58 protein-coding genes (2 of these 58 only partly in view) are annotated in these 55,321 nt (G+C 64.0%); 33 read left to right on the top strand and 25 right to left on the bottom strand.

The window, feature by feature from the left end; genetic code table 11:
* The 4 genes from NDK18_RS16115 to NDK18_RS16100 form a co-directional block, all read right to left on the bottom strand.
* On the bottom strand, nt 1-715 hold the 5' portion of the coding sequence (locus NDK18_RS16115) for a CPBP family glutamic-type intramembrane protease (protein WP_250628362.1). It extends 119 nt beyond the left edge of the window; only the first 715 of its 834 coding nucleotides appear in the window; its start codon is at nt 713-715; its stop codon lies beyond the left edge, outside the window.
* Nucleotides 716-854: 139 nt separating this feature from the next.
* Nucleotides 855-1,718, bottom strand: coding sequence for a helix-turn-helix domain-containing protein (locus tag NDK18_RS16110; protein WP_250628361.1), 864 nt, complete (start codon nt 1,716-1,718; stop codon nt 855-857).
* A gap of 60 nt (nt 1,719-1,778) precedes the next feature.
* Complete coding sequence (locus NDK18_RS16105) at nt 1,779-2,240, bottom strand: nuclear transport factor 2 family protein (RefSeq protein ID WP_250628360.1); 462 nt, start codon at nt 2,238-2,240, stop codon at nt 1,779-1,781.
* Nucleotides 2,241-2,368: 128 nt separating this feature from the next.
* On the bottom strand, nt 2,369-2,665 hold the full coding sequence (locus tag NDK18_RS16100; protein WP_250628359.1) for a hypothetical protein: 297 nt from the start codon (nt 2,663-2,665) through the stop codon (nt 2,369-2,371).
* Nucleotides 2,666-2,704: 39 nt separating this feature from the next.
* On the opposite strand from NDK18_RS16100, the gene NDK18_RS16095 reads away from it, so the two are divergent.
* Nucleotides 2,705-3,802: an FUSC family protein gene (locus NDK18_RS16095; RefSeq protein WP_250628358.1), complete on the top strand. Its 1,098-nt coding sequence runs from the start codon at nt 2,705-2,707 to the stop codon at nt 3,800-3,802.
* Here NDK18_RS16095 and NDK18_RS16090 read toward each other — a convergent pair.
* Entirely contained in the window at nt 3,799-4,659 is an 861-nt protein-coding gene (locus NDK18_RS16090) for a helix-turn-helix domain-containing protein (protein WP_250628357.1), read from the bottom strand. The two genes, NDK18_RS16095 and NDK18_RS16090, sit on opposite strands and share 4 nt — an antisense overlap.
* A gap of 228 nt (nt 4,660-4,887) precedes the next feature.
* Here NDK18_RS16090 and NDK18_RS16085 point away from each other — a divergent pair, with 228 nt between their 5' ends.
* The 3 genes from NDK18_RS16085 to NDK18_RS16075 all read left to right on the top strand — a co-directional run bounded on the left by NDK18_RS16085 (nt 4,888) and on the right by NDK18_RS16075 (nt 7,825).
* A complete protein-coding gene (locus NDK18_RS16085) occupies nt 4,888-5,610 on the top strand; it encodes a hypothetical protein (protein ID WP_250628356.1) in 723 nt (240 codons plus the stop codon).
* Nucleotides 5,611-5,736: 126 nt separating this feature from the next.
* Nucleotides 5,737-6,621 carry an MBL fold metallo-hydrolase gene (locus NDK18_RS16080; RefSeq protein ID WP_250626438.1) on the top strand — a complete coding sequence of 295 codons (885 nt, stop codon included), beginning with the start codon at nt 5,737-5,739 and terminating at the stop codon, nt 6,619-6,621.
* Between the two features lie 262 nt (nt 6,622-6,883).
* The gene (locus tag NDK18_RS16075; RefSeq protein WP_250628355.1) at nt 6,884-7,825 is read left to right on the top strand and encodes a pirin family protein; all 942 of its coding nucleotides are present in this window, start codon (nt 6,884-6,886) and stop codon (nt 7,823-7,825) included.
* A gap of 9 nt (nt 7,826-7,834) precedes the next feature.
* Here NDK18_RS16075 and NDK18_RS16070 read toward each other — a convergent pair whose 3' ends face one another.
* On the bottom strand, nt 7,835-8,476 hold the full coding sequence (locus NDK18_RS16070) for a dihydrofolate reductase family protein (RefSeq protein WP_250626436.1): 642 nt from the start codon (nt 8,474-8,476) through the stop codon (nt 7,835-7,837).
* Between the two features lie 134 nt (nt 8,477-8,610).
* Between NDK18_RS16070 and NDK18_RS16065 the strand changes: the two genes are divergently transcribed.
* Nucleotides 8,611-9,504: a DUF3800 domain-containing protein gene (locus NDK18_RS16065; protein ID WP_250626435.1), complete on the top strand. Its 894-nt coding sequence runs from the start codon at nt 8,611-8,613 to the stop codon at nt 9,502-9,504.
* 265 nt (nt 9,505-9,769) lie between these two features.
* Here NDK18_RS16065 and NDK18_RS16060 read toward each other — a convergent pair whose 3' ends face one another.
* The gene (locus NDK18_RS16060; RefSeq protein WP_250628354.1) at nt 9,770-10,741 is read right to left on the bottom strand and encodes an aldo/keto reductase; all 972 of its coding nucleotides are present in this window, start codon (nt 10,739-10,741) and stop codon (nt 9,770-9,772) included.
* Between the two features lie 18 nt (nt 10,742-10,759).
* Nucleotides 10,760-11,569 (bottom strand): EamA family transporter, encoded by an 810-nt coding sequence (locus NDK18_RS16055; protein ID WP_250628353.1) that lies wholly within the window; start codon nt 11,567-11,569, stop codon nt 10,760-10,762.
* A 137-nt stretch (nt 11,570-11,706) separates the two neighbouring features.
* Between NDK18_RS16055 and NDK18_RS16050 the strand changes: the two genes are divergently transcribed.
* From NDK18_RS16050 to NDK18_RS16035, 4 genes are all read left to right on the top strand, one after another.
* The gene (locus NDK18_RS16050; RefSeq protein WP_250626432.1) at nt 11,707-12,282 is read left to right on the top strand and encodes a CGNR zinc finger domain-containing protein; all 576 of its coding nucleotides are present in this window, start codon (nt 11,707-11,709) and stop codon (nt 12,280-12,282) included.
* A gap of 266 nt (nt 12,283-12,548) precedes the next feature.
* Nucleotides 12,549-13,394, top strand: a complete 846-nt coding sequence (locus NDK18_RS16045; RefSeq protein WP_250628352.1) for an SAM-dependent methyltransferase — start codon at nt 12,549-12,551, stop codon at nt 13,392-13,394.
* A gap of 105 nt (nt 13,395-13,499) precedes the next feature.
* On the top strand, nt 13,500-13,802 hold the full coding sequence (locus NDK18_RS16040; RefSeq protein ID WP_250626430.1) for a hypothetical protein: 303 nt from the start codon (nt 13,500-13,502) through the stop codon (nt 13,800-13,802).
* Nucleotides 13,803-13,813: 11 nt separating this feature from the next.
* Entirely contained in the window at nt 13,814-15,619 is a 1,806-nt protein-coding gene (locus NDK18_RS16035) for a GGDEF domain-containing protein (protein WP_250628351.1), read from the top strand.
* 10 nt (nt 15,620-15,629) lie between these two features.
* On the opposite strand, the gene NDK18_RS16030 is transcribed toward NDK18_RS16035, so the two are convergent.
* On the bottom strand, nt 15,630-16,247 hold the full coding sequence (locus NDK18_RS16030; RefSeq protein ID WP_250628350.1) for a TetR/AcrR family transcriptional regulator: 618 nt from the start codon (nt 16,245-16,247) through the stop codon (nt 15,630-15,632).
* 139 nt (nt 16,248-16,386) lie between these two features.
* Here NDK18_RS16030 and NDK18_RS16025 point away from each other — a divergent pair, with 139 nt between their 5' ends.
* Complete coding sequence (locus NDK18_RS16025) at nt 16,387-17,046, top strand: DUF3313 domain-containing protein (protein ID WP_250628349.1); 660 nt, start codon at nt 16,387-16,389, stop codon at nt 17,044-17,046.
* 239 nt (nt 17,047-17,285) lie between these two features.
* Here the strand turns inward: NDK18_RS16025 and NDK18_RS16020 are convergent, their stop codons facing one another.
* Complete coding sequence (locus NDK18_RS16020; RefSeq protein WP_250628348.1) at nt 17,286-18,704, bottom strand: apolipoprotein N-acyltransferase; 1,419 nt, start codon at nt 18,702-18,704, stop codon at nt 17,286-17,288.
* A gap of 195 nt (nt 18,705-18,899) precedes the next feature.
* Here NDK18_RS16020 and NDK18_RS16015 point away from each other — a divergent pair, with 195 nt between their 5' ends.
* Complete coding sequence (locus NDK18_RS16015) at nt 18,900-19,925, top strand: sterol desaturase family protein (RefSeq protein ID WP_250626425.1); 1,026 nt, start codon at nt 18,900-18,902, stop codon at nt 19,923-19,925.
* The gene (locus tag NDK18_RS16010; protein ID WP_250628347.1) at nt 19,925-20,428 is read left to right on the top strand and encodes a discoidin domain-containing protein; all 504 of its coding nucleotides are present in this window, start codon (nt 19,925-19,927) and stop codon (nt 20,426-20,428) included. The genes NDK18_RS16015 and NDK18_RS16010 overlap by 1 nt, the downstream gene beginning before the upstream one ends.
* A gap of 5 nt (nt 20,429-20,433) precedes the next feature.
* Here the strand turns inward: NDK18_RS16010 and NDK18_RS16005 are convergent, their stop codons facing one another.
* Complete coding sequence (locus NDK18_RS16005) at nt 20,434-21,858, bottom strand: nicotinate phosphoribosyltransferase (RefSeq protein ID WP_250628346.1); 1,425 nt, start codon at nt 21,856-21,858, stop codon at nt 20,434-20,436.
* 38 nt (nt 21,859-21,896) lie between these two features.
* Complete coding sequence (locus NDK18_RS16000) at nt 21,897-22,754, bottom strand: helix-turn-helix domain-containing protein (protein WP_250626422.1); 858 nt, start codon at nt 22,752-22,754, stop codon at nt 21,897-21,899.
* Between the two features lie 111 nt (nt 22,755-22,865).
* Between NDK18_RS16000 and NDK18_RS15995 the strand changes: the two genes are divergently transcribed.
* Together NDK18_RS15995 and NDK18_RS15990 are read left to right on the top strand one after the other, a co-directional pair.
* Nucleotides 22,866-23,834 (top strand): alpha/beta fold hydrolase, encoded by a 969-nt coding sequence (locus NDK18_RS15995; RefSeq protein ID WP_250628345.1) that lies wholly within the window; start codon nt 22,866-22,868, stop codon nt 23,832-23,834.
* Nucleotides 23,834-24,853, top strand: coding sequence for a VOC family protein (locus NDK18_RS15990; protein ID WP_250628344.1), 1,020 nt, complete (start codon nt 23,834-23,836; stop codon nt 24,851-24,853). Before NDK18_RS15995 ends, NDK18_RS15990 begins: the two co-directional genes overlap by 1 nt.
* Before the next feature lie 18 nt (nt 24,854-24,871).
* On the opposite strand, the gene NDK18_RS15985 is transcribed toward NDK18_RS15990, so the two are convergent.
* The 7 genes from NDK18_RS15985 to NDK18_RS15955 form a co-directional block, all read right to left on the bottom strand.
* Complete coding sequence (locus NDK18_RS15985; RefSeq protein WP_250626419.1) at nt 24,872-26,179, bottom strand: S8 family serine peptidase; 1,308 nt, start codon at nt 26,177-26,179, stop codon at nt 24,872-24,874.
* Nucleotides 26,176-26,808 (bottom strand): zf-HC2 domain-containing protein, encoded by a 633-nt coding sequence (locus tag NDK18_RS15980; RefSeq protein WP_250626418.1) that lies wholly within the window; start codon nt 26,806-26,808, stop codon nt 26,176-26,178. The genes NDK18_RS15985 and NDK18_RS15980 overlap by 4 nt, the downstream gene beginning before the upstream one ends.
* Nucleotides 26,805-27,389, bottom strand: a complete 585-nt coding sequence (locus tag NDK18_RS15975) for a sigma-70 family RNA polymerase sigma factor (RefSeq protein ID WP_250626417.1) — start codon at nt 27,387-27,389, stop codon at nt 26,805-26,807. Before NDK18_RS15975 ends, NDK18_RS15980 begins: the two co-directional genes overlap by 4 nt.
* Before the next feature lie 73 nt (nt 27,390-27,462).
* Nucleotides 27,463-28,191: a TorF family putative porin gene (locus tag NDK18_RS15970; RefSeq protein WP_250628343.1), complete on the bottom strand. Its 729-nt coding sequence runs from the start codon at nt 28,189-28,191 to the stop codon at nt 27,463-27,465.
* 35 nt (nt 28,192-28,226) lie between these two features.
* A complete protein-coding gene (locus tag NDK18_RS15965; RefSeq protein ID WP_250626688.1) occupies nt 28,227-28,565 on the bottom strand; it encodes a c-type cytochrome in 339 nt (112 codons plus the stop codon).
* Nucleotides 28,566-28,637: 72 nt separating this feature from the next.
* Nucleotides 28,638-30,005, bottom strand: a complete 1,368-nt coding sequence (locus NDK18_RS15960; RefSeq protein ID WP_250626415.1) for a cytochrome C — start codon at nt 30,003-30,005, stop codon at nt 28,638-28,640.
* A gap of 32 nt (nt 30,006-30,037) precedes the next feature.
* Nucleotides 30,038-30,592 (bottom strand): cytochrome b, encoded by a 555-nt coding sequence (locus NDK18_RS15955; RefSeq protein ID WP_250626414.1) that lies wholly within the window; start codon nt 30,590-30,592, stop codon nt 30,038-30,040.
* Nucleotides 30,593-30,822: 230 nt separating this feature from the next.
* Between NDK18_RS15955 and NDK18_RS15950 the strand changes: the two genes are divergently transcribed.
* From NDK18_RS15950 to NDK18_RS15880, 15 genes are read left to right on the top strand one after another with little or no spacing between them, the layout of a single operon-like run.
* Nucleotides 30,823-31,260 carry a sugar 3,4-ketoisomerase gene (locus tag NDK18_RS15950; RefSeq protein ID WP_250626413.1) on the top strand — a complete coding sequence of 146 codons (438 nt, stop codon included), beginning with the start codon at nt 30,823-30,825 and terminating at the stop codon, nt 31,258-31,260.
* The gene (locus NDK18_RS15945; RefSeq protein WP_250628342.1) at nt 31,245-31,910 is read left to right on the top strand and encodes an acetyltransferase; all 666 of its coding nucleotides are present in this window, start codon (nt 31,245-31,247) and stop codon (nt 31,908-31,910) included. The genes NDK18_RS15950 and NDK18_RS15945 overlap by 16 nt, the downstream gene beginning before the upstream one ends.
* Before the next feature lie 5 nt (nt 31,911-31,915).
* Nucleotides 31,916-32,869 carry a glycoside hydrolase family protein gene (locus NDK18_RS15940; protein ID WP_250626411.1) on the top strand — a complete coding sequence of 318 codons (954 nt, stop codon included), beginning with the start codon at nt 31,916-31,918 and terminating at the stop codon, nt 32,867-32,869.
* Nucleotides 32,856-33,788, top strand: coding sequence for a GNAT family N-acetyltransferase (locus NDK18_RS15935; protein ID WP_250626410.1), 933 nt, complete (start codon nt 32,856-32,858; stop codon nt 33,786-33,788). The genes NDK18_RS15940 and NDK18_RS15935 overlap by 14 nt, the downstream gene beginning before the upstream one ends.
* Complete coding sequence (locus NDK18_RS15930) at nt 33,788-34,900, top strand: DegT/DnrJ/EryC1/StrS family aminotransferase (RefSeq protein ID WP_250626409.1); 1,113 nt, start codon at nt 33,788-33,790, stop codon at nt 34,898-34,900. The genes NDK18_RS15935 and NDK18_RS15930 overlap by 1 nt, the downstream gene beginning before the upstream one ends.
* A complete protein-coding gene (locus NDK18_RS15925; RefSeq protein WP_250626408.1) occupies nt 34,897-36,147 on the top strand; it encodes an O-antigen translocase in 1,251 nt (416 codons plus the stop codon). Before NDK18_RS15930 ends, NDK18_RS15925 begins: the two co-directional genes overlap by 4 nt.
* A complete protein-coding gene (locus NDK18_RS15920) occupies nt 36,147-37,091 on the top strand; it encodes a glycosyltransferase (RefSeq protein ID WP_425502752.1) in 945 nt (314 codons plus the stop codon). Before NDK18_RS15925 ends, NDK18_RS15920 begins: the two co-directional genes overlap by 1 nt.
* Nucleotides 37,088-38,248 carry a hypothetical protein gene (locus tag NDK18_RS15915; RefSeq protein WP_250628341.1) on the top strand — a complete coding sequence of 387 codons (1,161 nt, stop codon included), beginning with the start codon at nt 37,088-37,090 and terminating at the stop codon, nt 38,246-38,248. Before NDK18_RS15920 ends, NDK18_RS15915 begins: the two co-directional genes overlap by 4 nt.
* A gap of 23 nt (nt 38,249-38,271) precedes the next feature.
* Nucleotides 38,272-39,087: a Wzz/FepE/Etk N-terminal domain-containing protein gene (locus NDK18_RS15910; protein ID WP_250626405.1), complete on the top strand. Its 816-nt coding sequence runs from the start codon at nt 38,272-38,274 to the stop codon at nt 39,085-39,087.
* Nucleotides 39,088-39,093: 6 nt separating this feature from the next.
* Nucleotides 39,094-39,912, top strand: coding sequence for a class I SAM-dependent methyltransferase (locus tag NDK18_RS15905; protein WP_250626404.1), 819 nt, complete (start codon nt 39,094-39,096; stop codon nt 39,910-39,912).
* On the top strand, nt 39,909-41,138 hold the full coding sequence (locus NDK18_RS15900; RefSeq protein ID WP_250628340.1) for an amidohydrolase family protein: 1,230 nt from the start codon (nt 39,909-39,911) through the stop codon (nt 41,136-41,138). Before NDK18_RS15905 ends, NDK18_RS15900 begins: the two co-directional genes overlap by 4 nt.
* Nucleotides 41,138-41,836 carry a class I SAM-dependent methyltransferase gene (locus NDK18_RS15895; RefSeq protein WP_250628339.1) on the top strand — a complete coding sequence of 233 codons (699 nt, stop codon included), beginning with the start codon at nt 41,138-41,140 and terminating at the stop codon, nt 41,834-41,836. Before NDK18_RS15900 ends, NDK18_RS15895 begins: the two co-directional genes overlap by 1 nt.
* Entirely contained in the window at nt 41,833-43,380 is a 1,548-nt protein-coding gene (locus NDK18_RS15890) for a B12-binding domain-containing radical SAM protein (RefSeq protein ID WP_250628338.1), read from the top strand. The genes NDK18_RS15895 and NDK18_RS15890 overlap by 4 nt, the downstream gene beginning before the upstream one ends.
* A 13-nt stretch (nt 43,381-43,393) precedes the next feature.
* Nucleotides 43,394-44,509 carry a glycosyltransferase family 4 protein gene (locus tag NDK18_RS15885; RefSeq protein ID WP_250628337.1) on the top strand — a complete coding sequence of 372 codons (1,116 nt, stop codon included), beginning with the start codon at nt 43,394-43,396 and terminating at the stop codon, nt 44,507-44,509.
* A complete protein-coding gene (locus NDK18_RS15880) occupies nt 44,506-45,624 on the top strand; it encodes a glycosyltransferase family 4 protein (protein ID WP_250626399.1) in 1,119 nt (372 codons plus the stop codon). Before NDK18_RS15885 ends, NDK18_RS15880 begins: the two co-directional genes overlap by 4 nt.
* On the opposite strand, the gene NDK18_RS15875 is transcribed toward NDK18_RS15880, so the two are convergent.
* Both NDK18_RS15875 and NDK18_RS15870 read right to left on the bottom strand, forming a co-directional pair.
* Entirely contained in the window at nt 45,555-46,847 is a 1,293-nt protein-coding gene (locus NDK18_RS15875) for a nucleotidyltransferase family protein (protein WP_250628336.1), read from the bottom strand. The genes NDK18_RS15880 and NDK18_RS15875 overlap by 70 nt on opposite strands.
* Complete coding sequence (locus tag NDK18_RS15870; RefSeq protein ID WP_250628335.1) at nt 46,822-48,318, bottom strand: B12-binding domain-containing radical SAM protein; 1,497 nt, start codon at nt 48,316-48,318, stop codon at nt 46,822-46,824. Before NDK18_RS15870 ends, NDK18_RS15875 begins: the two co-directional genes overlap by 26 nt.
* A gap of 243 nt (nt 48,319-48,561) precedes the next feature.
* On the opposite strand from NDK18_RS15870, the gene NDK18_RS15865 reads away from it, so the two are divergent.
* Complete coding sequence (locus NDK18_RS15865; RefSeq protein ID WP_250626397.1) at nt 48,562-49,581, top strand: phosphoenolpyruvate carboxykinase (ATP); 1,020 nt, start codon at nt 48,562-48,564, stop codon at nt 49,579-49,581.
* Nucleotides 49,578-51,290 (top strand): ATP-binding cassette domain-containing protein, encoded by a 1,713-nt coding sequence (locus NDK18_RS15860; RefSeq protein WP_250628334.1) that lies wholly within the window; start codon nt 49,578-49,580, stop codon nt 51,288-51,290. The genes NDK18_RS15865 and NDK18_RS15860 overlap by 4 nt, the downstream gene beginning before the upstream one ends.
* Here the strand turns inward: NDK18_RS15860 and NDK18_RS15855 are convergent.
* The 3 genes from NDK18_RS15855 to NDK18_RS15845 all read right to left on the bottom strand — a co-directional run bounded on the left by NDK18_RS15855 (nt 51,263) and on the right by NDK18_RS15845 (nt 53,490).
* On the bottom strand, nt 51,263-51,670 hold the full coding sequence (locus NDK18_RS15855; protein ID WP_250628333.1) for a hypothetical protein: 408 nt from the start codon (nt 51,668-51,670) through the stop codon (nt 51,263-51,265). The two genes, NDK18_RS15860 and NDK18_RS15855, sit on opposite strands and share 28 nt — an antisense overlap.
* Nucleotides 51,671-51,769: 99 nt before the next feature.
* Entirely contained in the window at nt 51,770-53,221 is a 1,452-nt protein-coding gene (locus tag NDK18_RS15850; protein ID WP_250628332.1) for a flavin-containing monooxygenase, read from the bottom strand.
* A gap of 41 nt (nt 53,222-53,262) precedes the next feature.
* Nucleotides 53,263-53,490, bottom strand: a complete 228-nt coding sequence (locus NDK18_RS15845; protein WP_250628331.1) for a tautomerase family protein — start codon at nt 53,488-53,490, stop codon at nt 53,263-53,265.
* 246 nt (nt 53,491-53,736) lie between these two features.
* Here NDK18_RS15845 and NDK18_RS15840 point away from each other — a divergent pair, with 246 nt between their 5' ends.
* Together NDK18_RS15840 and NDK18_RS15835 are read left to right on the top strand one after the other, a co-directional pair.
* Entirely contained in the window at nt 53,737-54,276 is a 540-nt protein-coding gene (locus NDK18_RS15840; protein ID WP_250628330.1) for an OsmC family protein, read from the top strand.
* Nucleotides 54,276-55,247 (top strand): AraC family transcriptional regulator, encoded by a 972-nt coding sequence (locus NDK18_RS15835; protein WP_250626389.1) that lies wholly within the window; start codon nt 54,276-54,278, stop codon nt 55,245-55,247. The genes NDK18_RS15840 and NDK18_RS15835 overlap by 1 nt, the downstream gene beginning before the upstream one ends.
* Here NDK18_RS15835 and NDK18_RS15830 read toward each other — a convergent pair whose 3' ends face one another.
* A protein-coding gene (locus NDK18_RS15830) for a DNA/RNA non-specific endonuclease (RefSeq protein WP_250628329.1) crosses the window boundary here: on the bottom strand, nt 55,248-55,321 show its final stretch. It continues 700 nt past the right edge of the window; the window shows 74 of its 774 coding nt (coding positions 701-774); the start codon falls outside the window, past its right edge; its stop codon occupies nt 55,248-55,250.

The following is a 55,321-nucleotide window of genomic DNA, read 5'->3' as shown; positions in this document are numbered from 1 at the left end:
CAGAGCGATCCACCAGCACGAAGAGGTTCAACGTAAGGTTCGTGGCCGTATGGAACAGCAACGTCGCCAACAGGCTGCGCCGGGCGCCGAAGTAGGCCCAGACGAACAAGGTACGTCCAGCCACGGTAAATATCAGGAACGCCCAGAACGGCAGGAACGACTGGGTCAGCCCGACGATAAAGAAGAGCGGAAGGTGCCACAGGCCCCAGATCCCGCCCAGCAACGGTGCCATCAACATTGGTGCCCGGTGCTCGGTCATGCGGTCGATCGCATAACCCCAGCCAAACTCCTCGTTCACCGAACCACCAATGAAGAACAGCATGAGGATCACCATGGGTATCTGCGCCACCGGCACCGCGAGTTCCGAGGCCGGTCCGCCGTGCGAAGCGTAGATCCAGGATGCCGCCCATCCCAGCAGGGGCGACAGCAGTAGCGCCGGCAGGAGGTAGGTGAATCCGATACGCCAGGCAAGCGCCCGGCTGGCGAATTCGCGCACGGCGCGCCACCCGCCGTCCCTGTAAACCCACACGAATCCCATCACGAAAGGCGCGAAGGAGCCCGCCACGATGGCAACCACCTGCATGCCACCGGGAAGATCGATAACCCCGTGTGCGGCAAGCGCGGGGAGCAGCCAGATACACCAGCTCAGGACGAACGTGGCGATAAGAAAGGAAAGGAGGGAAGTTCGGTAGCGGCTAGTCGCAGTGTCTGGCATTGCACGATCCCCCATGTAGGTTTTAACGCGGCTCAGCGCTGGACCGGCGACGCCAAGACCCAGGCCGCATCGTCGGCGATGCCAAATTCTGGTGGAGGAGAATAACCAAGCCAGGCGGCACCCAAGCGTGCCGAAGGGCCTAGACGTGCCTTCCGGGCTTCGCTTTCCCTGCCGCAAGGTCTGCGCACACGCCCGCGGTGAAATCGTCCGCCGGGAACGTGCAATCGATCCGTATTTCATCGAGCGTCACGTCGTAGGGCGCGGCGAAGGTGGTGAACGTTTCGAAGAACCGGAGTTCGCCCAGCTCGCTGTGGAAGGTGAAGGTAACGATGGGCGAGGGTTCGTCGCCCAGCTCGCGCTCCCGCCAGCGCGCCGGGACGTCAGGATAAGCGAAGATTTCGTCGAGCAGCTGGTGCGTCCGGCGATCGGTCGGATTGGCGGTGAGATCGTCGTGCAGGTGCCGGATGAACCGGGCCGCCACTTCATGCCAATTGGCGATTACCGGCCGGAAGTCATCGGGGTCGAAAATCTGGTGCAGGAGATTGCCGTGCCGCAACGGCCGTCCTTTCATCAGGATCTGGTTGAGCCTGGTGGCCGCCTTATTCGTGGCCAGCACGTCCCAATGCCGGCTTACCACGAAAGCCGGATAGGGTTCCTGATGCGCGAGGATCAGGTCCACCGCCTGGCGCACGCGATCAAGCGCGGGGGCGGTGAGTAAACGTTCCGGGTGCATGGCAGCAAAACCGGCCGCACGCAGCAGCGCATTGCGCTCCCTGAGCGGCATGCCCAACGCATCGGCCAGACGCGATACGGTATCGCGGCTGGCCCGTGCCTTGCCGGTTTCGACACAGCTCAAGTGCCGGGTGGAGATGCCCGTTTCCAGCGCCAGGTCGAGCTGGCTCAGGCGTCGTGCTGCGCGCCATTCGCGCAGCAACGCGCCGATCGGTGGATGGGATGCGGTGGCCGGGGAGGTGGCGATGGCAAATCCTTCGAGCGATGCCACGCAAGCATAACCTTGGGATATTCCCGCCTGCAAAACCCACCATTACCCCGGCCCCGGGGTTCATTTGCCTGTCGGAGCGTTGTGGATCTGGGTGAAGATCACCTGCCACTGGCCGCCGCGTTTGGCCCAGACGTCGACGAAGCGCGCATGCAAGGTGAAAGGCTTGCCATGATCGATGCCCTTCGCATCGACGAAGCCGCCCAATGCTGCGCCGTCGGACCATACCTTGCTTACCTGCTGGCTGATCGCGACGTAGGTGGTCTTGCTGCCCGGCGCGACGAACGCGGCAATGGTCTCGCCCTTGGTTCGGTTTCCGCCATCCAGGTTTGCCAGCGTGTAGTCATCGGCGAGATACCGCTCGAGCCCGGCCCGGTCGGCTTTCGTTTGAGCCACGTCATACGCCGTGGCCGCGGTGGCAAGGTCCGGGGGAAGGCCACGGTAGTCGCCCACGCCCTCCTCCGCATGAGCCGGCAGCACGAACCATGCCCCCACGAGGATCCAGGTCAAGCTTGCTGCTCGCATCGGAAGTCTCCCGGTTTTAATGACACGGTGAGTGTTTCCCGTGCCCTTGTTCCCGGCAATGACCTGGCAGGTCAAATGGACCTGGACAACCATCAGAAGGCCTCGCGTATATTCCCTCCCCAGGAAAACTACCCACGCACACGATGCCCACAGACACCATCGCGCCACCGCAAGATCCTGCCGTGCGTAGAGGCCGCGTGGCCCAATCCCTGGCCGCGGCCGTCGTCACCATACTGGCCGCACTGGCCACCCTGGCCTGCGCCTTGGCGATCACACCAGAACCCGGCCCTGCCGTACTCGCCGTCGTGCTGTGCCTGTCCTTCTCGCGTAGCCACCTGGACCATGACCTGCGTGGCCGGCTGGAAGCCGCCGTTGCGCTCCCCCTCGTCGGCCTGGTTGCCGTGGGAGTCGGCGGCTTGCTCCACCACATGCCCTGGGTGGGTGCGGTTGTATTCGTGGCAGGCATGTTCGTGTCGATCTGGGTGCGGCGGTTTGGCCTGATGGCCAAGCGCGCGGGCTCGCTTCTCGCGTTGCCGTTTGTCGTGATTCTCACAACGCCCCATATGCCGGCCACGCATGGAGGGCATCTCAGGGCGATCCTCATACCGATCATCGTCGCGCTGCTGGCCCTGGCCTGGGTTGCCGCCTTTCAAGCTGCGGCTCGTAGTCTTGGCATACTGCCGCCGCCACGCAAGGCGACGACGGCCGTGGTTGCTTCGCCTCCGGAAGGTTCGTTACGCCCGTCGGCCAGCACGCGCATGGCCATTCAAATGGCCGTTGCGCTGGCCGCATCTTTTTTCGTCGGCTACCTCTTCTTTACCGAGCGCTGGGCATGGATCGTGCTCACCGCCTTCATCGTCAACAGTGGCAATCGGGGCCGGCTGGATGTGGCCTACAAGAGCGTGCTTCGAGTTGCCGGGGCGTCGGCCGGAACCATGGTTGCGCTAACGCTCGCCATCCATGTCGGCGGCCACGACGCCATCACCGCGGCGCTCATTCTTGCTGCCCTCTTCCTTGGCCTGTGGCTTCGCCCGTTGAACTATGCATGGTGGGCGCTGTTTATAACCATCGCACTGGCCTTGCTGCAGGGGTTCAGTGGCGCGACTGCGCAGGGCATCCTGTGGACCCGTCTGGAGGAAATCGTGATCGGCGCCCTCATCGGCGTCGCATCCGCGTGGGCGGTATATCCGGTCAAGTCCACCGCGGTGTTGCGCCGGCGCATCGCCGATACATTGGCAGCGTTATCCGATGCATTCGACCCAGCTACCGAAGAAAGAAAACCAGACGCCTTTGTTGCCGCACTCGATCAGGTAGAACAAGTCGCACCAGCGTTCAGGGCAAGTCGCCTGTTCACGCCCTGGCTCAAAACAGTGCATCCCGCGGATTGGATCGACGCCTTGTTCGCCTGCCGCAACCCTGCCATGGTGCTGATCAACGAAGGCGCCACCCCAGGCGAGGTACGTAAAAGTGTGGGCGCCGCCCGCAGGGCCATGCGCGAACCGGAAACGCTCTTGCCTGCCCTGCAGGCCTTGCGCGATGCCATGGCAACGCGACCCGGCTAGGGATGCATCCGGCGACAACCCAGCTTGCGCCGCAGCTGCTTGAGCGTCACCTGCCGTAGCTGCTCGCGCAATTGCCTGGGCGAGCGTCCCAGCGTTTGGTGGAACGCATCGGTCATGTGGCTGTGGCTATTGAAACCCACATCGCAGGCGAGCGCCGCCAGGTCGTCTTCGCCTTCGGCCAGACGGTCGATGGCATTGCCAAGGCGCTGCCGCACACGGAACTGGCGTAGCGATTGCCCGGTATGTTGACGAAATATGCGGGACAGGTGGAACGGCGAACAGCCCGCCATCCCCGCCAGCACCTGGACACTGAGATTCTCCCCAGCGTGGCCGATGATTGCTTCCTCCACCTTGGCCACCTGCCGTGCCGCCACAGGTCGGGATAGTCGCGACGGCTTCCTGTTTTCCTGGATCAATCGATCAAAAAGTTCGAACAACAAGTCCTCCCCGTCGATCGTCGAAGCATCGTCACGCCGCAAGCCGAGCAACAGTTCGACGTGAGTCATCTGAAGCGCCATGTCATGGCCGAATACGCAGGCCGAGGACGTTGAGGCCTGCGCCAGGCCGAACATATCGAGCGCCGCCTCATCCAGCAGGACATCAGTGCAGCAATCACATCCCTCACGATCAGGATGTGTCACCCGATATTCGATGTTCCTGCGAATCAGCACCGCCTGCCCTGGCCGTGCGAAATAGGTCTTGGCACCGACGTGCATGGCGAAGGATCCACGGCGGGTAAAAAGGACGCGCGCCGGATCGTCGCCCTGCACGTAGCCGCAATCCACGCGCGGATGCCTGCACACGTGGCTGACCACCTTGAAGTGCGCTGAATGCAACACCGTCTGCATGATCGACATCGGCACTGCTCCGCAACGAGCCAAGCTGCCCCGGATTTCGATCATACGCCGAGTTTGCGGCCGTAGAAGCCTTCTCCATCCGCACGCCGTCCCGCCCACGAACGAGCACGTTTCTGGAAGCGTGCCGCTGCGCCGGGTAGCACGCTTGCGGTGCGTAACCACCAGGATCTCGGTATCTGACACCGCGATCCGCGCCCGCGTTTGCGCCCAAAATACGAGGAGAGTCCCATGAACAAACTCATGTGCGCCCTACTGGCCGCCTGCAGTGTCGTTGCCGCGGCTCAAGCCACCCAACCGGATCCGTTCGACTTCGGCCGCGACTTCAACCCCATGCTTTACCCGAAAGATGCCCGCCCGTTCGACAAGAGCATCTACGGCTGGGGCGATGCATCGGTGCAATGGCTCTACGCGCAGCCCTTCGACAAGAACCCATTCTTCGATGCCACCGGCGCCAATTGCGGCGTGGCGCAGCAAGGCCCTGTATGGTTCCTTGCACCGATTGCATCGATGGCGGCCGGCAGCTTTACGCGCGCCTGCACGATTCCGCGCGGCAAGGCGATCCTGTTGATTGCCCAGTTCGTCAGCGACACCTATCCGTGCCCGGATCCCGCCTTCACCCCGCCAGCGGGCATGTCGCTCTACGACTTCCTGGTGGCCGACTCCGAAACCTATCTGATGACGAAGAAGCTCGACATCACGCTCGACGGCCGCCCGGTGCGCAATGCGCTGGACTACCACTACATCTCGGAGAACGTGTTCTCCCTGAAGGGTGACCCCAGCTTGCAGGCACCCCTTGACCCTTGCATCACCACGAACTGGCAACCTGTGGTGGCCAACGGCTGGTATTTCATGTTCCGGCCACTATCTCCGGGCATGCACACCATCGTGCGCAAAACCACCAGCACCATGGGAACCACCAACACGTTTACTTACTACTTGACGATCAAATGAATTGACCCAGGCGCCAAGCCCTCCGGCCAGTCAACGGAGGGCTTCCAGCCAGATGAAGGAATTGGCTCGACACATCAATGCGCCGGTACTAGATTTGGGTTTGACTAACCCAGGCGTCGACTCGCCATGTCGCCACATGACGCTCAGCACCCGTCGGTCGAGGCATTCTTCCACGCCGATACCGGCACTTTTTCGTATGTCGTTCACCATGCGGGCTCGGCGGTGGTGATCGACCCGGTGCTCGACTACGATGCCGCCGCGGCAAGAACCGGCACCACCTCCGCCGACCAGGTAGCAGCGTTCGTTCGGGATCGGCAGTTGAACGTGGCGTGGATCCTTGAAACCCACGCGCACGCCGACCATCTGAGCGCCGGCAACTACCTGCGCGACCTACTCGGCGCCCAACTGGCGATTGGCCGGAAAATCGTCGGTGTGCAGTCATACTTCAAGGCAGTGTTCGATCTCGGCGACGAGTTCACGCCCGACGGGAACCAGTTTGATCGGCTGCTCGACGAGAACGATGCATTGCCGGCCGGCGACATGATCGTCCACGTGATGGCCACACCCGGCCACACCGAGGACGGCCTTACCTATCTGATCGGCGATACCGCTTTTATCGGCGACACGCTCTTCGCCCCGGACATCGGCACCGCACGATGTGATTTTCCGGGTGGTGATGCGACCCTGCTATACCGATCGATACAGAAGATCCTGTCATTGCCCCCGGATACGCGCATTTTCCTCTGCCACGATTATCCTCCTGCCGGTCGAACACAGGCAGCTGAAAGCCGCATTGCGGCGCAACGGGAAAACAACGTGCATGTTGGCAAGGACACCGCCGAGACAGACTTCGTCGCCATGCGGCGCACGCGTGACGCGGGACTTGCGGTTCCCAGGCTGATTCTTCCGGCGCTGCAAGTGAATATCCGGGGCGGCCGCCTGCCGGAGCCCGATGAACATGGCGCGGTGTTTCTGAAGCTCCCTCTGAATCGGATCGGACGCAACGCCTGACGCCAAACCTACTGCCTGGGGGACGACCATGAATTCGATCCACGAGCAAGGTGAGTCACTGTCACAAGCTGCAAGAATCGCGGGATTCGCTTTCGTGTTCTCGAAGTTCGTCGTAGTGGCTGCGAACTTCTTGACGCCACCATCAACGCCTGGTGGTTCGACATGCCCATATTCCTTTTCGAAGTGACGTTGGGCCTTTGGCTGCTGTTCAAAGGCCTAAGGCCCACTGCGTTGGCAACACCCCATTTGAGCAGGTGATTCCATGACCCATACCGAACAGCATCCCCGTAAGTCCGATACCCACACCGGCCCCGTCGTGGAGCGCATCAACACACGGGGAGCGGATGTCGGCGGCCTGCCCATCCACCGGGCCCTGCCCACGTCCGCGCGCCGCATGGTGGGCGCCTGGTGTTTCATGGATCACGCCGGGCCCGTAGATGCCAATTCTGGGCACGGCCTGCATGTGGGCCCGCATCCGCATATCGGCCTGCAGACCTTCACCTGGATGATCGAGGGCGAGATCATGCATCGCGACACCCTGGGCTACGAGCAGTTGATACGCCCGGGCCAGGTCAACCTGATGACGGCCGGCCGTGGCATTGCCCACGCGGAAGACGAAGCATCGCCTGCGACCGGTCGCCTGCACGCGGTGCAACTCTGGATCGCGCTTCCCGAGGCCGAACGCCATCGGCCACCGGCCTTCCAGCACTACCCGATCCTGCCCATCGTCGACCAGGGCGGCTTCCGCGTGACCGTGCTGGTTGGCGAAGCCTTCGGGCAGCATGCTGCACCGGAGGTCTATTCGCCCTTGGTCGGCATGGATTTCACGGCCAGCGATGCGGCGCGCGTGGTGGTACCCCTTCAATCGAATTTCGAATACGCCGTGCTGGTGCTCAGCGGGGAGGCCCGGATCGAAGGTGAAGCATTGGAACCGGACACCCTGCTTTATCTCGGCAGCGGCCGGGAGCAGCTGGATCTGCAATGCAGCTCCGCATGCCGGCTCGTGCTTATCGGTGGTGAACCCTTCGGCGAGGAAATTCTCCTTTGGTGGAATTTCGTCGCCCGGCGTCCCGAGGAAATGGAAGAAGCCACGGCCGCCTGGAATGAGCACCGGCATTTCGGCGAGGTCAAGGGCAGTCCGTCGCCCCGGCTTGTCGCTCCGCCCGTGCCTGCACTGCGCCAACCAGCGCCACCTTTCAGCTGATTACATCCCTCACCGGCTGAGCACGATATGCGTCGCGTGCTCGGTCACCGCTTGCTCCACCACGTTGAATCCCATTGCAGGCAGGTCGATGCCCCGGAACATGGCCTCGCCCTGCCCCAGCAGGACGGGGGCGATGGCGAAGTGGATTTCGTCGATAAGCCCCGCCTGGAGATAGTGCCTTACCGTCGACACGCCGCCGCCGATCTTGATGTCCTTGCCACCGGCGACGGCCCGGGCTTGCCCTAGCGCGGCTTCGATGCCCGCGGTCACGAAATGAAACGTCGTGCCGCCCTCCATCACGATGGGGTCGCGCGGGTAGTGCGTAAGAATGAACGTGGGCGCGTGATAGGGCGGATCTTCTCCCCACCAGCCCTTCCAGTTCATGTCCGGCCAGTCGCCGCGGATGGGGCCGAACATGTTTCGGCCGAGGATGAAGGCGCCAAAACCGTCCATCGAGCGGTGGGCATACTGTTCGTCGACGCCCTCCGAGCCTCCGCTTTCACCGATCATCGTCTTGAAGCTCTTCGTGCCGAAGAACCACTGGAACAGCTCCCGTCCGCGCTTGCCTAGTGGATTCTCAAGACTCTGCTCAGGCCCAGCCCCAAATCCATCGATGGAAAGCGAAAAGCCGGCGACCCGAATCTTCGACATGGCAATCTCCAGAGTTGGGCGATCGGTTACTTAGATCACGCGATAAACGAAGCTGCGCATGCATCGTAGGCTGGCATGCCATCCGATTGATATAGTGGGGACAGCCAGCTTATCCAATTTGGATCGAGGAACACATGGCAAAGCGTGGATCGTTCAAGGAAGAATCTCAGAATTCCATCGCACCTGGTCAATTTGCGCTTCCGTTCGAGGGACGGACAAGCGAGGAAGGCAGACCCGCGCTTTCGTCACCCACGACGCCATTTAGCAACTACATTGTCTATGTGGACGAAAGTGGCGACCACGGCCTGGAAACGCTTGACCCGAACTACCCCATTTTTGTTCTGGCGTTTTGCATATTTCACAAGCGCCACTACGCTCAGAGCGTCGTCCCGTCCGTTGAGATGTTTAAGTTCAAGCATTTTGGGCACGATACGGTACTGCTTCATGAGCATGAAATACGCAAGGAAAAGGGCGTCTTTCGTTTCAACGATCGCCTCCACAAGGAGGCGTTTATTGACGAGCTGACGGAGATTATCTACACAAGCAAGTTTATTCTAGTCAGCTGTGTCATCGACAAGGCGAGGCTGCGAGAAAGGTCACAGCTAGCCAGCAACCCTTATCACCTGGCACTTGGGTTCTGTCTTGAGACGCTCTATGAATTTTTAGAAGAGAAGAAGCAACAAGACGACCCCACGCACGTTGTTGTCGAATGCCGCGGCAAGAAAGAGGATCGCGATCTCGAACTGGAATTCAGACGAGTATGTGCCGGTGCAAATCGATGGGGAAAGCAATTACCCTTTAACATCATCTTCGGCGACAAAAGGACGAATTCGTCGGGGCTTCAGCTGGCTGACCTCGTCGCAAGGCCGATCGGCTTGTCAGTCATCAGGCCGGACGGATTGAATCGTGCTTTCGAGATGTTAAAACAGAAATTCTTCTGCAAGGGCGGCAGGTCGAAGCTCGGCATCGACTATGAGGGGTGGGGGCTGAAAATTTTCCCTCCTCAAGAAAGCGAAAAGCCCCGATGAACTCACCGAGGCTATGACGCCGACCGGGAACCCCCAGTCCATTTAGCTATCTATTCTAGGCGAGTCGCCCTCAATTGCAAGAGACCGCAGCCTCTTACTGCGTCCGGACTCATCTGCGGCATCCAGCCGGGGCCGGATAAGCCGGATGAACGCCGCGGGCTATCCGCGATCAACCGCGGCCACTGGGGCGAGTGACCGGTCTGAGCTCGGCGTCTGGGCATGCCACCTGTGCTTTCTGCTCAATCGCACCAACCTTGCTTCTTGACTATGCGTGGCCCAAGACTCGATGTGGCTGGTAAGCAGCTTCAAGGCTTGCGCACTCTGCGGGTGACAACTCCAGTCCCACCACCTCAACCGCCTGCTCAAGATGAGCCATCCTGGTAGCACCGATGATCGGTGACGTCACGCCCGGCTGTTGCAGCAACCAGGACAAAGCCACCTGCGCCTGCGGCACACCGCGGTCATGGGCGACACGCGCCACGGCATCGACCACCTGGTAGTCGCTTTCGGTGTAGTACAGCTCATGGGCGAAGGCGTCGCTGCCCACCCGCGTGGTGGCCTCCGCGCCACGCGGTCGGGTCAGGAAGCCACGCGCCAGCGGACTCCACGGAAGAATTCCGATGCCTTCGGCGCGACACAGTGGCAACATCTCGCGCTCTTCTTCGCGGTACACCAGGTTGTAGTGGTTCTGCATCGAGATGTAACGGGCCCAACCGTGTCGTTCGGAGGTCATCAATGCCTTCTGGAACTGCCACGCATACATGCTCGATGCACCGATGTAGCGAGCCTTGCCCGAACGCACGATGTCGTTGAGCGTCTCGAGCGTCTCCTCGAGAGGCGTTTCATCGTCCCAACGGTGCACCTGGTACACATCGACATAATCCATGCCAAGGCGTTCGAGCGAGGCATCGATCGCATCAAGCAGATGCTTGCGTGACAGTCCCCGCTGGTTGGGGCCTTCGCCCATGGGATAGAACGCCTTGGTGGCCACCACCACTTCGTCGCGCCGCGCGTAATCGCGCAGCGCGCGGCCCAGGACCCGCTCGCTTTCACCGTCGGAGTACATGTTGGCGGTATCGAAGAAGTTGATGCCCAGCTCAAGCGCACGCCGGATGATCGGTCGGCCTTCTTCTTCGGTCAGTATCCAGGCTCTCGACGTGGGCGCGCCGTAACTCATGGCGCCCAGGCACAGCTGCGACACCTTCAATCCACTGCGTCCGACATTGATGTACTGCATAACCACTCCTGCGTTTGACTAAGGGGCCGGTCGGTGAAGTGCAACGCCAGCGGCCACAAGCCCCACGCCGACGTTCTCGAAAAACGTGGGAATCTGACCGAGCACGATCACGCCGATGATCACCGCCGTCGCGGGCAGCAGCGCAACGAACAGGGCATAGGTGGAGCGCGGCAGGCGGCTCATCGCCAGTTGGTCGAACACATAGGGAATCACCGACGAGCTGATCCCCACTGCCACGCCGGCGCACAGCGTGATGGGATCGAGCAGCGCGGGAACGGCGTCACGGAAGCCCAATGGGGAGATGATCACCCCGGCCAGCATCATCGAGGCACCCAGGCGATCGATGGGGCTGGTGGCAGGGTCTGCCCGCGCAACGCCGTGCGCCAGAACGATGTAGAGCGTGAACAACACGGCATTGGCAAACGCCCAGGCGAAAGCCAGCGGTGTTCCCGCAAGTCGCACATGGGTCAACATGTAGACGCCTGCCACCGTGAGGGCGAGCGCCATCATGTTTCGCTGTGATCGCGCCCCTGCCAGCGCCAGGGCAACGGGCCCCATGAACTCGATGGCCGCCACCGTACCCAACGGCAACTCGGCGATGGCGCGATAGAAGCAGTAGTTCATGACGGCGAAGACGGCACCCAGGGCGACGATCATCCATCGCGTGTGGCTTGCCGCCGCCAGGAAAGCCCGCCAGGGCCGTCGCCACACGGCGAACACCACCGCGGCGGACACGATGCGCAGCCATGCCACTCCCGCCACCGGCACCCGGGCGAACAGCAGCACGGCGAACGACGGACCCAGATAGTGGAAGATCGCGCTGCCCACGAAAAACGCGTGCGGCGGTATCCGCTGCAGGAGCGGTGCTGCTGGTCTGTTTTTACCATCTATTGCATTCATGATGGTGAGACTTATAGACCCGCGGACCTCACCTGTCAAATGACAATAGATGGTAAACTTTGTTCATGGACGCCATCGACCTTGATCCGGGTGAATACCGGGGCACGTATAAACTCGTGGGTGGCCGGCTATGCCTGGATTTCGTCAACACCATCAGCTGGCCCGATACCGAACACGCGCACGATTGGTTGAGCGGGCCTGAGAACGCCAAACGCTGGTTCGCCGCCGTCGGCCTTCCTTTTCCGCGCGGCAAGGACACCGATCTTCTTGCGTTGCATGACTCGCGCCGAATGCTCGCTGCGGTGCTTACGCCATTGGCCCATGCGGAGCGGCCAAAGCATGCTTCGGTCGCGGAATTGAGCAAGGCTGCCTCGAAGGCCAACGAGGGGCGTGTGATCGATCCGGCCACGCTCACATGGAGCTGGCTACCACCGCACAATGCCTCCGAGGCGCTCTATCCAATACTGATCGATGCCGCGGAGCTCGTTACCGCCGGCAACCACGACCGCTTGCGTTTCTGCCCCTCATGCCACTGGCTGTTCGACGACCAGACCCGCAACGGCCACCGCCGCTGGTGCGACATGGCCGACTGCGGAAGCCGGGACAAGGCCCGCCGTTACTACCATCGATCGAAGTCGTAGAGGGACGGCTCTGCACGAATTCGGCAGTGCGCTGCGTAACCCCATGATTTTTCGGTCTTGCCCTGAATGCCCGGGAGCCATGACGGTCCCTGGGAAGGCCCGCCTGCAGGCCTCCTTCTCCCCCGGCCCTCTACCGAGAATGTGAGTTGTGTCACATTATGATGACGAGTTAGCGGGGACCGTCATCTAAAGCTGTTCGGGGGTCTTCACGATCCCGGCTTGGGAGTGCCCACGCCGGTCACAAATATTTTGCCTACTATCACCCGATGAACACATCCGCTCCAATATCGACCGAAGCCCGTCGCGGCAGCATCGCCTGCGTCGGCATGGGCATCACCCTGGGTTCCCACCTGACACCCCTCTCGCGCAGCCATATCGAGACGGCGGACGTCGTCTTCGCCGCGCTCTCGGACCACGTGGTGGAGCTCTGGCTGCGGCGCCTGAATCCGGAAGTCCGCAGTCTTCAACCGTACTACCGGCCGGGCAAGTCGCGGATGAAGACCTATCGCGAGTGGGTCGACGTGATGATCACCGAGGTGCGGGCGGGAAAGCGGGTCTGCGCCGTCTTCTACGGCCACCCGGGCATTTTCGCCTGGTCGCCACACAAGGTGATCGAGCTTGCACGCGCCGAGGGCTACCAGGCGCATATGGAAGCTGGCATATCGGCCGAAGACTGCCTTTACGCCGACCTGGGCATCGATCCGGGCCGTGTCGGCTGCCAGCACCTGGAGGCCAGCCAGCTGCTCTTCTTCGAGCGCAACCTGGACACCACCAGCCACGTGATCCTCTGGCAACTTGGGGTCGTCGGCGACCGCTCGCTTGGTCGTTTTCGCACACCCGATGCCTACCGGGAGCTGCTGACGGAGCGCCTCCTCCAGGACTATCCAGCCGATCATCCGGCGATCGTCTATCGCGCGCCGACCTTGCCCATCGAGGGACCGCACATCCAGCGCACGGTATTGCGCGACTTCCCTGCCGCCCAGTTCACGGGCCAGGAAACACTCGTGCTACCACCGGCGCACGCACTGAAGCCAAACGCCATCATGCGCGCGCGCCTGGATGCACTCGACGCGATCCACGGCACGGGCGCCGAACCCGCCGTTCCGGCATAGCTAAAGGAATCAAGCGGTCTGCCGCTAAAGCGACAAGCCGTACCATCACTGCGCCATAGGGCGATAGCGGGCGGTACCAAGGTCAACAGGAGCCAGGGGAAGAATATGCGCGACACCGTCGAATTGCTCGAAGCCATCGGCCGTGATGCCACGTTACGGCATGCGTCGCCAGAGGAACTAGCGCGGGCGCTTGAAGCCGCTGATGCCTCGGCCGGCTTGCGCGAACTGGCAGCCAATGGCAACGGCACGATCCTGACCGAGGAGCTGGGCCTGGTGCAGATGCATGTAGAGCACCAGAGCCAGACAAGCGGGATCGAGAGCGATGACCTCGAAGATGACCATGGCGATGGCAGGGACGACGAGCCGACCCAGCGTCCCGACGATCCTGCCGACACGCCCCCGACCTGAGCGAAACCGGGATGGCCCTCAGCTGCCTTCGCCACATGCGGTCCTGGCTGGTCCTGGTGGGGCTGGCCCTGTGGGCGCAGGTACCGCGCGGCCATGCCGATCCGGCACCGCCGGTGGCATCGGCCGGGGCGCGGCTCGCCCAGGCCGATGCCATACGCACGAAAGATCACGCGCGCTTTGTCGAAATGCTCGGCGAGCTCCATCGCGACGCGGCCGGCCTGGGGAAGAGCGAAAAGTGGTACCTGCGTTACCTCGACGGCTGGGAGGCGAACTACGAAGGGCTCTATCCGGAGGCCGAAGCCATCGTCCGGGACGTCATTGCCCATGCGGATGACGCCACACTGAGTACCCGCGCCACTGCCATGTTGATGAACAACCTGGGTGAGCAGGGCAAGTACGCAGAGGCTTACGCTATAGCGACCCGCGCCGCGGAGACGCTGCCGGCCGTGACCGACCCTTTTGCCCGATTCGTGTTGTTGGCGAACCTGTCGCAGATGCTGACCTTCGCCGGCCAGCCCGAGCTGGGACTGAAGTACGCCGACATGATGCTGAAGGCCACGCCGGCCGGCCAATCCCCTTGCCAGGCCATGGTGCAGCAAGTCACCGCACTGGAGGGTTCCCGCCAGCTGACTTCCCGCAGCCCCCAGTTGCTCAACACGATCGACATCTGCAAGGCGGACCGCCAGCCGATTTTCGCCAACACCATGGCGCTCATCCTGGTGGATCGCCTGTTCGAGGAACACAAGCCGGTCGATGCCCTGGCGACCATTCAACGCATCAAGCCCGCCATCCAGGCAAGCCAGTACTTTCCACATATCATCAGCCTGGCCAGTCAACGCGCCCAAATCTACGAACAAATGGGCAATGCCGCCGAAGCACGGAAAGCCGCGCTTGAGACTATTGCCATGGGCCATCCCGGGGATGTCAATGAAGCGCTGCGGTTCGGCTACCGCGTGCTGTACTCGATTGAAAAGGCACAGGGGCATTACGCCAGCGCACTGAACTACTACGAACACTATGTCGTCCAGGACCAGGGCTATTTGCGCGATGCAAATGTCAGGAACGTGGCCTACGAAGCTGCACGCCAGCATTTCCTCGCCGAGAAGCTCGAGACGGAGGGTCTGAGCAAGGAGAACCGCATCTTGCGGCTCCAACAGGCGTTCGATGGCAAGGCGGTGGAGGCGAGCCGTCTCTACATCGTGATGATGTCGCTCGTCCTGCTTTCGATCATTTTCTGGATGGTGCGGATCAAGCGTTCGCAACTTCGCTTCAAGGGGCTGTCCTCTTGCGATGGCCTTACCGGGATCTTCCATCACCAGCATTTCATGAGCGAATCCGAGCGTGCGCTGCGAGCGCTGGAGAAGCGGGCCGGCGACGGCTGCCTGGTATTCCTGGACCTGGATGATTTCAAGCAGGTCAACGATACGCATGGGCACGCCGTGGGTGATGCGGTGCTCAAGCACGCTGTGGCGATCTTCAAGGGCCATCTGCGCAAGGGCGACCTCCTCGGACGCCTTGGTGGCGAAGAGTTCGGCATGCTGCTGATGGATACGCCGCGATTGCAGGGCACCCTGGCTGCCGAGCGCATTCGCCTGGCGCTCGCGGCCTCGCCGCTGGTCATGGACGAGGTGGTGGTTTCCTTCTCGGCCAGTATCGGCCTGGCCTCCACCGATATGACAGGCTACGACTTGCAGAGCCTGTGCCGCGCTTCGGATGCCGCGCTGTATCGGGCCAAGCGCATGGGGCGCAACCGGGTCGTCATCGATAGCCTCGGGGACGAGACGACCGCCGTATCCACGACTCCTCGCACGGCTTGAGTTGAACCAGTTACCTGGGCAGCGCACCGGATAAATACATGTCCACCGCGCGCCTGGCCATGCCTCGAATGGCCGTGCGGCCAATGGGCTTGGGCTCACGCTCGAAGAGCCGTGATTGAATCTCGGCGGGAACCAGCGCGATGAAATGCTGGGCCGTGACATGGGCGTCGCCCCGGACCAGCAATCCACGCTTCATGGCTGCAGCCAATACCTTCGATAGCGCGGCAATCGCCTCAGTGGGGCCTGATTCGTGGAAAAGCCGTCCCACGTCCGAGCGCCCGGCCTCGCCCATGACCATCCGATAGCAGGCCATGGCGCGCGTGTCGTCAGTAAGCACGCGAAGCATTCCCTCGGCGAAATGCAAAAGGGTTTCCCTGAGCGCGGCGACATCCTCGTTGTCGGCTTCCAGGTTCGCGGCGGCTTCGGAGAGGTGCCCTGTGGCGAATTTTCGGACGACGGCCTCGAACAGCTGATCCTTCGATTCGAAATAGCCATAGAGGGTGCCCTTGGAGCCACCCAATCGCTTCGCCAGTTCGTTCATCGAGGCGCCGTCGTATCCGAACTCCTCGAACAGCCCGGCGGCTGCCTCGACGATCGCCGCCCTCCTGGCATCGGTCCTTACCTTCATGCGCATTCCTCATAAGAGAACCCAACTGTACGCTTTTTGTTGACACGGGGAAAATCCCGGGCCATTATCGTACCGTACTGTACGGTTTTGTTATGCACCTGCCCAGCATCACCGATCCCCTTACTCCCGGAACGCACCCATGAAACGATTCGCATCGCCTGTCGCCGCCATCGCGCTAGCGCTTTCACTCGCTGCCTGCTCGGCGCCGACACGCCCACTTCCGTATACGGGCCTGGACTCTTCGCCCGTGCTCCGGCCCAGCGGGAAACCCGCTGGACGCGTTCCTTTCGAGTACTCATCGCCGACGGACTTCAAGCGCTATTCGAAGGTCCTTGTTGAGCAAGTCACCATCTACCGGGGTCCGGATAACCAGTTCGAGAAGGTTTCCGAGGAAGGCAAGCGGGAGCTCGCCCGTTACATGCAGGCCGAGTTCGGCCAGGCGCTGCAACAGAAGTTCGCCAACAGCTCGATGCCTGGGCCGGGAACACTGCGCATTGCCCTTACCCTCACGGGCGCCAAGCCGACGAAGCAGTTCCTTGGAACCTTCACTAAGTTCGACCTGGGCGGTGGTCCTTACAACGTGGTGCAATCCATCCGCGGCAAGGAGGGCCTGATGAGCGGCTCGGTCAGTTATGCGGTGGAGGTCTACGACTCGCAGACGAACGAGCTACTTGCTGCTTATGTCGCCAAGCAGTATCCAAGCGCGATGAACGTCAAGGCGAGTATTGGTGCCCTGAGTGCATCGAAGACGGGACTGAAGAAAGGCGCCGCCGATCTTCTGGCAAGGCTCGACTCATAGCCCATGCACAGGTGACGTCGCGATGAATAGTCCATCGATCCTTGGATCAGCGTATAGCCTTCTCAACGCACTTGAGGAAAGCGACTTGGCTGGGGCGGCCGATGCATGCGCACAAATCAGGCGCCTGTCGCTGCAGTTGGGTGAGCTTTCCATCTGGTCGGCGGCGATTCGCCTGCATCCGCTGTTATGTGGACAGTGGAATGAACGTGCCGCCCGCGAGCAGGCCGTCGCTCAACTGGCTATGGAGATAGACGGCCGCTACGGGCGTCCTGGCGAGATTGAAGCCAGTGCCGCCCAAGGCTGACGCCCGTCAGTAAAGAGATCGCCAGGCAAAGCCACGCGAACACATCTCCGATACGGATATAGATCGTGGGGCCCGATCCCAGTGGTACATCGGCCACGACGCTTGTCAGGCCGGTGGGCGCCGCCATCTTCGAGGCGATCAGGCGCCCCTGGGCATCATTGACCGTCACCAGCCCATCGTTGGCCGCGCGCACCATGGCGAAGCCTCCCTCGACGCTGCGCATCACCGCCATACGTGCATGCAGCCACGCATCCAGGCCAAAGTCACCCGCAGGAACACCCACCAGACGAACGCCCTTGGCGGCGTCGGCGCGGATCGTTGCGGGGAAATCCATATCCTTGCAGATCTCCATCGCGCGGCCATCACCGAGCCAACCAGATTGCGTGCCAGGCACGAATCGATCCTCGAGGATCGGCACCGGGTGGCGCTTGGCATAGAACTGGGTGGCGGCATCCGGCTGGAATGACAGGGCGATATCGCCCGCAGGTTCCATCTGGTTGAAACCCGCGACGATGTGCACGTTTGCCTGCTTCGAAACCTCAGCCAGTTGTGCCTTGATGGCGGGCTCCCACGAAGCCATCAAAGGCATCGCACTCTCGGCAGTAACGACGAATGTGGCTCCCTGCGCCGCGGCGCTTCGTATGGCCTGCGCATAGGCTTCGACTACGGCCGAGGCGTCTTGCAGCGTTTTTGCGTGCCAGGCGTGCCCTGTGGCGGTTTCATCGACCATGGCGGCCACGCGGACGGTCTGCGGTTGAGAATGCGCCAGGCGCACCATGCCGAAGGCAACGTTGATGGCGCAAACGGCAAGGCCCGTTGCGATGGCGGCTACCGAATTCCTCTTCGCCCGAATCGCCATGGCGAGGGTGTTGGCAAACAGGCAAAGCGCGAATGTCACGGCGACGTAGCCAAACAGCGACGCGCCCTGGATCAGCAACGGCGCCGACACCTGGCTATAGGCCAGCGATCCGTACGTACCATGCGGCGAGACGACGCCAACGAGGTATTCGAATGCTGTCCAGGTGGCGGGAAACGCTATCAATACCAGCAACGCGGGCCCACGCCGTTGAACCGCCCGTGCGAACACAACGGCCATGGGAAACAGCACCACCTGTGGCGCCACCACGACAACGATGATCATTAACGGGAGCGTCGCATAGCACTGCAGGGCGTAGGCCGACCCGGCAAGGATGGCCATGGCGCTTGCGACAGCCACCTGCCACGTTGGCGCCCTTCCATAAGCCAGCCAGAGCAGAGGCACGGGGGCAAACCACGCCAACGCCCATATATCGGCGAGGCCTTGCGAAAAGTAGAACATCGCGCCACTCAATAGCGCAGCGAGCAGTACGAACATCTGGTTTTCCTCGTTGAGGGAATGGTGGCGTATCGATCTTGTATACATCGTATACGTTGAGGTATACGGCGTATACATGACCAATGGGGTGCAGCGAGCTGGCGCCACCGCCCGTCATCCGGCCCGTGTCACTTGCAGCCAAATTTAGATCGTGATAAACCGGGGTTCCAGTAACACCGGGGAGCAGTGCCAACGATGAACGTGGTGGGATGGGTGCACGACCAATTGCTCGACTTCTTTGGCCTGGGTCAGCTGCTGGGGATGATTGCCGCGGGCGACTATCGCGCCCTGCTCACCGTGAATGGCTTTGCCGCCCTGCTCAATCCGCTGCTTCCACCATTGCTGCTGTTCGAGCTGTTGCGCAGCATCGCCCTGAAGACTTTCCAGCGCGAGCACTACCAGGTTCCGTTGCTGGTGATGGTATTGAACCGGTTCATCGGCAACTTCATCACCATCGCGATGGTGGGGCTGTGTATCGGGCTGTTCCAGCGGTTCGCCCTGTTCCAGGCGGGCCTTACCTGGTACGGCTTGCTTTACGGTTACGTGGCCTGGGAGCTCTCCCATTTCGTCTACCATTTCTTCGCGCATAAGGTCAGGCTGCTGTGGTGCCTGCACTCCACGCATCACGCGCCGGTGGCGATGAACCTCAGCGTGAACTATTCGCATATCTTCCTGGAGGGAGCCTATGCCGACTTCGTGCGCACCAGCATCTGCATCCTGCTTGGCGTGAGCCCGCCGCTGCTGATCCTGATCATGATCATCGACGGCTTCTGGGGAAGTTTCATCCACCTCGGCGAGAACGTGCTGAAGAACGGCAGGCTCGGCGTGCTTGGCCGCTTCATCCTCACGCCCTCCCATCACCGCGTGCACCACGCTCGCAACGTGGTGTACATGGACACGAACTTCTGCAACCTGCTGCCCATCTGGGACCGCGTGTTCGGCACCTATGTTGAGGAGCGCGACGATATCCAGATCGAATACGGCATCACCCGCCCGGTGAAGCGTTACAGCGTACTGGACGCCTACCTGGGTGAGTTCTACCTGCTGGGCAAGGATGTCTGGAACGCGCCAGGCATCGGCAACAAACTTATGTACCTGGTGATGCCTCCGGGCTGGAGCCACGACGGCCATCACAAGACGGCCAAGGTTGCCAAGCAGGAGCTAGAGCAGATGGAAGCGCATCATCCAGGCACGTCCCAGCCCTCCCACGGATTCCACTGATGACACGGCTTTCCAACCTGATGTTCGGCGGGTTTTTCCTGCTTGTCGCCGGCACCCTGGCGGCACAAACAGCGGCCACGCCGCACGTCAATCTTGCGCTGGGCAAACCGGTGACCGGCTCACCCATATGCAAACCGGGCGAGGAAGCCAGCAAGGCGGTGAACGGCAAGGTCGCCAGCAAAACCCAGGACAAGTTCTGCACCCTGCAGACTCCCAGCTGGCTTCGCATCGACCTTCAGCAGGTGAGCCCGATCACGGGCTTCACCATCAAGCATGCCGGTGCGGGCGACGAGCCTGTATCGATGAATACGCGCGCTTTCACGCTGCGCGTATCTCCCGATGGGAAAACCTGGAAGACGGTAGTTGATGAATCGGGCAACACGGCGAGCATCACCGAACACCGCATTGCGCCGGAACGCGCGCGCTATGTGGAGCTTGACGTGACCAAGCCTACGCAAACCGACGATCCGGCCACGCGCATCTACGAAGTGGAGGTCTGGTAAGGCGGCTAAAGCCTTGCCGCGTCGGCGCGTGCGCGAATGTCCGCGAAGGCGAAATCGCTGACGATCTTCCCGTCTTCCCAGACCGTCACCATCGCATCATCGAAACCCATCGGCTTGTCGATGTCCGCCAGCGAGCGGGCCTGGGGTGGGACCGGCACCGTCTTGAACGTGCCGTATTCGCGATGCCGCAGCAAGGTCATCCGCCCCCGCTTGCTTTGCTTGCCCTTGTCGGTCACCGGATCCTTCCATACGTCGATCCACGCCCCGTTGACCCGCGCCGCCGAGCACTTGAGCGCGAACTTTTGCGTGTCGCGGTTCAATTGCTGCAGCAACGCACCGCCCATGCCGAAGGCGACGTTGTCGGTGGCATAGCCGGCGCTGGTCACCCGATCCAGGATCGCGCGGATGCTGGTGGGATTGATGCCGTCACCCTGGATCACCCGTACGTGGTTGAGCACCTTGTAGCCCTTGCCGTTCACGGTGTGGCCGAAGGCTTCGTCGAGCAATTCCAGGCATTGATGCACCACCGCCACCGGATCGCCCGAATCCGGGCGCACGACGATGGTGGCGCCCGAATCGATCACCTCCTGGCGAAGCGTCTTGCCCCAGTGCTCGGTGATGGCGTGGTAGATGTCGTAGCTATCGGACACCACCGCCACGATGGCGCCGGGTTTGGCGAACTGCCGGAGCATGTTGCGATAGGCTTCCGCCTCGTTCTGGCGACCCCAGCTGGTGATGGTGCTGTGCTCGGCAGCGGGAATCGAGAAACCGGCCATGGGCTCGTGATAGTGGGCCCTGGCCAACAAAAGCCCGGATACCGTGTCGGTGCCGAGGAAATTCACCAGGTGCGCCGCACCGCCGATGGCAGCGGACTCCACCGAAGAAACGCCGCGGGAACCGAAGTCGTGCAGCTTGAAGGGAAGCTGTCCTTCCACATCGTCGCTGGTGCGTTCGAGGAACTGCCGGATGGTCTGCTTGGCGTGCCAGCTGATCGTGGCCACGGTCACCGGATACCAGATACGCAACAGCATCGTCTCCAGGTACGAGGGCACCCAGAAGGCGGCGGGATCGGTGGACTCGATCGTCATCAGCGCCTGGTGCGTCGGCACCACGGTGCCTTCGGGCACAGCCCTTATTCGTATCGGCAACAGACCGCCGTGGTGATCGACGATATAGCGCCACCCCGCCTCGTTGAAGGGCTCTCCGTGAGCGGCGAACAGGTCGCGGGCCTCGTCGACGTGCGCATGGGTGACGGGCCTTGCGAGGTACTCCTTGAGGATCGCCTGCAGGCCGAAGAATACGGTGCGGTCGTAGGTGCCCCCGCGCGATTCCACATAGAAGAAGGTGGAATCGGTACCGGGCGGGTATTGCAGCCAGTGGCTGGCCTTGTAGCTATCGGTATTGAGCAGGAGATTATCGAGGCATTGCATGGCGCGTGGCCCGCATGGACGCTGGGGAACGGTGAATACTACCCCGCTGCAAGCTCCGACGGACTTTTGCCCAGTAGCCGGCGCATGCAACGGGCCATGTGACTGGGATGGGCGAAGCCGGTCTCCAGTGCAATGTCGCTAATGCTTTGCCTGCCTTCGAGCAGAAGGACACGGGCGCGTTCGACGCGACGCTCCATCACAAAGCGATGCACCGGCACGCCAGTGGCCTGTTTGAACATCGGCTTGAAGTGCGACACGCTGAAATCCACGATGCGAGCCAGCTCGGCCAGCGTGAGATCCTGATCGAGGTTGCTTTCGATGTACTCGATCACCTGTCGTAGACGCCATGCAGGCAGTGCGCGCGTGGTTTTGCTGCTTGCGTTGCCATGCCGCGACTGCAACGCCAGCAAGCGCACCGCAAGCGCGGTGGCGAGACTGTCGGCGAATAGCCTACCGCCGGGATAGTCGCTGTGGTCTTCGGCCTGCATCATCCAGCCGATACGTTCGACCTGTGGGTCGCGAATGTGGATCGATGGTGCCAGCGAAGCATTCTGGACACCCAAGCCCATGCTGTCCGCGGTCTCCGACAACAGCGGCGGAGACAGGCGAAGCAGCAACGATCGCGCGGGCCGGGACAACGTCCATCGCGTGCTCGAGCCGGCGGGCACCACGCAAAACTGACCGTGGATCCGCGTCCCCCTGTGCTCGCCATGGGTCGCCCGCCACGACACCGGAACCGGTTCGCCCAGATGCAGGCAAAGCACGTGACGATGGTCCACGGGCGAATCGAACAGGCCCAGGGGCACGGGGGAGGTCAACGTATCGAGCAAGGGCAACCGTCCGCCACCGGCGAGTACCGCGGACGGCGGATTGGGATAGCAATCGGGGCGGCTCATGGGCCGATCCTGCCAGAAATCATCCATCCGTGTCCGGCGCCGTCTTTTCCTGCGCGCGGCCCACTGTCGGCTGCCGGGAGAATGCCGCCAGGGCTTCCACGGAGACAAGGCATGAGGCGCCGGCAATTCCTGCAGATGACTGCCGCGGCAGCGGCAACCGGCATGTTCGGGGGTGCTTTTGCCCGCGACCTTGCCAGGCCGACCCCCGCGGCCGGTCCTTCGAACCCGGCGACCTTTGGCGCTGCCCGCCGCTTCGCTTCCCTGCCGGTCGGACGCATCGCCTACATTGAGCGCGGCCGGGGGCCGGCTGCGCTTTTCCTGCACGGCGCGCCACTCAACGGCTTGCAATGGCGCGGCGCCCTGGACCGGCTGGCGGCGCATCGGCGTTGCGTCGTGCCGGACTTCATGGGATTGGGATATTCCGAAGTTCCGGCGGGGCGATCCTTGGCCGCGGCAGACCAGGCCGGCATGCTGGCCGAGCTGCTGGACGCGTTGCACGAACCACGCGTGGATATCGTGGCCAGCGATATCGGCACGGCTGTCGCCCAGTTATTCCTGCGGCGTTTTCCCGACCGCGTGCGCAGCTTGCTGTTGACCAATGGCGACGTCGAGCCTGACAGCCCGGCAGCCAAGGTGAAGCCGGCGATCGCCATGGCCCGTGCAGGCACGCTGGCCGATACCACCGCAGCATGGCTGACGGACAAAGCCCTGGCGCGCTCCACGTTTGGTGCCGCTGTCTACCACGACCCCAACGTGCTTACCGACGAGGTGATCGAGTACTACGTGACACCCCTGGTGGCCTCGCCGCTTCGACGGGAGCAGTACCACGCTTTCCACCTGGCGATGGAGCCCAACCCGCTGGCGGGCATCGAAGCTGAGCTGCGCAAGAGCTCGGTACCAGTGCGTATCGTCTGGGGCGCCAGCGACGACATTTTCCTGCCAAAGGATGCCCACTACCTGGACGGGGTGTTTCCCGGATCCAGGGGTATCGGCTTCGTGCCAAAAGGAAAGCTTTTCTTCCCCGAGGAATACCCGGATATGATCGCGGCCGAAGCCCGACACCTATGGGGAATCGCCTGATGAGCTCACCGAGTGTGCGTTTAGGAATCATGGTCGCGATCGCGGCGATCGGCACGGCAGGTATGTCCTTCGGCGCAGTGGCATCGCCACCGGGCAGGCAAGCTTCCGCGCCAGGCCTGCCAGGCTCCGCCCGCGTGGACCACGTGCTCCTGTGGGCACCGGACATGGACCGCGGCACAGCCGTGATGACGGTGAAGCTTGGCTTCCAGGTGCGACCGGGACGGGATCCAGCAGGCATCGCAAACCGCTACGTGCGAATGGCCGACCGAAGTTTCATTGAACTGGAAACGCTCACCCGACCCCATCCCGACATGGATCCGGGCTCGAAGGCAGACCAGGACTTGCTCCACGGCGGTGCCGGCGTCCGTACGTTCGGCCTGGGAACGAATCAGCTCGACGGTGCGCGCGATTTCCTCAAGGGCGAAGGCTTTGCGCCGACGGATATCTTCTCGGCCCCAGCCAACGACCCTGATGGCCAGGGTGCCGGACACCCGCCGCGCTGGCGTCTCTTCGCCTTCGACAAGCAGCCGTTGTCCAGCTTCCTGTTCTTCATCTACTACTCCCCTCCTCCCACCGCGGCGGACAGCGTTGCCGACGACGCGGCGGCGCGCGTGCACCCGAACACCGCCAAGTCGCTCGATGCTGTGTGGTTGTTGTCCGCCGATGCTGAGAGCGATCGAAAACAGCTGGCGAAGATGGGTTTCAGCCATGCCTCGCCCGTTCGCCTGGCGAACGTCGCCGCCCGCGGGTACGACGTCGAAGCGAAGGGAACGCACGTGTTCGTGCTGCAGCCCGATGGCCCGGGCGTGGCTACCGATGCACTGGCTGCCGGCGGCCCGCAAGTACTGGGCGTAAGCGTCGCGGTGGACAACCTTCCACGCGCCCAGCGATGGGTGGAAAGGGGTTACGAGACAAAGCTCAAGGGCTACCAGGGGCCGCTGGGTAATTCCTTCCTTGCACCGACCCACGGCGACCTGGGCCTTTGGGTGGAGTTCCACGCGGCGGCACATCCGCACTGACAGTGCATCGGTTGGAATCTACCGCGCGGCTTTCTCGCGTAGTTCCAACGCCTCAACGGCACCGGCGGCGTTCACCTGGGTGACGCCGCCGGAGGCCTTGCTGCTTTGCTGCAGGAGCTGGTGAACGGTGCGCGCATCGAGCTTCGGTGCCATGGACAGCATCAGCGCGATGATGCCGCTCACATGCGCCGCCGCCATCGACGAGCCGGAGGTGAAGTCGTAGCCGCCGGAAGGTTGCGTGGTCAGGATGTCGGTGCCCGGCGCACTGAGCACGCCGGGTGGGGCCGCCGCGGCGTTGCTGGTCCGCACCACGATCACCCCCGGGGCGTTGTCGGGAAAGCCGCCGTTGCCGCCTTCCGGGGGCATGGCTGCCACCACGATGCGGCCCTGGGCAAGCAATACGTCCAGTAGCCGCGTGAGCAACGGATCGGAGGGTCCGCCCAGGCTAAGGTTGATAATGCGCGCGTCGGTCTCGCCGATCGCCGCCAACGCGCGGGCCAGGGTGAAGGAGTTGCATCGGGCGCCGTTGCTGCCCTTTGGCGGATACCAGCACGCCTTGTAGATGCTCAGGGAAGCCTTCGGCGCCATGCCGACGATGCCCTGGTGGTTGTCGCCGACCGCCGCGATCACCCCGGCGACCTCGGTACCGTGGCTGTCACGTGCGAACGAAACCAGGTCGTTGTCCACGACATTGTGCGTGTCGTGGATGCTGGCAGCCAGGTCCGGGTGCGTTGCATCCACCCCGGTGTCCACCACGGCCACGTCCACGCGATCACCCTGGCTTATATTGTGAGCCACGGCGGCATCGGTCTCGGTGAAGCCGCGCTGCAGGTTTTCGTAGGGATCGTTGTAGTGCCGGCCATCCGCCGGCGCTTCGGCATAGGTCCGGTAGTCCTGCAGGGGCTGCGCCAGTTGCACGCGGTCGTCCTTGGCCAGTGCACTCAATAGCTCGTCGCGGCTCATGCCCAGTGGCGGTTCCAGCACTACGCAATACACGTTCAGCGCCTTGATCGGCCACCCGGCCACCTGGCGCATTCGGTAGCCCTGCTTCAATGCTTCAATCGTGAGCACCGCGCGCTGGCCGGCGTCGTATTTCTTCGACGGCGCGTAGCCGAGCACGCTGGAGCCTGCGTGCATGGACGGTGGATCGATCGGGTTGTCCACCGCCAGCACGATGTCGCGCGCTGCATCCATGCTGGCCACACCCTCGCCGCTGGTAACGCCCGGGTTGGTGGTGTCTGCAACAGGTGCCGTGACCGGTCGCGATGTCGCGCACCCGCCCAACGCCATCAATATGGCGCCCAGCGCCAGTACGCCTGTTTTCATGGCACCGAAGCGACGGGTTCGGCCAGGCGGATGCCCCGCGTGGCGCGCAGTTTTTGCAGGGTGGGAGCACCGGTAGCCGGTGCACCCGACGGCACTACGGTATAGGCGCCTACATCGTTGGGACCGCCCACCACCTGCAGGTTCAACGAATGCAGCAGCGCATTCCAGTCGGCCAGGGTCATGGTGGCGTCAGGCACCACATGCAACGCACCGGCAGGTACCGGCGCCGACGCCTGGCTCAAGGTCCGGTAAGCCGGGTTGTTGCTTTCCGACCAGTACCTTGCACCGAGCGCGCCGATGGCAAGCGCCTGCAACAGCACCGCGGCGGCAAGGGCGCGCGTCAGCCAGCCGTTCCGTACCCGTTGCACCACGGGCTTCGGTACCGGGGCATCCAGCCGCGCCAGCAGGCGCTTCAACCCCACGGCTGGATCGACGGGAATATCCGCCGGCAGCGACAGGGCAAGGCGCAGGCGCTCCTGCTGTGCGTAGTCCTCGCTGCAGGACTGGCAATGGGCAAGGTGGTCCATCAGCCAGGCGTTCTGTTCCGACGATGCGCTTTCCTGCAGCACGGAAGGCATCGCCTCCCACGCTCGGGCGCAATCCCGGTTGGTATCCATCGTGAACGTCATGGCGCGCCCTCCTTCAGTCGGGCCGGTTCGCCGGCCAGCGCGGGAAGCACGTTGCGCAATTTTACCCGCGCATGGAACAACCGTGCCTTCACCGTACCAACCGGGCACTGCATGATCACGGCCACGTCGTCCAGGCTGTGGCCTACGCCGTACACCAGCTCGATCACCACGCGCTGGTCCACGGATAACTTTTCCAGGCCCTTGCCCAGCCAGTCGCGCAGTTCGCGGTCGTCGCCCGGGTCGTGGGAAGGCAGGCGTTCTTGCGGCACCGTGTCTTCGTCGACCGGCTCATCGCCGTGCTGGCGCAACGCCTTCAGGCCACACCGGTAGGCGATGCCCATGATCCACGTGGACACGCGCGAATCGCCATGGAATGTCCCGGCTTTTTGCCAGGCAATCCAGAAGCAATCGTTGATCACTTCCTCGATCACGTCCGGACGGCGGGTAAGCCGCGACAGGAACCTGCACAAACGGCCGTGATAGCCGCGGTACATCACGCCCAGCGCGGCCCGGTCGCCCGCCGCCATGCGCTCAAGCAGCATGCGGTCGGTGGCGTCAGCCTGGAGATCAGCTTCGTTCATGGGCTGGGCGGGGTATCAATGGCCTTGAATGCCGGTAAGTACCATACCAGCCCCAAAAGGTTGCCTTCGTCGGCTAAAACGACAGGGAAACCGTGCCTATCCAGGGTGCGGCGTCCAGGTTTGCCTCACGGGCCCGGTCACCGAGGTCGGTGGCTACCCGTTCGACCCCCACCCGCCAGCGGCCGTGGGCCCAGGCCAGCCCAACGTGGCCGTAGCGGTAGGTGGGCACTTCCAGCCGTGGGCGGGGGTAGCGCACCCAGGCGCCATGGGCGTAGTACCCGCCGACCAGCACCAGGGCCTGGGAGACCCCTGCACCGGCCGAAAAGCTTAAATTCCAGGGTAGCGGCCAGCGGAAGTCGACGTCAGCGCCCGGCCGTACCTCGTGGTCGGGCGAATGGAGGGCGCGGACGGCCGACAGGGAAAGGGTGAGTGTGTCGCGGTATATCCAGGCCATGCCGGCCTCGGCGCGGGTATACACCCGGGAACTGCCGCTCCGGGTATAGCGGTAATAGGTCCCGCTGGCCTGGACTTGCCAATCGGTGGAAACCACCCAGGCACGGGAGCCTTGCACGAGCCAATCGGCGATATTCCCGGGTGAGCTCATAAGCGCCCCGGCCGAGGCACCCACCGACCAGCCATCAGGCGTGGCCCAGTTCACCGCGCCCTGCACCACGGGTCGGGCAGAGGTGATCGCCAGGCCCCGGTCCACCAGTTGCGAGCCCACGGCCACCTGGCCGCTGAAATTGGACTGGGCGTGGACAGGCACGGGCATACCGGTGGCGGCGAACCAAGCCGCAACCACCGCCAATCCCCTTGGAAGGCTTGCACACCACGTTTTCAGTGATTGGTGCCCAGGTAAGTGATGAGGTCGTCGAGGGCTTTTGGATCGTCCAGCCCATCGTATTTCATCTTGGTACCCGGGTTGGCTTGTTTCACTGGCTGCGACAGGTACCAGTGCAGTTTGTCAGCCGTCCAGACCCAGTCCGTCCTGGCCCGCAGGGCATCGGAATAGTTGAAGTCCGGGATGCTGGCCGCCTTGCGCCCGACAATGCCGAACAGGCTTGGCCCCTTCTTGTTGCGGCCTTCCTTCGTGGTGTGGCATTCGGAGCATTCCTTCTTGAAGACGTCCGCCCCGGCGGCCGCGTCACCCGCCAGGGCCGGGGGTGGGGCAAGCATCCAGCCGAGAACGAGGACCGCGGCGGATATCCCCAAAATCAACTTCGTCACACGCATTACTCCGTGATGGATTTAGAAGGCAAGGCTCGCGGCGACCGAGAACGCGTTGAAGTCGCCGGGGTTCGTCATCGGGGTACCGACGGGAGCGGCGAAGATATTGCTGGTGGCGCCGTTGAACTTGGTGAAGCGGAACCAGGTGGCCGAGAGCTTCAAGTTGCCCCAGCGGATATACGAGTCGTCCTTGCCGAAGGGCACCCAGAACACGCTGATCAGGTTGGCCGTGGTGTCCGGATCGCCATTGGGCGTGTAGCGCACTGGATCGGGCGAACCGGTACTGAGCAGGTGGCTCACGGTCACGCCGTAGCTCTGCTTGAAGATGTACGTAGCGGTGAGCGTCTGGTCGTGTGCGTTGCCGCGGGAGCGGGAAAACAGCGTCGGGTCGGAGGGGCTGGCGAACGTGCTGCCGTATTTCCGCTTCTCCAGGATATTTGAATAAGACAGCTGCACGATGTGCTCGCGGTTGCCCAGGTACTGGTAGCTGACGTCGTAGCCGAGGTCGTTTATGTCGTCCTTGGGCCCACCGTTGCGCGGGAGCTCGCGCTTGGTGGTGAGGCCCACCAGGCCCGCGGAGAAGTACTGGCTCTTCATGTCCTTCATGTACGCGAAGCGGAAGTAGCCGGTGTCGCTGAGCTTGCCCGGATCGCCCGCGACGTTGAAGCCGAGATTGTCCTGGAGCGATGTGGGCATGGACTTGTACGTACCCACCTCGCCGTACCAGTTGGTATCGAACAGCGCGTACACCGTGGCGCCGATCACCCGGCTGGCCGGGGCATTGGAGGCTGAGAAGTTCAGCAGGGTGCCGGTGACGCCGGCGGGCGAGATCGTGTTCGACGCCGACAACGCGTTCAGGGGATCGTCGAAGCCCGGCATGTTGTTGACGCTCACGCCAAGCAGAAGTTCCTTGCCGGCAAACTTCAGCTCCTTGGCCACGAAACGAAGATCCACGTTGCGCAATACCGTGTTGTAGGTGTTGTGGCCGGTGCGGTCGGCCTCGACCTTGACGAAGCCGCCCACGTTGTCGGACACGCGGCCGGCAAGGTAGAGATCGCCTTCGGAAAGGTTGGTGGTGCTGTCGCCCTTGGCCGGGGCCGAATGGGTTTCGGTCAGCTGCATGGACACCGGGATCTTGGTCCCGTTGCCGTCGGTATCGGTGTAACCGCCCATCTTGAAGCGCAAGCCATAGGGCGTGAGCATCGGGCCGCCCGGGCCGCCGCCATAGGCAGCGGCGTGGCAGTCGGCGCATGAGGAACCGGTTTGCCGTGCATAGGCCGGCACCGCCTGCGCACCGCCGCTTGCCAGCAACAGCAACAACGCCAGTGCGCACCACAGCTGCCAGGGGCGTGGCCGACGGGTCGCGCGATGGATGGTGGTGGACAACATGGAAACTCCTTGTCTCGGTTAAAGGCCGGGCATCAGCGGCGCCGCGCCGGCAACATCGCGCGCAACACCCGGTCGCGCACCACGAAATGGTGATAAAGGGCACCTGCGATGTGCAGGCAAACCAGGGCCAGCAGGACCCACGCGGCATCGATGTGCCATGCCTGCAGCTGGTCGGCGAGGTCCTCGTCGGCGGCGACGAGGGCGGGCAAGGTGAGCCCGAGGAAATGCACCGGCTTGTCCTGGGCATTGCTCAAGGTCCAGCCCAACAGCGGCAGCACCAGCAGGATCGCGTAGAGCGCCACATGGGTCAGGCCTGCAACCCAGCGCAGCGTCCAATGGGATTCGTGAGTCGGTGGAAGCTTGCCCAGGCGAATGCGCAGCGCCACCCGTACGAAGAACAAAAGGAGGACGATCAGGCCGAAGTGGCGGTGTAGCTCAAGCAGCCACAGGCGCACCGTCCGGCCATCGAGCTGATCGCGGGTCAGGATGAACGTCGCCGCCAGCAACACGCAAAGTACGGTGAGCCAATGCAAGGCCACCAATTTCCTGGGGCGCGCCGGGGCGCTCTCGTTGGTCTCCGGTGCCATGGCCTTCACTACCCTTCGTCGTCACCACGTTTGCCCTGTTCCCCGCAGCGCCGAGCCTAAAAGGCCGGCCCCGCCAGTGGGCGCTTGGTGTCAGTGAGTGCCAGGGGTGTCCCGGAAGGTTGCATGCAGCGACAACAGACCCGCTGTGGGAGCCGCGCAACCTTTCCCCATGCGGCCGGCACTCAATCACGAGGGTTGTCCCCGTGCATCGCGAGAACTGGCCAAGGCCCATGGAAATTCAACGCATCCAGTTGCAGAAGCATGGCGACCATCGCGGCATGCTGGTCGCGCTCGAACAGGAACGGAACGTTCCTTTCGAGATAAAGCGCGTGTACTACCTATTCGCCACGCGCGAGAAAGTGCACCGCGGGCAACATGCGCACCGGCACCTGAACCAGCTGGCCGTGTGCGTGCGCGGCTCGGTGAAGCTGCTCCTGGACGACGGCACCGGCCCGACCGAGGTCGTGCTGGACGACCCCAGCCATGGCCTGCTGCTGGGCTGCATGGTGTGGCGCGAGCTCTACGACTTCAGCGATGACTGCGTGCTGATGGTGCTGGCCGACCAGTTCTACGATCCGGCCGACTACATCACCGACTACAGCGACTTCCTCCGTGAGGTGAAGGCCGCGATGTTCGTGGAGGACATGGCCGCATGCCTAAGCCGCTAGTGCTCGTCGGGGCCGGCGAGTTTGCACGCATCGCACTGGAATACTTCGAACATGACAGCGACCGGGACGTGGCCGCGTTCAGTGTCGAGCGCGAGTACATCGCTGCCGACAGGATCGAAGGACGGCCGGTGGTGGCTTATGAAACGCTCGAATACGCCTTCCCACCGGAGGAGTTCGATGTATTCGTGGCGGTGCCGGCCAGCCAGCTCAATCGCCTGCGTACCCGGTTGTTCCAGGACGCCAGGCGGCGCGGTTATACCTGCGCCACGTACATCAGTTCTCGCGCCTTCGTGTGGCGTAACGCCGAGATCGGGCAGAACTGCTTCATCTTCGAAAACAACGTGGTGCAGCCGTTCGTGCGCATCGGCGACAACTGCATCCTGTGGAGCGGCAACCACGTGGGCCACCGCACGGTGGTGCACGACAACGTGTTCGTGGCCTCCCATGCCGTTATTTCAGGTTATTGCGAGATCGGCGCGGGCAGTTTCGTGGGCGTCAATGCCACCTTCAACGATAACGTCAAGGTGGCCGAAGACAACGTGATCGGCGCGGGAGCGCTGGTCACGCGCGATACCGAAGCCGGGCGGGTATACGTGGGTTCGCCCGCGCGCGCGGTGCCTGGCAAGTCCAGCTTCGATGTCGGGATCTAGCAGCCGTGCGCACGTGGAGCAGACAAGGGTTGGTATTCGAGACCGCTCGGCAAGGCGTCGGCGGCTGGATGCGGCATTCCGCGCTCACCCCCACGCCGTGGCGGCTTGACGAAGAGACCATCCGCGTCTTTGCCGGCTTCCGCGACGCCGACGGCGTCAGCCGCATCGGCCATGTCGACGTGCTCGCCGACGATCCGGCCACCATTGTGCGTGTCGGCGCCGACCCGGTGCTCGACATCGGCCGCGACGGCTGCTTCGACGACAACGGCGTGATCCTGGGCGACGTGGTGGATACCCCGGACGGCCTGCACATGTTCTACGTGGGTTTCCAACGCGTGGCCAAGGCCAAGTTCCTGGCTTTTACCGGGCTTGCCGTTTCGACGGACCGGGGCTTGAGTTTTTCCCGCGTGCAGGAAACGCCGATCCTGGATCGCGCGCCAGGGCGGAGCACCATCGCCGCGGTGCATAGCGCTTCGTACTACCTGGGCCGCTGGCGGCTCTGGTACGCCGCCGGTGACGACTGGGAATGCATCGATGGCAAGCCTTTCCCGAGATACCACATCCGCCACGTAGCCACCGCCGACCTGCACGCGATTCCCGGCACGGACGACACCTGCCTTGTTCCCCAGGGCACCGAATATCGCATCGGGCGGCCACGCGTGTACCGCGAGAACGGCCACTACACCATGTACTTCACCCGCGGCAACGTCACCGGCGAATACTTCCCCGGCGTGGCGGAAAGCCGCGACGGCATCACCTGGGAGCGCCGCGACGAGGCCTTTGGCCTGGCCCTGGCCTCCAGCGGTTGGGACTCAACCGTGATCTGCTATCCGTCGCTGCTGGCTCACCGTGACAGGTTGCTGATGTTCTACAACGGCAACGACATGGGCGTGGATGGCTTTGGCGTGGCCAGCGCCGCGCGCGTGGATTTCGAAGGTGGCGCGCATGTTCACGGTTAGGCGCTATGAGCCTTCCGATGCCGCGGCATGGGATGCACTGGTGATGCGTTCGCGCAACGGCAACCTGTTGCACCGCCGCGGCTATATGGACTACCACGCCCACCGCTTCAACGATGCCTCGCTGGTGATTGAACGCGATGGCGATATCGTCGCGGTGTTTCCCGCCAACCGGCACCAGGACATGGTGTCGAGCCACGGCGGCCTGACCTATGCGGGCCTGATCTCAGGCCAGGCATTGCGCGCCGAAGCTACGCTTGCCGTCTTCGGCAACATCCGCGATTTCTATCACGAGGCTGGCGTCAGGGCGGTGCACTACAAGGCCGTGCCGCACGTCTTCCACGCCTATCCGGCCGAAGAAGACCTCTATGCCTTGCATCGATGGGGTGCTCATCTGGTCCGGCGCGACCTGTCGTCAGTCATTCCGCTACGCCAGGCCCACGCCCTGACCCAGGGCAGGAAGGCAGCCGGCAACAAGGCCCGGAATGCCGGCGTGGTGCGACAGGAAGGCAATGATCCTGCCGAATTCCATGTGCTGCTGGTTGATGTGCTGCAACGCCACGATGCCACGCCCACGCACTCGCTGCCGGAGCTGCGCCTGTTGCAGGGTCGCTTCCCGCGCCAGATCGTCCTGCATGAAGCACGCCGCGAAGGCGAGCTGCTTGCCGGCGTATTGGTTTACGACTTCGGCCACACGGTGCATACGCAGTACATGGCGGTATCGAGTGAGGGCAGGCAGGTGGATGCCTTGAGCTTCCTGCTGGTGGAGCTGATCGGGAGTGTCTACGCCGACCGGACGCATTTCACCTTCGGCATTTCCACCGAACAGGGTGGCCAGGTACTGAACGCAGGACTGGTGGCGCAGAAGGAATTCTTCGGTGCACGCGCCGTCGTCCACGACTTCTACGACTGGGTGCTGTGATGGACGTGCCCTTCCTGAGCCTCAAGGACGTCAACGCCGGCTATGCCGACGAACTGAAGGCCGCTGCTGCCCGCGTGATCGACTCAGGCTGGTACATATTGGGCGAGGAACTGACTGCGTTCGAACACGAATTCGCCGCCTGGTGCGGTGTCGGCCATGCGGTAGGCGTGGGCAACGGGCTGGACGCGCTGGCCCTGATCCTTCGTGGCTATAAGCAGTTGGGCAGGCTGCGCGAGGGCGACGAGGTGATCGTGCCCGCCAATACCTTCATCGCCGGCTTCCTTGCCATCAGCGAAAACCGGCTGGTGCCGGTGCCAGTGGAACCGGACGCGGCGAGCTTCAACCTGGACCTGGCTTCCGTGGAACGGGCGATCGGCCCGCGCACCCGCGCGATCATGCCGGTGCACCTGTACGGCCAGCTCGCCGACATCACCGCCCTCCCCGCACTGGCCCGGCGCCACAAGCTGCTATTGATCGAGGACGCCGCCCAGGCCCATGGCGCCTCGGCGGATGGCCGCAAAGCCGGCAGCTTCGGCGATGCGGCCGCCTTCAGCTTCTTTCCCACCAAGAACCTCGGCGCCCTGGGCGATGGCGGCGCGGTGGTGACCAACGACGAGCAGCTTGCGATGTGCGTGGCGGCCCTGCGCAACTATGGCTCGGAGGCGAAGCACCGGCACGTCTACCAGGGGCTCAATTCCCGCCTGGATGAGATGCAGGCGGCGATGCTTCGGGTGAAGCTGAAGTACGTCGAGGAAGACCTGGCCTGGCGCCGCCACGTAGCGCGCCGCTATCGCCAGGGTATCCGCCATCCGGAGATCGCCCTGCCGGTGGTGCCCTGGGAAGAACGCCACGCCTGGCATCTTTTCGTGGTGCGCTGCCGGGCGCGGGACGCCCTGCAGCGTCACCTGCAAGCCCATGGCGTGCAGAGCCAGGTGCACTACCCGGTGCCGCCCCACCTGCAGCCAGCCTATAAGGGACTAAACCGGGCCAGGTTGCCGGTGACCGAACTGCTGCAGCGTGAAGTGCTGAGCCTGCCGATGGGGCCCACCCTGCGCGAAGCCGACGTCGACCGGGTGATCCGTGCCTGCCAGTCGTTCGAGTGCCCGCCATGAACATCGTGCGCGCCAGCGTCTACAGCGGCATCGCCACCGCGGCCAAGCTGGTGGCCGCGCTCGTGGTGGTGAAACTGGTGGCTTCGTTCGCCGGCCCCGTCGGCGTGGGACGGCTGGGCCAGTTCGTAAGCCTCGTGTCCCTGCTGGCGATCCTGGCCGGCGGCGGCATCAGCGCCGGCATCGTGAAATACGTGGCGGAGTATCGCCACGACCAGGAGCGGCTCTCGCGCCTGCTGGCCGCGGCGCTCTGGTACGCCTTCTGCGCCTCGTCCCTGATGGCCTGCGTGGCGCTGGCCTTCAGCCAGCCGCTAGCCACCTGGCTGCTGGGCGATCCGGGCTACGCGAGCCTCGTGCGGGTACTTGCGGTGGCGCTGCTTGGCATTGCCCTGGTCAATTACATCCTGGCGGTGATCAACGGCTTCCTGGATGTACGCCGCCTGGCCTTCGTGCAGGTTTCAGGTTCGCTGCTGGGCATCGTGCTGGTGGTATGGCTTTCGCAGTGGCTTCAATTGTACGGCGCGCTGCTGGCACTGGTGGCCGGACAAGTGATCCTGCTGCTGGTGGCCCTGCCCGCGTGGTGGCGCAGCGATTACTTCCGCCGCGACATGCTGCGCATGCGCTTCGATGGCGAGATGACCCGGCGCCTGGCGCTGTTCTCGGTGATGACCTTGTCCTCCGCGCTGCTGCCGCCGCTGGTGAACATTGCCGTGCGGGACCACCTGGCCGCCCAGTACGGCTGGGAACAGGTCGGTTACTGGCAGGCGGTGACGCGGGTATCGGATGCCTACCTGCTGTTCCTTACCACGGCGATCAACATCTATTACCTGCCCAAGCTCGCAGCCACCGGCGAGCGCGGCGCACTGATGACGGAACTCCGCAACGGCTTTCGCTACCTGATGCCGGCGGTGGTAGTACTGGCGCTGGGCGTGTACATGGCCCGGGACCTGGTCACGCGGATCCTGTTCAGCAACGACTTCACCGCCGCCAACGCCCTTTACGGGCCGCAGCTGGCCGGCGACGTGGTGAAGATCGCCTCGTTCATCCTGTCGTACATGATGCTGGCCAAGGCCATGACGCGGCTTTTCGTTGTATCCGAATGCGTGTTTGCCGGCACTTACCTAGTACTGGTGTATCTCTTCACCGCCCGTTTCGGCCTGGTGGGCGCGATGTATGCGTTTGCAGTGAATTACCTCATGTACCTGGTATTCAACGCGGTGGTAGTGCGTCGCTACCTGGGGAGCTTGTGATGATGGCCGACGGTTCAACCACGGTGCCGCCGCTGGTTTCGGTGCTGATCCCGGCGTTCAACCACGAGCGCTACGTGGAGCGGTGCCTGGACAGTGTGCTGGAAGATCCCTACCCGTCCAAGGAAATCGTGGTGATCGACGACGGTTCCAGCGATGGCACCGCCGACGCCATCGCGGCCTGGATACAGCGGCACGGCCATGAGATCCCCGTCGAATACACCAGTCGTCCGAACAAGGGCGTCTCGGCCACGCTGAACGAACTGGCCGCCCGCGCCCATGGCGAATTCCTCCGCCTGGGAGCCAGCGACGACTATCTCCTGCCCGGAGGGTTGCACGCGCAGGTGCGCTATCTGCGCGAACACCCGTCCAAGGGTGCCGTGATTGGCGACTCGGTGGTGATCGATGCGGAGGACAACCCCATTCATGCCAGCGGCATGTGCGACCTGCACGGCGCGGACAAGCGGCTTTACCTGACCGACGACGGCATCCGCCGCGCGGTGATCAGCCAGTGGGCCGTTGGCGGCCCGGTGGTGTTGATCCGCAAGAGTGCGCTGGAAACCGTCGACCGCTGGAACGAAGGCCTGCACATCGACGACTGGGACCTCTTCCTGCGCCTGGCCGCCCGCGACGCGCTTGGCTTCATCGATGTCAGCGTGTGCGCCTACCGCCTGCATGGCAAGAACCTCAGCAGGACAAGGCACTTGCCGGCGCGGGTGATGAACCTGCTCGAATCGCGCCAGGTGGCGCTACGCCGACTGCCGCTCTTCGACGAGCCCTATGCCACGCTGTTGCGTGCGCAGGTGCACCTGATCGACGCCAAGGTTGCTTACCTGCAGAAGAAGGCATGGTCACTGGCCGTGCACATGACAGCCCACCTGTGCCTGCGGCTGGCCTCGCGGCTTAAGAGGGTGGCCCACGGCGTGCCGCGGATGGGCAAGGCATGAAGAGGCTCCTGCACCTGCCGTCCACCTACCTTGGCCTGCCGCTGCTGCTTTCATGCGCGCTTACCTATTTCAGCTACGACCTTCCCACCGGCTATGCGCAGGGCCTTTTGCTGCTGGCCATGATGGCCATGGCAACCATCGTCTTCGATGCCGGATCACGCACGCGCCTGCCGCCGGTGGCGAAGTTCCGCCTTCGCCGCTATGCGGGTACGCGTGAGGCCTTCGTAGCGTTGGCTTTCGCCTGGGGCGTGGTGCTGTTCTGCGCCATCGACCTGGCGCTGTTTCCCGTCCCACTGTTCGACAAGCCATCGTCGTATGCGGTGATGGAGAACGGCCGCGAGCACGTCCGGCATATCTCGGACATGTGCTGGACGTTGCCGGTGATCGGCCTGTTGTGTGCCCGGAGCCGCGCCGTGCGCAATGCGCTGATATTCATCGGGTTGGTTTTCCCGGTACTGGTGATCGATCGCAACCGCATCTTCGCGGCATTTTTCTCGCTGGCCCTGGTGATCGCCCTGCGCCGCGACGAAAGCCGGCCGCTCCCCTGGAAGCGGATCGTGGCGATCGTGCTGGCGAGCGGGGCGATCTTCTCGATCCTGGGCAGCATTCGCTCCGGCTCCATCGAAACCGTGGCGCTGCCTTTCAGCCCGCTTTACCGTTCGCTGCCGCAAGGCCTGAAATGGCTTTTGCTATACGCCAGCGCCGGCCCATACAACTTCGGCGCGATCGAAGCGAAGCAGTACATCAACGCAAGCTTCCTGATCAACCAGCTGGTGCCCATGAGCGGCTCGGTGGCCACCGCTGGCACGAACATCCCGCTGGATGCCTCCAACATCAACGTGGGGACCGAATTCTTCCCCTTCCTGATGGCATGGGGCCCAGCCGGCGCCGTGGCCTCGATGGCCCTGCTGTACGCGATGCTGCTGTGGAGCGTGCGGCGGCTGAGCGCGGCCGTGTCGCTTTTCCCGCTGCTGATATTCCTGCGCGTGGCCTACGTGTGCGTGATGGCGCCTTTCGCGCCCCAGGCCTTTACCTGGACGAACATCGGTTTCGTACTGCTGTGCCTGGTACTGCAGCTGCTGGCCTGGTGCCTGCCGGTACGCGGTGCACCCAAACCGCTTTTTGCGACGGCGCCTGGCGCGTCGCCCTCTACCTGACTTCCAACGCGAGCCATCCGACCATGGAACAAGACGAAATTTACATTGCCGATCTTTGGCGTGTGTTTGCCCGCGAGTGGCGATGGTTTGCCATCGTGCTGTTGGTGGTGCTCGCCTGCACGTTTGCCTTCATCCACGCGGCCAAACGCCAGTGGGAAGCCACCGCATGGTTCCAGATCGCACAGGTGGGCCAGGTGCCTTCCGGGCAGGATCCGCATGCCGAATCATTTCAGCGCGTACTCGAGCGCGTGCAGACGGTGGACTTCCAGAACCTGGTGCTGAAGAACCAGGGGTTCGCCGAAGATTCGCCCGAGGCGCGGCTGTATCGCAAAAGCCTGAAGTTTGATCCTTCGCCGTATGCGCAAATGATCAAGCTCACCATCCGCGCCACCTCGCCCGAACTTGCCGTCCGGCTGGCCACGGCCACGGTGGATGAACTGCATGTACTGCATCGGCAGCTTGGAAGCGAACCGCTGCGCATGGCAAAGACCGCCCTGGTGGAATTGCACGAGCAGCTCGATGCGGCCACGGCCGACCGCGACCGCCTGCTGCAGGTGGTCAACGGCAAGCCCGGCCAGGAAGCGTCGCTCGCGTCGGTCCTGCTGGCCAGCAAGTCACAGGAAGTGCGCAGCCTGCGGCAATCCACCACCGACCTGACCACCCGGCTCGGCCCCAGCTACACCTTCGATACCTCGCTGGTATTTCCGGTTTACGTACCGAAGGGACCGTCGTTTCCCAACGTCACGCTCCTCTGGGGTATCGGCATCGTTTTCGGGTTGTTCTTTGGCGCGCTGGCAGCCATGGCGCGCAACGCCGTCCGCCGCACGAGCACGAGGTAACCGGCCATGAACGAAACACAGCTCCTGCAGACCCAGCTTGCCTTCGACAGCGTGGCCGCCGACTACGACGGCCCGCGCGGCAACAACGAACTGATCCAGCGCATGCGCCTGACCCTGTGGGATACCGTGCGCGATGCCGTCGCCCCGGGTGGCCGCCTGCTCGACCTTGGCTGCGGCACGGGCCTGGACGCTGTGCACTTCGCCGGCGAAGGTCATGAGGTGGTCGCCACCGACTGGTCCCCGCAGATGGTGGAGCGCACCCGGGCACGGGCGATCGCCGACGACCTGCAGTTTCGCGTCGATGCCGCGCACCTTGGCGTGCAGCAGCTGAGCCAGCTTGAGGGCGACGCCACCTTCGATGGCATCTATTCGAACTTCGGGCCATTGAACTGCGCGCCCGACCTCGTTGCCCTGTCCAACCAGTGCGCACGCCTGCTGCGCCCGGGCGGCACGCTGGTGTTCTCGGTGATCGGCCGGATCTGTCCCTGGGAAGTTGCCCATTACGCGTTGCGGGGGCGGTTCCGTCGGGCGGTGGTACGGGCCGCGCGGGGCGATACGCCGGTGGGCATGAACCGCCACGTGATCTGGACGCGGTATTACCTGCCGCGGGAGTTCTACCGCTCGTTCGCCGGACAGTTCGAGCTGTCGAGCTACCGTGCCCTGAGCTTGTTCGTGCCGCCACCGTACCTGGTGGAATTCCAGCAGCGGCATCCGGCGTGGTGCGAGCGGCTGGGCCGCATGGACGACCGCATGGGTGGATGGCCAGTGCTTCGAAACATGGGCGATCACTTCCTGATCGTCATGCGCAAGCGCCCGGAAGCATGACGATGCGCGCGCCGTCGGTCCACGTCGCGCTGGCCCACGCGGTGTCGATGACACCCGCCGGTCTGTCGCGTGGACCGCTGTCGATCAATGGCGGCGATCTGGCCAACGGATCGAACCCGCGGGCCTTCAGCGTGGACCTTCGCGGCCACATGGTTTTTCCCGGCCTGGTGAACGCGCACGACCACTTGCACGTGAACGCGGTACCGCCATTGCCGACCGGCGCGCCGTTCGCCAACAGCTATGCCTGGATCGAAGCATTCCAGGAACATTTCCGCGCGCCCGAAGTGGTCGCGTCGCTGCAACGGCCGAAGGACTTGCGGATGCGCCACGGCGCGCTGAAGAACCTCCTGGCCGGCACCACCTGCGTGGTGCACCACGACCCCTGGCACCGGGCGCTGGATACCGCCGATTTCCCCGTCGCGCTATTGCGCGACTTCGGCTGGAGCTATGCGCTCGGCGGTCCCGCCTACGGCCCCCCGGTACAGGCCAGTTTCCAGGCCACGCCCCCGGAGCGCCCCTGGATCATTCATCTTGCCGAGGGCACCGATGCCACGGCAGCCGCCGAGCTTTCGGCGCTCGATGCCATGGGATGCCTGGCGGCCAACAGCGTGTTGGTGCATGGCGTGGGCATGGGCGATGCCGATATCGATCGTGTGATCGCGTGCGGCGCCACGGTGGTGTGGTGCCCGGGCAGCAATCGCGCGTTGCTGGGGCGTTCACTCGACCCCCGGCGCCTGTACGAAGCCGGCCGGCTGGTGCTGGGCAGCGACTCGCGCCTGAGCGGCGAGCGCGACCTGTTGGAAGAAATGCGCGGCGTACTGTCACGAGGCGAACTCGATGCCGCCGGGCTGTTGCGCCTTGCAACCTTCGACGCGTCGCGCCTGCTCAAGCTGCACGGCCACGGCAACCTGGCCGCCGGTCATCGGGCGGATCTCGTGATCGTTGAAGACCGGGGCCGCGGCGCCGGGAACCTCGCGGGCATTTCCCGCCAAGAGATTCGCGCCGTGGTGCACGGCGGGGTGCCGCGCATCGCCGACATGGACTTCGCCGCGTGGTTCGAAGCTGCCGGTATCGACACCGTGGCGGTGACGCTCGATGGCCGGGCGAAGCTGCTGGACAAGCGGCTGGCGACACCTGAACTGATCGCGATGGAACCGGGGCTGGAGCTCAACGGCGCCGCACGGATGCACTTGCACGAGACCCGTTTTGCCATGGGAGTCCACTGATGTCCGGACCATCCATCCTGGAACCACGCAGCGCCTATGCATTATGGGCATCAAGCTATCCGGCGCACGCGCACAACGCCGTGATGCTGGCCGAGGAGCGGGCGATGCTCGATCTTCTTCCGTCGGACCTGGCAGGCATGTCGGTGCTCGATGCCGGCTGCGGCAGCGGTCGCTACATGCGCCATGCACTCGATCGCGGCGCCGCAGACGCCACGGGCGTGGATCTGTCACCACCCATGCTGTTGCGCGCGCACGACGAACTGGCGTTGCGCGCGGATCCAGGCCGTTACCGGCTGATAGAGGGAAGCGTGGACGCGTTGCCCGTGCCCGATGCCTTTGCCGATGTCACGCTGTGTGGCCTGGTGCTTGGCCATCTGGAAGAGCTCGGCGCGGCGCTTGGCGAGCTTCGCCGCGCCACCCGGCCCGGCGGGATGGTGTTGTGCAGCGACGTACACCCAATCGGCCATGCCCTGGGTTGGGTACGCGATTTCAAGTCGGCGGGAAAACGCTACGCCGCGCGCCATACCCAACACCTTTACCACCACTGGCACGCCGCCTGCGCCGCCCACGGCCTGGCCATCGAACACGTGCTCGAACCCATGCTCGATCCCAATGACATTCCAGCCAGAGCCCACTTCGATGCGCGCGCGCTCGAGGTGCCGGTGGCATTGGTGTTCGGTTTAAGGCGAATCCCATGAATGCCCTCCACTCCCTGTCCCTGCCAGTGTTGCGTGGCAAGCCACGGACCCTGTTGATCAACCCGACCATCACCTCGCGCTCGGGCACCCGCTTTCCGCTGGCGATATTGCATCTGGCCGCGGCACTTGATCGCTTCGGCGAAAGCCATCTGATCGATGGCAATATCGACCGCGATACGGTGGATGCCGTCTTGCGCTGCATGGCGGAGCAGCACTTCGACGCCGTGGGTATCAGCGTGATGGGTGGCCCGCAGGTTGCGCCTGCGATTGCGCTCTCCCGGGCGATCCGCGAACACCACCCGGATGTCGCGATCATCTGGGGCGGGTATTTCCCGACGCTCTATCCCGATACCACGCTGGCAGCCTCGTACGTGGACTACGCCATCCGCGGCCAGGCCGAGGAAACCCTCCCCGAACTCATCGCCGCCATCACCGGCGCCGGCACGCCGGACCTGGGCAAGATCGGCGGTTTGTCGTGGCGCCGCGATGGCGAGGCGGTGCACAACCCCAACCGCCGCTTCAACATCTCCGACCCGGGCAAGATCCTGCCCTACGACAAGCTAGGCGACCTTCGGCGCTACCGCGCACGCACCTTCCTGGGCAACAGCACGGTCGTGCACCAGGCGTCGGTCGGCTGCCGCTTCCGCTGCACGTTCTGCGGCGTGGCCGCGATGTTCGGTGGCACCACGGTGCTGCCGGCGGCCGAGCAGCTCGATCGCGACCTGCATTACCTCAAGCACGAATATGGTGCGGATTCGGTCCAGTACATGGACCACAACTTCTTCGATCGCGAACGGGACATGATCCCGCTGCTGGAAGTGATGGCCCGGTATGAACTTCCCTGGTGGTGCTTTGCGCGTTCCGATGCGCTGTTGAACCTGTCGGAAAGCACCTGGAAGCTGGTGCGCAAGAGCCAGCTGAAGATGGCCTATATCGGCGCGGAGTCTCCCAGCGGGGCGATGCTCAAGGAAATCCGCAAGGGCACGCGCCCGGACCAGACCCTAGAAGTGGTTGAACTGTGCCGCCGGAACGGGGTGATCCCGGAACTGTCCTTCATGGTGGCTCCACCAGAGAACACCGAGGAAGAAACCGAGCACACCTTCGAATTCATTCGTGAACTGAAGCGGATCAACCCGGAGGCCGAAGTCGTCATCTACATCTACACGCCGCTGCCGGAAAGCAGCAAGCATGAGAAGGACCGCGGCAAGCGCAGCAGCATGCCGCTGCTCGATCTGAATGGCGAGCCCCTGGTGTTCCCGTCCACGCCCGATGAATGGACGCAGCCGCAGTGGGTGAACTACGCCTGCCATGCCGATGCTCCCTGGCTCGACGACAAGCTGCGCCGGCGCATCGAGGATTTCGTCACGGTACTGCGCTGCCGCTTCCCCACCGTGCAGGATCTGAAATCACCGCGCTGGGCCAAGCGCAGCCTGAGCGTGATGGCCCGGTGGCGCTACCAGCAGCGCCGGTATGACAAACCGTGGGAGCTGAACCTGGCCAATCGCCTGGTCCGCCTGCGTATGCCGCAGGTCTCGGGACTTTAGGGACGTATCGTCAATGCACGTGGCCCAGGTCAATTTCCTGTCCGCACCGGTGGATATCCCGCCCGAGGCGTTGCTTACCCATTGGAGCACACTGGGCGACGTGGCCGACGCCGTGGCGAGCGCAGGCACGCGGGTGTCGGTGGTGCAGGTGGCGCCCTACCAACACCGGATGACGCGTGGCGCGGTGGATTACCACTTTGTCCCAATCACGCCTGACGACGGCGGACGGCGCTTGGCCACCGTGCTGGGTGATCTGGGCGTGGACGTGGTGCATGCCAATGGGCTGGGCTTCGCCCGGCAGGCACATGAGGTTTCGCGCTATCGCCCGGACCTTCCCATCGTGTTCCAGGACCACGCCGACCGCGCCCCACCGTGGTGGCGGCGCGCACAATGGCGGCGCTGGTATGCCGTGGCCGCAGGCGTGTCGTTCACCGCGCAGGAGCAGGCGCGACCGTTCGTCGACGCGAAGTTGTTCGGGCCACGGACATTGCAGTTCTCGATTCCCGAATCCAGTTGTCTCTTCAACCCGGGAAGCCGCGAGGCGGCGCGCGTGGAAACACACATGCATGGCGACCCCTGCCTGTTGTGGATCGGGCACCTGGTACCGGGCAAGGATCCGCTTGCCATGCTCGAAGGCGTGGCCCAGGCCAGCGAGCGGCTACCGGATCTGCACGTGTGGTGCGTCTTCGGCACCTCCCCGTTGCTTGAGAAAATGCAGCGACGTATCGCTGCCGACCCGCGGTTGGCCGGCCGCGTGCACTTGATGGGAAGCGTGCCCCATGCACGCATTGAACGCTTGATGCAGGCGGCGGACATCTTCGTTTCGGCCAGCCACCGCGAAAGTAGCGGGTATGCCCTGCTCGAAGCCATGGCCTGCGGCACCATACCGGTGGTAACGGATATTCCCTCCTTCCGCGCCATCACCGGGCATGGCGCCGTGGGCCGCCTGTGGCCGGTGGGAGATCCGGCCCGGCTGGCGGACGCGCTTGTCGCCGTGGCGACGGGTGCACCGGCACGCCGTGCCGTCCGCGCCCGCTTCGACGAAGAACTGTCCCCCGCTGTACTGGGTCGCCGCTGGACCGATGCCTATGCCCAGGTGATCGAAGCATCGCGCGTGGGAACGTCATGAAGATCGCGCTGGTACTTCCCGGCGGCGTCGATCGCAGTGGCGAGGTCCGGGTGATCCCCGTGTTCCTGGCGCTGGTGGAACGACTGGCAAGGGTGCACGAAGTCCATGTGTTCGCCCTGCGACAGGAAGCGAAGCCTGGTCAATGGCCATTGCTCGGCGCAACTGTCCACAACATCGGTGACGGCTGGACGCGCATGCGGGCGCTGGCAGCGATTCGCCAGGAGCATCGCCGCGGCGCATTCGACGTGGTGCAGGCGTTGTTCTCCGGCGCGGCCGGTCAGGTAGCGGTCGTCGCCGCACGATGGCTGCATGCGCGTGGCGTGGTGCATATCGGCGGTGGCGAGCTGGTGTCGATGCCGCGCATCGGCTACGGCGGACGGCGGAACTGGAAGGGTCGACTGCGCGAAGCCTGCGTGCTGCGCGGGGCGCATGCGGTCACCGCGGCCAGCATGCCGGTGGTGGAATCATTGCTGGCCTTAGGGATCCATGCGCGGCGCATTGCGCTGGGCGTGGATTTGCGCGCCTGGCCACCGCTGGCGCCGCGCCGACGCGGCGGATCCGTGGCGCGCCTTATCCACGTGGCCAGCCTGAACCGCGTCAAGGACCAACCCACCCTGCTTCACGCACTGGCGAAATTGAAGCGCGCGGGCATCGCCTTCCAGATGGATATCGTGGGCGTGGACACCCTCGACGGCCAGATGCAGGCGCTGGCAAGCCACCTCGGTCTGGACGCGAACGTCCATTTCGCAGGCTTCAGGACGCATCGTGAGCTTCGCGACATGGTCAAGGCCGCGGACCTTCTGGTGATGTCATCGGCGCACGAAGCCGGCCCCATGGTGTTGTTCGAGGCTGCCATCGCTGGCGTGCCCACGGTGGGCACGGCGGTGGGGCACCTGGTGGAGTGGTCGCCGTCCGCGGCGCTTGCGGTACCCGTGGGCGATGCCACGGCACTCGCCAGCGGCATCGAGCGCCTGCTGGCCAACGAGGATCTGCGCCTGCACATGGCCGGTATCGCCCAGCACCGCGCCATCATCGAGGATGCCGACTACACCGCCCGTGCGTTCGAGACGCTGTACCTGGAAGTACTCGGGCCGTTGCCCGCCGCTACCGGCTGAAGGGCCGGCGTTATCGGGTTGCCGAATTCTTCGAAGGCGGCGCGCACCGCGTACAAGGCATCCATGCGCGGAACCGGCCGCGTCAGCACACGAAGGAAACGGCGTCCCCGGGGCAGGTCCACCCAGCTGCGTTCACGCAGCCACAATTGCGTGCTCATCATGTCCTGCTGTTCCTGCAGCGCCTCGACAGGTGGCCGGATACGGTTTTCCAGGTAGGTGCGCACTTCGCCGAACGAGCCGAACCACTCGATGCCGTGCAGCGTGTGATGCCAGAAGCCGGCGCACGAGGCTTCGGTGAGCGTGCGGCGCCGCGAGGTCAGGCGCAGAAGGACACGGCCGCGAGGCGCCAGCCGGCTGATCACACACCCCGGGATCGCATGTCGGTAATAGCGCGCCACCATGGCCAGCGGGGGGAACGCCCACCATGCACCGCGGCTGTCGGCACCGAAGACTTCGTCCCAGTCGTTGGCGGACATGCGTGCGGCCAGCAGCGCGATGTCGTGCATGTGCACGAGGCGAAAGCTGCGATTGCAGATATTCCCCGCCGCATGCAACAACAGGTGGCTCATCAGCGCACCGTTGGATGGATACGTGTTGAGTCCCGGATGTGCCGTGATGGGGAACACCCGCCTGGTGATATCCACCTTGGCTACCGGCAAGCGTTCCTGGATGCAGGTATGCAGTTCGATGTTGATCGGGGTATCGCGGTGGTCGCCCAGGCAGGCCTGCGGTTCGCCATCGGCGGGCTTGAGCACGCGGTGTTTCCACACCGAAAACGAAGGCACGTAACCCAAACCCTGAAGCAAGACCGTCATCGCATCCAGATCGCCTTCAGGCACCAGAAGGTCGATGTCGGCCATGGGCCGGTCGCCCGCCTGGTAAAGGCCCATCGCATGCAGGGCCGAACCCTTCAGCGGCACCGTGGCGATGCCGGCGGCACGCGTCTCCTGGTCGATCTGCGAAAGCAGTTCCGCGATGCGTCGGTGGCGCAATTCCACGTGCTCGCGCTGGCTCGCCGTGAAGGCCGACCAATGCGGTCCCTGCCAGGCCTGGCATCTGGCCATCAGCGGCGCTACGCCGTGGATCGCGGCGGCGGCCGATGCAAGGCGCCACTGCGCTTCGTCCCACGCTGGGGTCGGCCCGCCGGGCCTGGCAAGCTCGAAGGCCAGCGCCTCGGTGGCGCGGCGCAGGCCCCGCCTAATGGTTTTGAGAGGTGGCAGCACGGCGCTTGACCTGGCTGGCATCGGACGGTGCCAAAGTGGGTGTGGCATTGGCGTTGCGGTGCGCGCCTTCGCAGGCGATCAGGGCATCCCATCGCGCCTGGAGGCTGGCCAGTGCCATCGCGCTTGCCTCGCGACCTGCCTGCTGCAACTCAACCTGGGCATGCAGCAGGTCGCGGAAGCTGCGGTAGAAGTGCGAGTCGTAGGCGCCGCTGAACATCATGGCCAGGTCACCGGAGTCCTGCCAATGGGTCTTCTCGCCCAACTGGGCCTGTACCTGCTCGAAGAATTTGGTTCCGGGAAGCGGATAGGACACGCTCACCCCGATATCGTCGGGCGCGGCGCGGGCGATCAATGCACGCGTGGCCAGCAGGTCGTCGAGCTGTTCACCCAGATATCCCAGCTGGATGAAGAAACCGACGCGGATGCCGCGCTCGCCCAGGCGCTGCCGGGCGGCCACCAGGTCGTCCACGCGGGTGCCCTTGGTCATGCTGTCCAGCACGCGCTGGCTGCCGCTTTCGGCGCCGATCCATGCCTCGGCGCATCCGGCCCGCGCCAGTGCGTCGGCCATGCGATCACTGCAAAGGTCAGCGCGCGTCTGGATGGTGAAGGGCACCGAGCCGTCGGCCTCTCCCAGGTGGTCGGCGAAGGCGCTGACCCAGTCGAAGTGGAAGCCGAAGATATCGTCGGCCATCCAGATATGGTCGGGTGCGAACGCATGCTTGAGATAGGTCATTTCCGCAGCCACGTCCGCCGCGTCCCGTTGCTTGTAGTGGTTGCCCCAGATCGGCTTCGCACACCAGTTGCAGCGGAACGGGCAGCCGCGCGAAGCGGCCATGTTCAGGCTGAAATAGCCGTGCCGTTCGTTCCACAGGGCGCGGTAGCGTTCGATATCCACCAGGTCCCAGGCCGGGTGGCCCACCAGGCGCGGATCCGGTGGCATCGCGCCGATACGCGGCACCTTGGCCTGGCCGCCCACGAGCGTGGCCACGCCGTCGATGTTCGACACCCAGTCGCGCGCGTCCATGGCCGGGTTCGCATCCAGCCGATCGATCAGCTGGGCGAGGGCGGCGATGCCCTCGCCCACCAGCACCGCATTGGCGCCCGCCGCCAGGAAAGCTTCGGGATGGTCCGAGGCATCGGAGCCGGCCACGATCACCCGCGCGCCCATCGAGCTTGCTTCGCCGATCATCCGGCAGGCCGCCTCGCGCATGCGGCCCAGGCACATCTTGGTCAGGAAGTTGAAATTGTCTTCGTAGAAGACCACCACGTCCGGTGCCGATTCGACGAATGCCGGCTCGTAGTCTTCCACGCCTTCGGCGAGCATGGCGTCGAACAACGTCACCTCGTGCCCGGCTTCACGCAGGAAGGCGGCGACCTGGATCGTCGCCAGCGGCGGATAGGGCTTGCCTCGCTCCCATTGCTTGCTGTCGTATCTCAGGAAATAGGAGTGGCTGACCTGGATCTTTAACATCGGTTACGGGGCCTTGAAACGTCGCCGGAGGGACGGACGGCGGCGGAAGACGTGCATATGAATGCCCGTCGTTGCCCGCTGCATGGGGGTAAGTGCCAAGGCAGCGGCGATCGGTTGCGTCGCGTGGCCCCGCGCCCTGCACAACCTTTCCCATCGGGCAGGGCACCCACGGAGCATGAACTTTCGATCCGGCAGGCACCTGGTGCCGTGCCCCGCCACGGCCCACCCTGCGAAAAGACGACGATGGCCCTGACCGAACTGCATGGCGTCACCAACGCCAGCGCCGATCCCTTTGCCGAGGTCATCGAGCATCGGTTCACGTTCTCGCAACAGATCCTCGGTGCCCGTTTCCGTTTCGAGGGAAACAACCAGGCACTGGTGGATGTTGCGCAGGCCACCTACGCGGGCCTGCCCCGGCACCAGTTGCCGGTGGAGGCGCCGGAGTTCCGCATCGAGTTGCGACTACTGCCGCGCCGATCCGGATCCACACAGGGGGAGCCACCGCCGGTGCGCATGCAATCGGGCGCCGGCTTGCTGTGTGGCGTGATGGACGCATCCAACTACGTGGTGCTGGCACCGGGCCAGCGGCGGGCGCTCATCGTGGCGTCGGCGGACATGCTCGATGAGCCCTACCATCTTCGTTACGAAATGATCGAGTTCGCCGTATTCGTGCTGGCCACGCGCGGTCTGGGCCTGGTGCCGTTGCACGGCGCATGCGTCGGCCGCGGCGGCCGTGGCGTGCTGGTGCTCGGGGCCAGTGGCGCGGGCAAATCCACGCTGGCACTGCACAGCATGCTGCGCGGACTGGATTTCCTGGCCGAAGATGCCGTGTTCGTGCGGCCGGAAAGCCTGCTGGCCACCGGCGTGGCCAATTTCCTTCATGTACAGGCCGATGCGCTGGGCTTCATCGACGACGATGGCGCACGGCGCTGGATCGGCGAGTCGCCGGTGATCCGCCGGCGCAGCGGCGTGGCGAAGTTCGAGGCCGATCTTCGGCTGGGCCGGTTCAAGGTGGCACCGCAGCCGCTGGAACTCACCGCGGCCGTCTTCGTGAGCCGCGAACCCGCAGCCGGCGCTCGTCTGGTCAATCGCCTTGCCGTCAACGACGCCGCCTCGCGCCTGGTGGCCGACCAACCGTATGCCTCCACCCAACCCGGATGGCGCTGCTTCGAGGAACGACTGACACGACGCGGCGTGCATGAACTGAAGCGGGGACGGCATCCGGGTGATTCGGTGGATGCGTTGCTGACACTGCTGGCATGACCATCCATCGCACCGTGCCCGATACCGTGCCCGCAAGGGTGATGGTGCGCACGCTTGCCGGCCTGTTCACGCGTCAGGAATGGATCAAAACGCTGTGTTACGTGGCGCTGTCGCTCGGCGTGGCCTTGTCCGGAAGCGTGGCGGCCCTGCTGCTGGTACCGCTGATGCAGCCGTCACTGCTGGGCCGTGGATGGTTCAGCATGCACAGCACCGATGCACAGGCGATCGCCTTCAGCATCGCCACCGTCGCCTTCGCCCTGATGCGCTGGCAATCGGCGCGCCTGGGCGCTTGGCTGGTCGGGAGCCTGGCCCGTAGCCTGCGGCAGCACGTCCATGCCCACTTGATGGCAACGCCCCTGGCATCGCTGGCCAATTCCCCATCGTCGGAAATCGCCAACGTCCTCACTTACAACGTCGAGATCGTCGTGCAGGGGTACGGCGCGCTGCAGCAACTGCTGGTGGCCGCCCTCACCTCGGTGGTGACCCTCGCCTTCGCCGTGTGGATATCACCGTGGCTGGTATTGGCCGTGCCTTTGCTGGTGGTGGCAGGGTTGCTGATATCGCGCAGTTTCGGCCGCGAACAATCGGCCGTGAGCCGTCGTTACATACGGGACCTCACCGACCTCTTCTGGCACAGCGAGGATTTTCCCCGCCGCCTGCGCCACGTGCGATCGTTCGAGCGCGAGACCGCCGAAGAAAAGAGTCATCACGCCGCGTCCTCCCGCCTGGCCCAGGGTTACGGGCGGCAGCTGGAACTGATTGCCTCCGGGCGGCTGGTGCTGGAACTGATGGCGGCGCTGGGTGTGGGCGCGGTCTTCATGCTGGCCCACCGCTGGCAGGGCATCGACCAGGGCTCGCTGGTGGCCGTGTGCCTGCTGCTGGTGCGGCTGCTGCCTTCGGTCCTGCTAACCCGGCAAAGCTTCCAGCAATGGCGGTCGGCCGTACCGGCGTTCGAACTGTGGCGGAAGTACATGCAGCTGGACACGACACAGCCGGCGGCTTCGTCGAGGCATGCCCGCGGCGCTGCGGATGTGATTTACATCGAACGGGTGCGGGTGACACCACCTGCCGCGGGTGTCACCTTGCTCGACATCGAACTCAAACCGGGCGAACTCACGCTGATCTCTGGCCGCTCAGGGATAGGCAAGACGAGCCTGGTGGATGTGCTTGCAGGCATGGCGGAACCGGAAGTGTTCCTGGCGCGCGACAGCTTCGGGCCGATCGGCTTCGACGACTATCGCGCGCATGTCCGCCGCGGCGCCTATGTCGGCCAGCAGGTACGCCCATGGCAACGAACGGTGCGCGAATGCCTGCTATGGGCCGCGCCCGGCGCCACCGAACGGGACCTGGGCAACGCGCTGCGTGACGTTGGCCTGGAAAAGCGGCTGGAGGCCTCGATCGACGGATGGGATACGGCACTGGACGATGCGTCCAGTCGGCTGTCCGGCGGCGAACTGCAACGATTGATGCTGGCGCAGGTGATTCTGCGCCAGCCTCACCTGGCAGTGCTTGACGAAGCCACCAGCGCCCTGGACGCGCCGTCGGAGTTGTCCGTACTGAAGGCGGTGAAACAACGCCTGTCCGGCACCGTCATCCTGGTGGTGTCACACCGTGCTGGCGTTGCGGATATCGCCGACCAGCACATCTCGGTCGAAGGCTCGCTTGTCCAGCGCAGCACCCATCACTTCGCCGCGGCGGGCCGTTTGTAGGGAATGAATGGCCCGAGGCTCACGAAGCCCTTCGGAAAATGTGCGCTCCGGTCCACCATGCGCACGATGTCCATCGTGCATAGCTGGGTGCCGTATGTCTTCGTCACCAGGATATCGTCGCTGGATAACGAGTCGGCGCCGCCCTTGGGATAGTTGACGTAGATCGTCGATCCGAAGTCGTACACGATGGCCGTGTGGTCGATCACCCGGCTGCCTAGCGCCTGGGGCTGGTTGATGCAGGTCACGGGAGCTCCCGCCACCCGCCCTTCGAGCAGCTTGGCCAGCTCTGCGGCGGGGTCGTGCTTGCTGGCGGCCAGGGCACTACCGCAGACGGCCAAGGCGGCGGTGCCGAGAGCAAGAATTTTCGTGAGGGTGCGCATGGGAATTCCTCCCGTCAGGGGACGCGTCCCCATGGTATGCCGATCCCTATCCTCCGGAAGTCTCCGCGAAGACCGTGGTTACCCGCCGTTAGGCCATGGCTAACGCAGTTCCAGCCACCGGTCGGGTATGGGCCCGGCGACAAGCATCCGGCGATCGCGTCCGTAGTGATGTTCGACGGCCCAGGGATAGGCACGGCCCTGGCGGGGCATAACCGCGTCGCCGCGCTTGACGTAACCCGCGGCGAGCTGGCCCAGCACGTTGCCTTCCGCCGCCACGCCATCGAGATCGCGTGGCGTTGCCACGGCGGCGCCGCTGGTATCCATGTGGGTAAGCAGGCGGCAGACATAGGTAGCTGCCAGGTCCGCCTTCAATGTCCAGGGCGCATTGGCATAGCCGATGACGACGGCGAAATTGGGCAGGTCTTGCACCAGCACGGCCTTGTAAAGCATGCGGTCATGCAGCGGGTGCAACTCGCCATCCACGCGCACCTGCATGCCCCCGAGCACCTGGATCGTCAGGCCCGTGGCACTGACTACGATGTCCGCCGGCAACTCCTGGCCCGATGCAAGGCGAATGCCCGTTGGCGTGAAAGTATCGATACGGTCGGTGGCCATCGACACCTTGCCCGCCTTGATGGCTTTGAAGAGATCCGCGTCCGGCACCACGCAGATACGCTCGTCCCAGGGCATGTACGAGGGCGTGAAATGCCGCATGTCCATGCCCTTACCCGCGTAGAGGCGCATCTGCGCCATCAGCAGGCGGCGCATGGCATGCGGCCAGCGGCGGCAAGCGATGTACAGCCCGCGCTGGATCGCGATCATCAGCCGGCGCGACATCCGGTGCACGACGGCCTTGGGCAGCACGTGGCCCAGCAACCTTGAGAGCGGATCCACGCCGGGGAGCGAGATGATGTAGGAAGGCGACCGCTGAAGCAGCGTCACATGGGCAGCCTTGTCGGTCATGGCCGGCACCATGGTGACCGCCGTGGCGCCGCTGCCAACCACCACCACGTTCTTGCCCGTGTAGTTGAGGTCGGATGGCCAGTGCTGGGGATGGACGATCGTGCCGCCGAAATGCTCCTGCCCGGGAAACGATGGTTGGTAGCCGGCGTCGTAGTCGTAGTAGCCCGTGCAACTCACCAGGAACCTGGCGGTGAACACTTCCTGGAGGCCTGTGGCTTCATGCAACGCGTGAAGCGTCCATGCACCCTCGGTGCCGCTCCATTCGGCGCGCTGCACCTGGAGGCCGTAGTGGATCTTTTCTTCCACGCCATATTCGCGGGCGGCGTCCTGGATGTACTGCCGGATGGATTCACCATCGGCCATCATGGTCGGCGATTGCCACGGATGGAACGCATAGCCGAAGCTGAAAACATCGGAATCCGAGCGAATTCCCGGGTAGCGGAACAGGTCCCAGGTCCCGCCCAGGCGTTGGCGGCGCTCGATCAGGGCTATTGTCTTGCCTGGATGTTCGCGCGCGAGATGGCAGGCCATGCCAATCCCGGCAAGGCCCGCCCCGATGATCACCACGTCGAAACGCTCGCCGCCCATAGCCTGGCACCCCGAACGGATGTGGCCACAGCATAAGCGTTTCAGGCGGCTTTGGCGCCGGCAGCCAGCGCCTTGACTTCCCGGGTGGTCAGAGTCTGGCCTCCGATGCCCCACTCACCGCTCTTTACCTCTTCCACCACCACCCAGGTCACCCCGCGCATGTTTTCCCCTTCGATGGAAACCATGGTGTCGGTGAGCTTGCGGACCATCTCCTGCTTCTGCTCGGCGGTAAACACGCCTTCGATCAACTTCACATTCAAGAACGGCATTGCGACTTTCCTCTGGTTTACCCGCTTCGGTCGTGAGCGGGCTTGGTGGAATGGTGTCCGCCGAAGCGCCCGGGCGTCCTTGCCGCGCGTGCGACCGGCCTTGCCATTCGTCCGCCCATGCCGCCGGGCAGCCCATGCGTCCGGAAGTACGTGCCGATCGTCCGGCCGTTGGTGGATCGGCCTCCCGGTCTATGGGAAGGAACGCGCCGCCGGCTCACAATCAGTCTGTAAAGCGGAGGAAAAACCATGGCATCCATGGAGATCGCAAATGCGGTGGAGCGTTTGCACCAGGTATTGGAGCGGCGCCCGGGTGCCGGCATGCATGACGACTCGTCGGCCACGGCACGCTGGATGGATGGGCTTCATGTGGTCATTGCCCATGCCAACGGCCATGAAGTCGCCACCGACATGCCGACGGAATTTGGCGGCCCTAACGATGGCACGCTGCCGTCGCCGGGCTGGCTGTTCCGGGCCGGCATGGCCTCATGCCTGGCCACCTGCATCGTGATCAACGCGGCCAGGCAAGGCATCGAGCTGACGACATTGCAGGTATCGGCGCATTCGCGATCGGACACGCGCGGCGTGCTCGGCATGCCCGATGCCGACGGGCAGCCCGTGCAGGCGCAACCCTTTGAATGCGGCCTGGCCGTGCGCATTGCCGCCCGCGATGCATCAGCCGCCACGTTGCGGGAGTTGGTCGAGGCGAGCCGCCGCGCATCGCCCATCCCGCAAGCTGCGCAGAATGCCATGGTGGTTGGCCTGGATGTCGACATCCCGGATACCTGATGGACGCGCTGTCTGAAATGCTTCGCGTGGTACGGATGGTAGGAGCCATCTTTATCCATGCGCGCTTCACGGCGCCGTGGTGCTACTACTCGCCACGTGCGGATATCGCCGCGCCCTTCCTTGAACCGGGCGCCGAGCGCGTGGTGATCTTCCACATGGTGACCGAGGGTGAGTGTGTCGTCGATATGCCCGGGCTGCCTTCCGTGCGGCTGGGCGCGGGCGACGTGGTGATATTCCCGCGCGGCGACGCTCATTGCATGGCATCGGAAGAAGGCATGAAGCCCGGCCCCGGCGGGGACCTGTGCAAACTTCTGTCTCGACGGCCGCGGCAATTGGTCTACGGCGGCGGTGGTGCACGCACGCGAATCGCGTGCGGTTACCTTGCCTGTGATGAGCGACTGGCGCGCATGCTGCTGGCGGGCTTGCCGCCCTTGGTCAAGGTGAACGTGCGCGGCTCGAACGCCGGCGCCTGGCTTGAAGCATCGTTGCGCTATGCACTGGGCGAAGCGCGCTCGCCGAGGCCGGGCGGTGAAGGCGTGCTTGCCAAGCTCGCCGAAGTGCTCTTCATCGAAGTGCTTCGCTTGTACATGAATCAGAAGCAGCCTGATCGCGTTGGCTGGCTGGCGGGACTTGCCGATCCCGTGGTCGGCGCCGCGCTCAATGCCATGCATGCGCGCCCGACGCACGCCTGGACACTCGATGCACTGGCCGCGCACGCCGCATCATCGCGGTCCGTGCTGGCCGAGCGGTTCCGCCAGCTGATGGGCACCACACCCATCCATTACCTGGCGCAGGTTCGCATGCTGATCGCCGCCAACCTGTTGCGCCAGACCAATGCATCGCTGGCGCGCGTGGCCGAGGACGTCGGCTACCAGACCGATACGGCATTCATCCGTGCCTTCCGGCGTGAATATGGAGTGCCGCCGGCGACTTGGCGGCGAAGCCAGTCGCCGACGGCATTGCCCACGTAATCAGTTGGGCAGGGGCAGTGAGATCGGATGGGATTTGACCGAGGCGCTGAGCGACGGGAACGGATCGATACCGG

Origin of the sequence: Pinirhizobacter soli, from assembly GCF_015905305.1 — a bacterium.
Taxonomy (GTDB): domain Bacteria; phylum Pseudomonadota; class Gammaproteobacteria; order Xanthomonadales; family Rhodanobacteraceae; genus Pinirhizobacter; species Pinirhizobacter soli.
This window is presented reverse-complemented; position numbering and strand designations above follow the sequence as displayed.

Coding starts and splice junctions, on each gene's coding strand:
- NDK18_RS16105 (WP_250628360.1), bottom strand. CDS start 2,240: ATGCGAGCAGCAAGCTTGACCTGGATCCTCGTGGGGGCATGGTTCGTG.
- NDK18_RS16095 (WP_250628358.1), top strand. CDS start 2,705: ATGTTCGTGTCGATCTGGGTGCGGCGGTTTGGCCTGATGGCCAAGCGC.
- NDK18_RS16090 (WP_250628357.1), bottom strand. CDS start 4,659: ATGTCGATCATGCAGACGGTGTTGCATTCAGCGCACTTCAAGGTGGTC.
- NDK18_RS16085 (WP_250628356.1), top strand. CDS start 4,888: ATGAACAAACTCATGTGCGCCCTACTGGCCGCCTGCAGTGTCGTTGCC.
- NDK18_RS16080 (WP_250626438.1), top strand. CDS start 5,737: ATGTCGCCACATGACGCTCAGCACCCGTCGGTCGAGGCATTCTTCCAC.
- NDK18_RS16075 (WP_250628355.1), top strand. CDS start 6,884: ATGACCCATACCGAACAGCATCCCCGTAAGTCCGATACCCACACCGGC.
- NDK18_RS16070 (WP_250626436.1), bottom strand. CDS start 8,476: ATGTCGAAGATTCGGGTCGCCGGCTTTTCGCTTTCCATCGATGGATTT.
- NDK18_RS16065 (WP_250626435.1), top strand. CDS start 8,611: ATGGCAAAGCGTGGATCGTTCAAGGAAGAATCTCAGAATTCCATCGCA.
- NDK18_RS16060 (WP_250628354.1), bottom strand. CDS start 10,741: ATGCAGTACATCAATGTCGGACGCAGTGGATTGAAGGTGTCGCAGCTG.
- NDK18_RS16050 (WP_250626432.1), top strand. CDS start 11,707: ATGGACGCCATCGACCTTGATCCGGGTGAATACCGGGGCACGTATAAA.
- NDK18_RS16045 (WP_250628352.1), top strand. CDS start 12,549: ATGAACACATCCGCTCCAATATCGACCGAAGCCCGTCGCGGCAGCATC.
- NDK18_RS16040 (WP_250626430.1), top strand. CDS start 13,500: ATGCGCGACACCGTCGAATTGCTCGAAGCCATCGGCCGTGATGCCACG.
- NDK18_RS16035 (WP_250628351.1), top strand. CDS start 13,814: ATGGCCCTCAGCTGCCTTCGCCACATGCGGTCCTGGCTGGTCCTGGTG.
- NDK18_RS16030 (WP_250628350.1), bottom strand. CDS start 16,247: ATGAAGGTAAGGACCGATGCCAGGAGGGCGGCGATCGTCGAGGCAGCC.
- NDK18_RS16025 (WP_250628349.1), top strand. CDS start 16,387: ATGAAACGATTCGCATCGCCTGTCGCCGCCATCGCGCTAGCGCTTTCA.
- NDK18_RS16020 (WP_250628348.1), bottom strand. CDS start 18,704: ATGTTCGTACTGCTCGCTGCGCTATTGAGTGGCGCGATGTTCTACTTT.
- NDK18_RS16015 (WP_250626425.1), top strand. CDS start 18,900: ATGAACGTGGTGGGATGGGTGCACGACCAATTGCTCGACTTCTTTGGC.
- NDK18_RS16010 (WP_250628347.1), top strand. CDS start 19,925: ATGACACGGCTTTCCAACCTGATGTTCGGCGGGTTTTTCCTGCTTGTC.
- NDK18_RS16005 (WP_250628346.1), bottom strand. CDS start 21,858: ATGCAATGCCTCGATAATCTCCTGCTCAATACCGATAGCTACAAGGCC.
- NDK18_RS16000 (WP_250626422.1), bottom strand. CDS start 22,754: ATGAGCCGCCCCGATTGCTATCCCAATCCGCCGTCCGCGGTACTCGCC.
- NDK18_RS15995 (WP_250628345.1), top strand. CDS start 22,866: ATGAGGCGCCGGCAATTCCTGCAGATGACTGCCGCGGCAGCGGCAACC.
- NDK18_RS15990 (WP_250628344.1), top strand. CDS start 23,834: ATGAGCTCACCGAGTGTGCGTTTAGGAATCATGGTCGCGATCGCGGCG.
- NDK18_RS15985 (WP_250626419.1), bottom strand. CDS start 26,179: ATGAAAACAGGCGTACTGGCGCTGGGCGCCATATTGATGGCGTTGGGC.
- NDK18_RS15980 (WP_250626418.1), bottom strand. CDS start 26,808: ATGACGTTCACGATGGATACCAACCGGGATTGCGCCCGAGCGTGGGAG.
- NDK18_RS15975 (WP_250626417.1), bottom strand. CDS start 27,389: ATGAACGAAGCTGATCTCCAGGCTGACGCCACCGACCGCATGCTGCTT.
- NDK18_RS15965 (WP_250626688.1), bottom strand. CDS start 28,565: ATGCTTGCCCCACCCCCGGCCCTGGCGGGTGACGCGGCCGCCGGGGCG.
- NDK18_RS15960 (WP_250626415.1), bottom strand. CDS start 30,005: ATGTTGTCCACCACCATCCATCGCGCGACCCGTCGGCCACGCCCCTGG.
- NDK18_RS15955 (WP_250626414.1), bottom strand. CDS start 30,592: ATGGCACCGGAGACCAACGAGAGCGCCCCGGCGCGCCCCAGGAAATTG.
- NDK18_RS15950 (WP_250626413.1), top strand. CDS start 30,823: ATGGAAATTCAACGCATCCAGTTGCAGAAGCATGGCGACCATCGCGGC.
- NDK18_RS15945 (WP_250628342.1), top strand. CDS start 31,245: ATGCCTAAGCCGCTAGTGCTCGTCGGGGCCGGCGAGTTTGCACGCATC.
- NDK18_RS15935 (WP_250626410.1), top strand. CDS start 32,856: ATGTTCACGGTTAGGCGCTATGAGCCTTCCGATGCCGCGGCATGGGAT.
- NDK18_RS15930 (WP_250626409.1), top strand. CDS start 33,788: ATGGACGTGCCCTTCCTGAGCCTCAAGGACGTCAACGCCGGCTATGCC.
- NDK18_RS15925 (WP_250626408.1), top strand. CDS start 34,897: ATGAACATCGTGCGCGCCAGCGTCTACAGCGGCATCGCCACCGCGGCC.
- NDK18_RS15920 (WP_425502752.1), top strand. CDS start 36,147: ATGATGGCCGACGGTTCAACCACGGTGCCGCCGCTGGTTTCGGTGCTG.
- NDK18_RS15915 (WP_250628341.1), top strand. CDS start 37,088: ATGAAGAGGCTCCTGCACCTGCCGTCCACCTACCTTGGCCTGCCGCTG.
- NDK18_RS15910 (WP_250626405.1), top strand. CDS start 38,272: ATGGAACAAGACGAAATTTACATTGCCGATCTTTGGCGTGTGTTTGCC.
- NDK18_RS15905 (WP_250626404.1), top strand. CDS start 39,094: ATGAACGAAACACAGCTCCTGCAGACCCAGCTTGCCTTCGACAGCGTG.
- NDK18_RS15900 (WP_250628340.1), top strand. CDS start 39,909: ATGACGATGCGCGCGCCGTCGGTCCACGTCGCGCTGGCCCACGCGGTG.
- NDK18_RS15895 (WP_250628339.1), top strand. CDS start 41,138: ATGTCCGGACCATCCATCCTGGAACCACGCAGCGCCTATGCATTATGG.
- NDK18_RS15890 (WP_250628338.1), top strand. CDS start 41,833: ATGAATGCCCTCCACTCCCTGTCCCTGCCAGTGTTGCGTGGCAAGCCA.
- NDK18_RS15885 (WP_250628337.1), top strand. CDS start 43,394: ATGCACGTGGCCCAGGTCAATTTCCTGTCCGCACCGGTGGATATCCCG.
- NDK18_RS15880 (WP_250626399.1), top strand. CDS start 44,506: ATGAAGATCGCGCTGGTACTTCCCGGCGGCGTCGATCGCAGTGGCGAG.
- NDK18_RS15870 (WP_250628335.1), bottom strand. CDS start 48,318: ATGTTAAAGATCCAGGTCAGCCACTCCTATTTCCTGAGATACGACAGC.
- NDK18_RS15865 (WP_250626397.1), top strand. CDS start 48,562: ATGGCCCTGACCGAACTGCATGGCGTCACCAACGCCAGCGCCGATCCC.
- NDK18_RS15860 (WP_250628334.1), top strand. CDS start 49,578: ATGACCATCCATCGCACCGTGCCCGATACCGTGCCCGCAAGGGTGATG.
- NDK18_RS15855 (WP_250628333.1), bottom strand. CDS start 51,670: ATGCGCACCCTCACGAAAATTCTTGCTCTCGGCACCGCCGCCTTGGCC.
- NDK18_RS15850 (WP_250628332.1), bottom strand. CDS start 53,221: ATGGGCGGCGAGCGTTTCGACGTGGTGATCATCGGGGCGGGCCTTGCC.
- NDK18_RS15845 (WP_250628331.1), bottom strand. CDS start 53,490: ATGCCGTTCTTGAATGTGAAGTTGATCGAAGGCGTGTTTACCGCCGAG.
- NDK18_RS15840 (WP_250628330.1), top strand. CDS start 53,737: ATGGCATCCATGGAGATCGCAAATGCGGTGGAGCGTTTGCACCAGGTA.
- NDK18_RS15835 (WP_250626389.1), top strand. CDS start 54,276: ATGGACGCGCTGTCTGAAATGCTTCGCGTGGTACGGATGGTAGGAGCC.